General features: G+C 67.5%; 48 protein-coding genes, 1 pseudogene and 2 riboswitches (1 of these 51 running past the window's edge). Of the genes and pseudogenes, 17 read left to right on the forward strand and 32 right to left on the reverse strand.

Annotation, left to right across the window (positions count from 1 at the left end):
* A protein-coding gene (locus ACWAUG_RS01335) for a CPBP family intramembrane glutamic endopeptidase (protein ID WP_298036907.1) crosses the window boundary here: on the forward strand, window positions 1-558 show its 3' portion. Its footprint begins 207 nt before the window's first position; the window shows 558 of its 765 coding nt (coding positions 208-765); its start codon lies off the left edge, out of view; the stop codon is at window positions 556-558.
* Window positions 559-567: 9 nt separating this feature from the next.
* Here the strand turns inward: ACWAUG_RS01335 and ACWAUG_RS01340 are convergent, their stop codons facing one another.
* From ACWAUG_RS01340 to gcvT, 8 genes are all read right to left on the reverse strand, one after another.
* Entirely contained in the window at window positions 568-1,104 is a 537-nt protein-coding gene (locus ACWAUG_RS01340; RefSeq protein ID WP_460800657.1) for a PH domain-containing protein, read from the reverse strand.
* Window positions 1,101-2,759 (reverse strand): dipeptide ABC transporter ATP-binding protein, encoded by a 1,659-nt coding sequence (locus ACWAUG_RS01345; RefSeq protein WP_298036912.1) that lies wholly within the window; start codon window positions 2,757-2,759, stop codon window positions 1,101-1,103. The genes ACWAUG_RS01340 and ACWAUG_RS01345 overlap by 4 nt, the downstream gene beginning before the upstream one ends.
* A gap of 20 nt (window positions 2,760-2,779) precedes the next feature.
* Window positions 2,780-3,715 carry an ABC transporter permease gene (locus ACWAUG_RS01350; RefSeq protein WP_298036915.1) on the reverse strand — a complete coding sequence of 312 codons (936 nt, stop codon included), beginning with the start codon at window positions 3,713-3,715 and terminating at the stop codon, window positions 2,780-2,782.
* Window positions 3,705-4,634, reverse strand: a complete 930-nt coding sequence (locus tag ACWAUG_RS01355) for an ABC transporter permease (RefSeq protein WP_298036917.1) — start codon at window positions 4,632-4,634, stop codon at window positions 3,705-3,707. Before ACWAUG_RS01355 ends, ACWAUG_RS01350 begins: the two co-directional genes overlap by 11 nt.
* Before the next feature lie 129 nt (window positions 4,635-4,763).
* Window positions 4,764-6,380 (reverse strand): peptide ABC transporter substrate-binding protein, encoded by a 1,617-nt coding sequence (locus ACWAUG_RS01360; protein WP_298036919.1) that lies wholly within the window; start codon window positions 6,378-6,380, stop codon window positions 4,764-4,766.
* Window positions 6,381-6,590: 210 nt separating this feature from the next.
* Entirely contained in the window at window positions 6,591-9,479 is a 2,889-nt protein-coding gene (gcvP, locus tag ACWAUG_RS01365) for an aminomethyl-transferring glycine dehydrogenase (protein ID WP_460800660.1), read from the reverse strand.
* Window positions 9,476-9,853 (reverse strand): glycine cleavage system protein GcvH, encoded by a 378-nt coding sequence (gene gcvH / locus ACWAUG_RS01370; protein ID WP_460800662.1) that lies wholly within the window; start codon window positions 9,851-9,853, stop codon window positions 9,476-9,478. The genes gcvP and gcvH overlap by 4 nt, the downstream gene beginning before the upstream one ends.
* The gene (gene gcvT / locus ACWAUG_RS01375) at window positions 9,850-10,959 is read right to left on the reverse strand and encodes a glycine cleavage system aminomethyltransferase GcvT (RefSeq protein WP_460800664.1); all 1,110 of its coding nucleotides are present in this window, start codon (window positions 10,957-10,959) and stop codon (window positions 9,850-9,852) included. Before gcvT ends, gcvH begins: the two co-directional genes overlap by 4 nt.
* Window positions 10,960-11,012: 53 nt before the next feature.
* Window positions 11,013-11,104: riboswitch (glycine riboswitch) on the reverse strand.
* A riboswitch (glycine riboswitch) is annotated at window positions 11,105-11,201 on the reverse strand. It abuts the riboswitch before it with no gap.
* A gap of 43 nt (window positions 11,202-11,244) precedes the next feature.
* Here gcvT and ACWAUG_RS01380 point away from each other — a divergent pair.
* From ACWAUG_RS01380 to ACWAUG_RS01395, 4 genes and pseudogenes are all read left to right on the forward strand, one after another.
* Window positions 11,245-11,925: an NUDIX hydrolase gene (locus ACWAUG_RS01380; RefSeq protein ID WP_460800666.1), complete on the forward strand. Its 681-nt coding sequence runs from the start codon at window positions 11,245-11,247 to the stop codon at window positions 11,923-11,925.
* A gap of 169 nt (window positions 11,926-12,094) precedes the next feature.
* Window positions 12,095-13,039 carry a glycosyltransferase family 2 protein gene (locus ACWAUG_RS01385; RefSeq protein WP_460800668.1) on the forward strand — a complete coding sequence of 315 codons (945 nt, stop codon included), beginning with the start codon at window positions 12,095-12,097 and terminating at the stop codon, window positions 13,037-13,039.
* Window positions 12,966-13,553, forward strand: a pseudogene (locus tag ACWAUG_RS01390) (SDR family NAD(P)-dependent oxidoreductase); the annotation flags it as partial. The gene ACWAUG_RS01385 and the pseudogene ACWAUG_RS01390, both read left to right, overlap by 74 nt.
* A 64-nt stretch (window positions 13,554-13,617) precedes the next feature.
* Window positions 13,618-13,839, forward strand: a complete 222-nt coding sequence (locus ACWAUG_RS01395) for an SDR family oxidoreductase (protein WP_460800670.1) — start codon at window positions 13,618-13,620, stop codon at window positions 13,837-13,839.
* Here ACWAUG_RS01395 and ACWAUG_RS01400 read toward each other — a convergent pair.
* The 7 genes from ACWAUG_RS01400 to ACWAUG_RS01430 form a co-directional block, all read right to left on the reverse strand.
* Window positions 13,836-15,272, reverse strand: coding sequence for a sulfatase family protein (locus tag ACWAUG_RS01400; protein ID WP_460800672.1), 1,437 nt, complete (start codon window positions 15,270-15,272; stop codon window positions 13,836-13,838). The genes ACWAUG_RS01395 and ACWAUG_RS01400 overlap by 4 nt on opposite strands.
* 84 nt (window positions 15,273-15,356) lie before the next feature.
* Entirely contained in the window at window positions 15,357-16,370 is a 1,014-nt protein-coding gene (locus ACWAUG_RS01405; protein ID WP_460800674.1) for an aliphatic sulfonate ABC transporter substrate-binding protein, read from the reverse strand.
* Window positions 16,371-16,396: 26 nt separating this feature from the next.
* On the reverse strand, window positions 16,397-17,221 hold the full coding sequence (locus ACWAUG_RS01410) for an ABC transporter ATP-binding protein (protein ID WP_298036937.1): 825 nt from the start codon (window positions 17,219-17,221) through the stop codon (window positions 16,397-16,399).
* The gene (locus ACWAUG_RS01415) at window positions 17,203-18,030 is read right to left on the reverse strand and encodes an ABC transporter permease (protein ID WP_460800676.1); all 828 of its coding nucleotides are present in this window, start codon (window positions 18,028-18,030) and stop codon (window positions 17,203-17,205) included. The genes ACWAUG_RS01410 and ACWAUG_RS01415 overlap by 19 nt, the downstream gene beginning before the upstream one ends.
* Before the next feature lie 4 nt (window positions 18,031-18,034).
* Window positions 18,035-19,297, reverse strand: a complete 1,263-nt coding sequence (locus ACWAUG_RS01420; protein ID WP_460800678.1) for an ROK family transcriptional regulator — start codon at window positions 19,295-19,297, stop codon at window positions 18,035-18,037.
* A 129-nt stretch (window positions 19,298-19,426) separates the two neighbouring features.
* Window positions 19,427-22,093, reverse strand: coding sequence for a family 20 glycosylhydrolase (locus ACWAUG_RS01425; RefSeq protein WP_460800680.1), 2,667 nt, complete (start codon window positions 22,091-22,093; stop codon window positions 19,427-19,429).
* 132 nt (window positions 22,094-22,225) lie between these two features.
* Entirely contained in the window at window positions 22,226-24,283 is a 2,058-nt protein-coding gene (locus tag ACWAUG_RS01430; RefSeq protein ID WP_460800714.1) for an ABC transporter ATP-binding protein, read from the reverse strand.
* A gap of 215 nt (window positions 24,284-24,498) precedes the next feature.
* On the opposite strand from ACWAUG_RS01430, the gene ACWAUG_RS01435 reads away from it, so the two are divergent.
* Window positions 24,499-25,896, forward strand: a complete 1,398-nt coding sequence (locus tag ACWAUG_RS01435; protein WP_298037027.1) for a DHA2 family efflux MFS transporter permease subunit — start codon at window positions 24,499-24,501, stop codon at window positions 25,894-25,896.
* A 71-nt stretch (window positions 25,897-25,967) separates the two neighbouring features.
* Here the strand turns inward: ACWAUG_RS01435 and ACWAUG_RS01440 are convergent, their stop codons facing one another.
* Window positions 25,968-26,096, reverse strand: coding sequence for a hypothetical protein (locus ACWAUG_RS01440; RefSeq protein ID WP_298036950.1), 129 nt, complete (start codon window positions 26,094-26,096; stop codon window positions 25,968-25,970).
* A 70-nt stretch (window positions 26,097-26,166) separates the two neighbouring features.
* Between ACWAUG_RS01440 and ACWAUG_RS01445 the strand changes: the two genes are divergently transcribed.
* The 4 genes from ACWAUG_RS01445 to ACWAUG_RS01460 all read left to right on the forward strand — a co-directional run bounded on the left by ACWAUG_RS01445 (window position 26,167) and on the right by ACWAUG_RS01460 (window position 28,238).
* The gene (locus tag ACWAUG_RS01445; RefSeq protein ID WP_298036953.1) at window positions 26,167-26,655 is read left to right on the forward strand and encodes a DUF6328 family protein; all 489 of its coding nucleotides are present in this window, start codon (window positions 26,167-26,169) and stop codon (window positions 26,653-26,655) included.
* A gap of 46 nt (window positions 26,656-26,701) precedes the next feature.
* The gene (locus ACWAUG_RS01450) at window positions 26,702-27,277 is read left to right on the forward strand and encodes a 1-acyl-sn-glycerol-3-phosphate acyltransferase (RefSeq protein ID WP_298036955.1); all 576 of its coding nucleotides are present in this window, start codon (window positions 26,702-26,704) and stop codon (window positions 27,275-27,277) included.
* Window positions 27,278-27,328: 51 nt separating this feature from the next.
* Window positions 27,329-27,805 (forward strand): GNAT family N-acetyltransferase, encoded by a 477-nt coding sequence (locus tag ACWAUG_RS01455; protein ID WP_298036957.1) that lies wholly within the window; start codon window positions 27,329-27,331, stop codon window positions 27,803-27,805.
* Between the two features lie 133 nt (window positions 27,806-27,938).
* Window positions 27,939-28,238: a Fe-S cluster assembly protein HesB gene (locus ACWAUG_RS01460; protein WP_298036960.1), complete on the forward strand. Its 300-nt coding sequence runs from the start codon at window positions 27,939-27,941 to the stop codon at window positions 28,236-28,238.
* A 46-nt stretch (window positions 28,239-28,284) separates the two neighbouring features.
* On the opposite strand, the gene ACWAUG_RS01465 is transcribed toward ACWAUG_RS01460, so the two are convergent.
* On the reverse strand, window positions 28,285-29,514 hold the full coding sequence (locus ACWAUG_RS01465) for an MFS transporter (protein WP_460800682.1): 1,230 nt from the start codon (window positions 29,512-29,514) through the stop codon (window positions 28,285-28,287).
* 41 nt (window positions 29,515-29,555) lie between these two features.
* Between ACWAUG_RS01465 and ACWAUG_RS01470 the strand changes: the two genes are divergently transcribed.
* Complete coding sequence (locus ACWAUG_RS01470) at window positions 29,556-30,014, forward strand: MarR family winged helix-turn-helix transcriptional regulator (protein WP_460800683.1); 459 nt, start codon at window positions 29,556-29,558, stop codon at window positions 30,012-30,014.
* Window positions 30,015-30,018: 4 nt separating this feature from the next.
* Here ACWAUG_RS01470 and ACWAUG_RS01475 read toward each other — a convergent pair whose 3' ends face one another.
* Both ACWAUG_RS01475 and ACWAUG_RS01480 read right to left on the reverse strand, forming a co-directional pair.
* Window positions 30,019-31,677 carry an ABC-F family ATP-binding cassette domain-containing protein gene (locus tag ACWAUG_RS01475; protein ID WP_460800685.1) on the reverse strand — a complete coding sequence of 553 codons (1,659 nt, stop codon included), beginning with the start codon at window positions 31,675-31,677 and terminating at the stop codon, window positions 30,019-30,021.
* Complete coding sequence (locus ACWAUG_RS01480; RefSeq protein WP_298036970.1) at window positions 31,674-31,919, reverse strand: DUF2798 domain-containing protein; 246 nt, start codon at window positions 31,917-31,919, stop codon at window positions 31,674-31,676. The genes ACWAUG_RS01475 and ACWAUG_RS01480 overlap by 4 nt, the downstream gene beginning before the upstream one ends.
* A 283-nt stretch (window positions 31,920-32,202) precedes the next feature.
* On the opposite strand from ACWAUG_RS01480, the gene ACWAUG_RS01485 reads away from it, so the two are divergent.
* On the forward strand, window positions 32,203-32,751 hold the full coding sequence (locus ACWAUG_RS01485) for a type 1 glutamine amidotransferase domain-containing protein (protein ID WP_460800687.1): 549 nt from the start codon (window positions 32,203-32,205) through the stop codon (window positions 32,749-32,751).
* Window positions 32,752-32,758: 7 nt separating this feature from the next.
* Here the strand turns inward: ACWAUG_RS01485 and ACWAUG_RS01490 are convergent, their stop codons facing one another.
* On the reverse strand, window positions 32,759-33,316 hold the full coding sequence (locus ACWAUG_RS01490) for an alpha/beta fold hydrolase (RefSeq protein WP_460800688.1): 558 nt from the start codon (window positions 33,314-33,316) through the stop codon (window positions 32,759-32,761).
* Window positions 33,317-33,414: 98 nt separating this feature from the next.
* Between ACWAUG_RS01490 and arfB the strand changes: the two genes are divergently transcribed.
* Genes arfB through ACWAUG_RS01505 form a run of 3 tightly spaced genes read left to right on the forward strand, consistent with a single transcriptional unit; the run spans window position 33,415 to window position 37,280 of the window.
* A complete protein-coding gene (arfB, locus tag ACWAUG_RS01495) occupies window positions 33,415-33,858 on the forward strand; it encodes an alternative ribosome rescue aminoacyl-tRNA hydrolase ArfB (RefSeq protein ID WP_298036976.1) in 444 nt (147 codons plus the stop codon).
* Between the two features lie 45 nt (window positions 33,859-33,903).
* Window positions 33,904-35,496 carry an ABC transporter transmembrane domain-containing protein gene (locus tag ACWAUG_RS01500; RefSeq protein ID WP_298036978.1) on the forward strand — a complete coding sequence of 531 codons (1,593 nt, stop codon included), beginning with the start codon at window positions 33,904-33,906 and terminating at the stop codon, window positions 35,494-35,496.
* Window positions 35,493-37,280, forward strand: a complete 1,788-nt coding sequence (locus ACWAUG_RS01505; protein WP_460800689.1) for an ABC transporter ATP-binding protein — start codon at window positions 35,493-35,495, stop codon at window positions 37,278-37,280. Before ACWAUG_RS01500 ends, ACWAUG_RS01505 begins: the two co-directional genes overlap by 4 nt.
* Before the next feature lie 10 nt (window positions 37,281-37,290).
* On the opposite strand, the gene ACWAUG_RS01510 is transcribed toward ACWAUG_RS01505, so the two are convergent.
* From ACWAUG_RS01510 to ACWAUG_RS01550, 9 genes are all read right to left on the reverse strand, one after another.
* Window positions 37,291-38,109: an HNH endonuclease family protein gene (locus tag ACWAUG_RS01510; RefSeq protein ID WP_298036984.1), complete on the reverse strand. Its 819-nt coding sequence runs from the start codon at window positions 38,107-38,109 to the stop codon at window positions 37,291-37,293.
* A gap of 21 nt (window positions 38,110-38,130) precedes the next feature.
* Window positions 38,131-38,952 (reverse strand): hypothetical protein, encoded by an 822-nt coding sequence (locus ACWAUG_RS01515; RefSeq protein ID WP_298036987.1) that lies wholly within the window; start codon window positions 38,950-38,952, stop codon window positions 38,131-38,133.
* Window positions 38,942-42,259, reverse strand: a complete 3,318-nt coding sequence (locus tag ACWAUG_RS01520) for a hypothetical protein (RefSeq protein WP_298036990.1) — start codon at window positions 42,257-42,259, stop codon at window positions 38,942-38,944. Before ACWAUG_RS01520 ends, ACWAUG_RS01515 begins: the two co-directional genes overlap by 11 nt.
* Window positions 42,259-44,304, reverse strand: coding sequence for a hypothetical protein (locus ACWAUG_RS01525; RefSeq protein ID WP_298036992.1), 2,046 nt, complete (start codon window positions 44,302-44,304; stop codon window positions 42,259-42,261). The genes ACWAUG_RS01520 and ACWAUG_RS01525 overlap by 1 nt, the downstream gene beginning before the upstream one ends.
* Window positions 44,305-44,310: 6 nt before the next feature.
* On the reverse strand, window positions 44,311-47,763 hold the full coding sequence (locus tag ACWAUG_RS01530) for a tubulin-like doman-containing protein (RefSeq protein ID WP_460800692.1): 3,453 nt from the start codon (window positions 47,761-47,763) through the stop codon (window positions 44,311-44,313).
* 40 nt (window positions 47,764-47,803) lie between these two features.
* Window positions 47,804-49,996 carry a vWA domain-containing protein gene (locus ACWAUG_RS01535; protein ID WP_298036995.1) on the reverse strand — a complete coding sequence of 731 codons (2,193 nt, stop codon included), beginning with the start codon at window positions 49,994-49,996 and terminating at the stop codon, window positions 47,804-47,806.
* Window positions 49,997-50,266: 270 nt separating this feature from the next.
* Window positions 50,267-51,034: an alpha/beta fold hydrolase gene (locus tag ACWAUG_RS01540; RefSeq protein ID WP_298036997.1), complete on the reverse strand. Its 768-nt coding sequence runs from the start codon at window positions 51,032-51,034 to the stop codon at window positions 50,267-50,269.
* Between the two features lie 9 nt (window positions 51,035-51,043).
* On the reverse strand, window positions 51,044-51,223 hold the full coding sequence (locus tag ACWAUG_RS01545) for a hypothetical protein (protein ID WP_460800694.1): 180 nt from the start codon (window positions 51,221-51,223) through the stop codon (window positions 51,044-51,046).
* Entirely contained in the window at window positions 51,216-52,115 is a 900-nt protein-coding gene (locus ACWAUG_RS01550; protein WP_460800696.1) for a LysR family transcriptional regulator, read from the reverse strand. The genes ACWAUG_RS01545 and ACWAUG_RS01550 overlap by 8 nt, the downstream gene beginning before the upstream one ends.
* A gap of 78 nt (window positions 52,116-52,193) precedes the next feature.
* Between ACWAUG_RS01550 and ACWAUG_RS01555 the strand changes: the two genes are divergently transcribed.
* On the forward strand, window positions 52,194-53,087 hold the full coding sequence (locus ACWAUG_RS01555) for an EamA family transporter (RefSeq protein ID WP_460800697.1): 894 nt from the start codon (window positions 52,194-52,196) through the stop codon (window positions 53,085-53,087).
* 110 nt (window positions 53,088-53,197) lie between these two features.
* Here ACWAUG_RS01555 and ACWAUG_RS01560 read toward each other — a convergent pair whose 3' ends face one another.
* Complete coding sequence (locus ACWAUG_RS01560; protein WP_460800699.1) at window positions 53,198-53,605, reverse strand: RidA family protein; 408 nt, start codon at window positions 53,603-53,605, stop codon at window positions 53,198-53,200.
* A gap of 132 nt (window positions 53,606-53,737) precedes the next feature.
* On the opposite strand from ACWAUG_RS01560, the gene ACWAUG_RS01565 reads away from it, so the two are divergent.
* Complete coding sequence (locus ACWAUG_RS01565; RefSeq protein WP_460800701.1) at window positions 53,738-55,240, forward strand: catalase; 1,503 nt, start codon at window positions 53,738-53,740, stop codon at window positions 55,238-55,240.
* 36 nt (window positions 55,241-55,276) lie between these two features.
* Here the strand turns inward: ACWAUG_RS01565 and ACWAUG_RS01570 are convergent, their stop codons facing one another.
* Window positions 55,277-55,642 carry a zinc ribbon domain-containing protein YjdM gene (locus ACWAUG_RS01570; RefSeq protein ID WP_298037009.1) on the reverse strand — a complete coding sequence of 122 codons (366 nt, stop codon included), beginning with the start codon at window positions 55,640-55,642 and terminating at the stop codon, window positions 55,277-55,279.
* Window positions 55,643-55,780: 138 nt separating this feature from the next.
* On the reverse strand, window positions 55,781-56,602 hold the full coding sequence (locus ACWAUG_RS01575; RefSeq protein WP_298037011.1) for a siderophore-interacting protein: 822 nt from the start codon (window positions 56,600-56,602) through the stop codon (window positions 55,781-55,783).
* Window positions 56,603-56,913 lie beyond the last annotated feature (311 nt).

The following is a 56,913-nucleotide window of genomic DNA, read 5'->3' on the forward strand; positions in this document are numbered from 1 at the left end:
CAGCTGCTCGCCCTCACGAGCTCCGTGATCCCGGTGCTGCTCGTGTGCTTCCTCCTCTGGCGGAGCCGACGCCCGCACCTGGGCCTGCTCGGCCTGGACGACACCCGCATCGGGTCGGACATCGGCCGCGGCATCCTGCTCGTCGCCGCGATCGGCGTGCCGGGCATCGCCCTCTACGTCATCGGACGGATGCTGGGGCTCTTCGTCGCGGTCGATCCCGGCGGGCTCGACCAGCACTGGTGGACCGTACCGGTCCTGCTGCTGTCCGCCGCCCGCGCCTCGCTCATGGAGGAGTTCGTCGTGCTCGGCTATCTCTTCGACCGGCTGCGCCGCCTCGGCTGGGGGCCGTGGACGATCATCATCGCCACCAGCGTGCTGCGGGCGACCTACCACCTGTATCAGGGGCCGGGCGCATTCATCGGCAACCTCGCGATGGGCCTGCTGTTCGGCTGGCTGTTCACCCGCACGGGCCGCTTGCTGCCGTTCCTCGTCGCGCACTTCCTCATCGACGCGATCGCCTTCGTCGGCTATCCGCTCGTCGCACCGTACCTGCCCTGAGTCGGGCGCTCAGCCGAAGAACGGTGAGACGGCGCACCACAGGATCAGCGCAGAACCCGAGATGATCTCCGGCCACGCCCAGACCCGCACGAGGGATGCGGCATCCGCTTCCCCCGCCTTGCGGGCAGACTCGAGGCGCTCGCGCATGATCTCCAGCTCCCGGTCGACGGGCTGAGCGGCGCCGGGTCGGTGCGGCCGGCGGGCCGTCGTCGCCCAGGCGCGAACATCGCTCCCGCCGGCGAGGTGGAAGGACACCTGCCAGCGCAGGGTGATGTCCTCGATCGCGGACCACGGGATGTGCGTTGCCAGAAGCGGGTTGCGCACCTCGACAGCATCCGCTTCGAGGATCACGCGCGGGCGGTCGAAGAACACCCACATGATCCAGATGACCGCCAGCATCCACGGCGCGAAGCGCGCCGCCATCGCCCATCCTCCTCGCAGAACGATGTCTGCGAGGAGGATGACGACGACGACAGCGACGACGACGAGCCAGACCGTGCCCGTGACCGGGCGGACGATCCGCCGCGAAGAGTCCTCCGCGCTCACAGACCGCCCAGTTTCACGGACTTTCCGGGAATCGCGTCGAGCAGACGCTGCGTGTACTCCTGCTGCGGGTTCGCGAAGATCGCATCGACCGCGCCCTGCTCGACGATCCGGCCCTGCTCCATGACGCAGACCAGGTCGCTCGAGACGCGCACGACGGCGAGGTCGTGCGTGATGAACAGATAGGTCAGGTCGAGCTCGGACTGCAGCTCGGCGAGCAGCTGCAGGATCTGGTCCTGCACGAGCACGTCGAGCGCGGAGACCGCCTCGTCGAGGACGACGATGCTGGGCTTGAGCGCCAGGGCCCGCGCGATCGCGATGCGCTGGCGCTGTCCGCCGGACAGCTCGTTCGGGTAGCGGGATGCCAGCTCGCGCGGCAGCGCCACCTGATCGAGGAGCTCGAGAACCCGGGCCCGACGCGATGCCGCATCGCCCACGCCGTGCACGTTGAGCGGTTCGGCGATGAGCGAGCCGATCGAGTGCAGCGGGTCGAGGGATCCGTACGGGTCCTGGAAGACCGGCTGCATGCGTCCGCGCAGATCGAAGACCTCGCGTCGCGACAGCGAGGTGACATCCGCACCGTCGATGAGGATCTCACCGGCGGTCGGTTTCTCCAGCTGCAGCACCATCTTCGCGACGGTGGACTTGCCCGAGCCGGACTCCCCCACCAGCGCGAGCGTCTTGCCGCGCGGGATCTGGAACGACACGTCATCGACGGCGCGCAGCAGTTCGCTGCGGAAGCCGCCCTGACGGATCTTGTACTCCTTGCTGAGCCCGCGCACCTCGACGGCGGGCGCGGCCGTCGAGAGCACGGCGGTCGTCGTCTCGACTCCGCGGTCTTCGGCCGTCGCCTGAATGCGCTGCGAGGCGAGGCTGGGAGCCGCGGCGACGAGGCGCTGCGTGTAGGGGTGCTGCGGGTTCTCGAGGATCTCCCGGCTGGGACCGGACTCGACGATCTCGCCCTGGTTCATGACGATGATCTTCTCGGCGCGGTCGGCGGCGAGGCCCAGGTCGTGCGTGATCAGCAGCACCGCGGTGCCCTTCTCACGGGTCAACGTCGCGAGGTGATCGAGGATGACCCGCTGCACCGTCACATCGAGAGCACTCGTCGGCTCATCCGCGATGAGCAGCTCGGGGTCGGCCGCCAGGCCGATGCCGATCAGTGCACGCTGGCGCATGCCGCCAGAGAACTGGTGCGGATACTGGTGCATGCGACGTGCAGCATCGGCGAGGCCGGCCTGCTGCAGCACCTCGACCGCGCGCTTCTCGACGTCCTTGGAGCTCTTCGCGAGCCCGTTGGCACGGACCGCCTCCTTGACCTGGAATCCGATCGACCAGACCGGGTTCAGGTTCGACATCGGGTCCTGCGGGACGTATCCGATCCGACGACCGCGGATGTTCTCCATCTCCTTGCGCGAGACGGTGGTGAGGTCGATGCCGTCGAACATGATCGACCCGCCGCTGACCGAGCCCGTACCCGGGAGCAGATCGATGACAGCCGAGGCCGTCGTCGACTTGCCCGAGCCGGACTCGCCCACGATCGCGACGGTCTCGCCGGGGAAGACATCGAGGTCGACGCCGTGCACCACTTCGCGCTGCTTCTGACCGGTGCCGAAGGACACCTTCAGACCACGGATGCTCAGCAGGGGTTCAGACATTTCAGTCGCTTTCGAAGTGTTCATCGCTGCGCCCTCGACTTCGGGTCGAGCGCATCGCGCAGCAGTTCGCCGAGCATAATGAAGGCGAGCACGGAGAGGGTCAGCGCCAACGACGGCCAGATCAACGCCATCGGAGCCGTGCGGATCGCGGTCTGGGCCTGCGAGATGTCCGCGCCCCATGAGACGACGCCGCCGCCGAGTCCGACGCCGAGGAACGACAGGGTCGCCTCCGCGACGATCGCACCGCCCAGGCTCAGCGTCGCCACGACGATGACCGGGACGATGGCGTTAGGCAGCACGTGCACCAGGAGCGTCCGGAACCGGCTGAGGCCCAGGGCGACCGAGGCCATCACGTAGTCGGACTGCTTGACCCGCAGCACCTCGGCGCGCGCGATGCGCGCCGTCGACGCCCAGTTGAACCCGCCGATCGCGAAGGCGAGCGTGAGCATGGTGCGCTGATCCGACAGCACCGACATGACCACGATCGCGGCGATGATGTAAGGGATCGTGAAGAAGATGTCGCCGATGCGCGAGAGCAGCGAGTCGAGCCATCCGCCGTAGAAGCCCGCGAGAGCGCCCATGATCACACCGAGAACCGTCGAGATGATCGTGGCGAGCAGACCGACGACGAGGGATGTGCGCGTGCCCCACACGATGCGCGACCACGTGTCGCAGCCCTGGCGGGTGAAGCCGAGCGGGTGCCCTGGCTGCGGGCCACCGTTGCTGTTGACGAGCTTGCACGCGCCACCGCTGGGGGCGACCGAGGTGAACAGTGCAGGTGCGATGGCCATCGTGACGAAGAACGCCACCATCGCCAAAGAGATCCAGAACATCGGGCGGCGGCGCAGATCACGCCAGGCATCGCGCCACAGCGTGCTCTTGCGATCGCTGATGCGGACCGCATCGACCTGGATGGCGTCCTTGACGGGTGCGACGAAGTGAGAATTAGCGGACATAACGGATCCTCGGGTCGAGCAGACCGTAGAGCAGGTCGATGAGCAGGTTGATCAGCACGTAGAGCACGACGAAGACGGTCACGAACGACACGATCGTCGGCACCTCGTGCTTGAGGATCGCCTGGTACAGCGCGTTGCCGACACCGGGCACGTTGAAGATGCCCTCGGTGACGGTCGCGCCGACCATCAGTACGCCGAACTGCGTCGCCGTATCGGTGACCATCGGGATGAGCGAGTTGCGCAGCACGTGCACGGGGATCACGCGGCCCCGCGAGAGCCCCTTGCTGTATGCGGTGCGCACCCAGTCCTGCCCGAGGGTCTCGATCGTCGAGGCCCGGGTGAGGCGCATGCTCGTGGCGTAGATGCTCACGGCCAGCACCATCGCCGGCAGCATCAGGCCGCCCCAGCCGTTGTTCGATCCGACGGTCGGCGAGAACCACCCCAGCTGCACCCCGAAGAAGTACTGCGCGAGGAAGGAGAGCACGAAGATCGGCACGGCGATGAACAGCAGCGCCACCACGAGCATGGCGTGGTCGAAGAACGTTCCCTTGAGAAGGGCGGAGCTTGCGCCGATGACGATCGCGAGGATGAACGCCATCGCGATCGCGAGGATCGCCAGGCGCAGCGTCACCGGGAAGGTGCGCGCGAGAACCGCTGTCACCTCCTGCCCGGAGAACGTGGTGCCCAGATCGAAGCGGAAGATTCCGGCCAGGTAGTTCAGGTACTGCACGAAGAACGGCTGGTCGAGCATGTACTGCTCGCGGAGCCGGTCGATGACCGCCTGGGGCGGCTGCTTATCGCCGAACAGTGCGGCGATGGGGTCTCCCGGCATTGCGAAGACCATGTAATAGATCAGCAGCGTGGCGCCCAGGAATACCGGGATCACCTGCAGAATCCGTCTGAGGATGTAGATGGCCATCCCCGACCTCCCTCTGGAAAAGCGTCATCGTCCGTCATCGACGAATCGGTGACGGACGCATGGTCGCGAAGAGCATGGTGCGAGGCGGTGACGTGCTCGCACGTCACCGCCTCGCAGAACTCATTCTATTCAGCCCTTGGTCACGTTGTAGTACAGCGGGACCGAGTTCCAGCCGAACTCGACGTTGTCGACCGTGTCAGCCCAGCCGCCCGTGACGTTGGAGTACCACAGCGGGGTGACGGGAAGGTCCTTCAGGAGGACTTCCTGCGCCTGCGCGAAGATCTGGTTCGCAGCATCCGGGTCGGTCTCGGAGATGCCCTGTGCGAGCAGCGAGTCGAACTCCTCGCTCGAGTAGTCGCCGTCGTTCGAGCCGGCGTTGGTCGCGTAGAGCGGGCCGAGGAAGTTGTACAGACCCGGGTAGTCGGCCTGCCATCCGGTGCGGAACGCGGTGGTCATCGTGCGTGCCGTGACGTCCTTGCGGAGACCGGCGAAGTCCGGGAAGGGCTCTCCCACTGCGTCGATGTCGAGCGTACCGGCGATGGAGTTGGCGACAGCGTCGACCCAGGCCTGGTGGCCGCCATCAGCGTTGTACGCGATGGCGAAGGTGCCCGACCACGGGCTGATCGCGTCGGCCTCGGCCCACAGCTCCGCAGCCTTCTCGGGGTTGTAGTCGAGGACCTCGCCGCCCTCGAGCGACTCGCTCCAGCCGTCGATGACGGGCGAGGTGAAGTCGCTCGCCGGGGTGCGGGTGCCCTGGAAGATCACCTCGGTGATCTCGGCGCGGTTGATCGCCATGGACAGCGCCTGGCGGCGCAGGATTCCCTCTTCGCCCTCGAAGTGCTCGAGGTACTCGGGGATCGTGAACGACTGGAAAATGGCGGCCGGCTGGTTGACCGAGCGCCCCTGGAGCTCTTCCTCGTAGGTGCCGAACGCGGCGTCGGGGAGCTGGTCGAGGATGTCGAGGTTACCGGCGAGGAGGTCCTGGTAGGCACCGTCCTGCGAGGCGTAGAAGACGATCTTCAGGCCGCCGTTGGCAGCCTCGCGCGGACCGTCGTAGTCGTCGTTCTTGACGAGATCGATCTGCGTGTCGTGCTGCCAGGCGCCTTCGCCGTCGAGCATGTACGGACCGTTGCCGATCGGGTTCTCGCCGAACGCCTCCATGTCGTCGAACGCGACGTCCGGCAGCGGGTAGTAGGCCGAGTAGCCCAGGCGCAGCGCGAAGTCGGAAGCCGGCTTGTTCAGCTTGATCGTGAACGTGTAGTCGTCGATCTGCTCGAGACCGGTCAGCTCACTGTCCTCGTCGTAGCTGAAGCCCTCGATGTCCTCGAAGAAGTAGCTGGAGAGCTGCGTGTTCGAGGCCAGAGCGCCGTAGTTCCAGGCCTTGATGAAGTTGTCGGCGGTGACCTCTTCACCGTCGGTGAAGGTCACGCCCTCACGGAGCTTGACGGTGAGCTCGGTCGGGGAGTCGACCGTGATCTCCTCGGCGACCTCGTTGACGACCGAACCGTCGCCCGCGTAGGAGATCAGGCCCGAGAAGATGCTGTCGAGGATCTTTCCGCCACCGACCTCGTTGGTGTTGGTCGGGATCAGCGGGTTCTGCGGCTCGTTGCCGTTCGTGCTGACGATGGCGGTGGCGTCGGCGCCGCCCGAGCCGTTGCCGGCGTCGTTCGTGGCGCAACCGGCCAGAGCAAGGCTGCCGATGCCGGCCATCGCGATGCCGGCGAGGGCGATCCTGTTTCGCTTCACTAGGTCCTCCTGTGGACATTTCAGACGCGCCCACCTTCGGGTCGCGGATGAACTGAGCGTAATCCGGGAACCCGGAACTATCCATTCGCCCCTATGAACTGTTATCGACCGGTGACTCAGCCGAAACACGCCGTCATATACGACCCCCGGAATCGACCCGGCCCGGCGTGTCATTTGACAGCGCCGGGCCGGGGCGGATTCGCACCGCGATCAGATCGCGAACGCCTCGATCGGCGGGCAGGCGCACACGAGGTTGCGGTCGCCGTAGGCCTGGTCGATGCGGCGCACCGGCGGCCAGTACTTTCCCGCGATGAGGGATGCCACGGGGTACGCAGCCTCCTCACGCGTGTAGGCGTGGGCCCACTCCCCCGCGATGAGGCTCGCCGCGGTGTGCGGGGCGTTCACCAGCGGATTGTCCTCGGCCGGCCAACGGCCGGCGGCGACGGCATCCGCCTCGGCCCTGATGAGGATCATCGCCTCGATGAACCGGTCGATCTCGCCGAGGTCCTCCGACTCCGTCGGCTCGACCATCAGCGTCCCCGGCACGGGGAACGACATGGTAGGCGCGTGGAAACCGTAGTCGATGAGGCGCTTGGCGACGTCATCGACCGTGATGCCGGTGGCCTCCTTCAGTGGACGGAGGTCCAGGATGCACTCGTGCGCGACACGGCCATTCTCGCCCGTGTAGAGTACCGGATAGTGCTCGCCGAGCCGGGCGGCGATGTAGTTCGCCGACAGCACGGCGGCGGCCGTCGCATCCCGCAGTCCGTCCGCGCCCATCATGCGCACATACGACCACGAGATCGGCAGGATGCCGGCCGAGCCGTAGGGCGCGGCCGAGACGGGGCCTCCGGCGAACTCGTACCCGCCGGCGTGCGTCGCGCGCTGCGCGAGCGGGTGCGAGGGCAGGTGCGGCGCGAGATGCGCCTTCGCCGCCACCGGACCGATGCCCGGTCCGCCACCGCCGTGCGGGATCGCGAACGTCTTGTGCAGGTTCAGATGCGAGACGTCGCCGCCGAGGTCGCCGAAGCGCGCGTAGCCGAGGAGTGCGTTGAGGTTCGCGCCATCGACGTAGACCTGTCCTCCGGCAGCGTGCACGGCCGCAGTGATCTCGACGACATCCTGCTCGTACACGCCGTGCGTGGACGGGTAGGTGATCATGAGTGCTGCGATCGCATCCGCATTCGCGGCGATCTTCGCCCGCAGGTCGTCGAGCTCGACGTTGCCGAGCTCGTCGCAGGCGACGACGACGACCTTCATACCGGCCAGTACCGCGGATGCCGCGTTCGTGCCGTGCGCGGACGACGGGATCAGACAGACGTCACGGTGCGCTTCGCCATTAGCGAGGTGGAACCCGCGGATCGCGAGGAGCCCCGCGAGCTCGCCCTGGGAACCGGCGTTCGGCTGCAGCGAGACGGCGTCGTATCCGGTGACCTCGGCCAACCAGCCCTCGAGCTGGTCGATCATCTCGAGGTATCCGGCGACGTCGGATGCCGGGGCGAACGGGTGGATCTGCGCGAACTCCGGCCAGGTGATGGAAGCCATCTCGGTGGCCGCGTTGAGCTTCATCGTGCACGAGCCCAGCGGGATCATGCCGCGGTCCAGCGCATAATCGCGGTCGGCGAGCGACTTCAGGTACCGCATCATGGCGGTCTCCGAACGATGCACGTGGAAGACCGGGTGCGTCAGGTAATCGTCCTGACGCGCGAGCGCCGGCGGCAGGGCGCTGGTGCGCGCCCGACCCACCGAAAGTGCGCCGAACGCCGACGAGGTCGCGTCGAACAGAGCCGCCACGGTCGACAGATCACCCAACGTGGTCGTCTCATCGATCGAGATGCCGACCTGATCACCTGCCACGAGGTGCAGCAGGATGCCGTGCTCCTCGTGCGCGCGCGCCACAATGGCTGCGGCATCCGCCGTGCGGACCCGAATCGTGTCGAAGAACTCCTCGTGCACGACGTCGACCTCGGCGCCGACGAGCCAGGCGCGCAGCAGAGCGGCCTTCGCGTTGACCTCGCGGGCGATGCGGCGCAGCCCATCGGGGCCGTGGTAGACCGCGTACATCGAGGCCATGACGGCCAGCAGCACCTGCGCCGTGCAGATGTTGCTCGTCGCCTTCTCACGGCGGATGTGCTGCTCACGGGTCTGCAACGACAGGCGGTAGGCCGGCTTGCCCTCGGCATCGACCGAGACGCCGACAAGGCGACCGGGCAGCTGACGCTCGAGGCCCGCTCGCACGGCCATGTACCCGGCGTGCGGGCCGCCGAAGGCCATCGGCACGCCGAAGCGCTGCGTCGTGCCGACCGCGACATCGGCGCCGAGCGAGCCCGGCGAGGCGATGAGGGTCAGTGCGAGGAGGTCGGCGGCGACGACGGCGAGAGCGCCGACGGCATGCGCCGCATCGATCACGGCCGTCGGGTCCCAGATGCGACCGGATGCCGCGGGGTACTGCACGAACACGCCGAACAGCTCGTCGGGCAGCAGTTCGCCCCCGGCGAGATCGCGCTCGACCAGCTCGATGCCCAGCGCCTCGGCGCGAGTGGCGAGCAGCGCCTTGGTCTGCGCGAGGGCATCCGCGTCGACCACGAACACCGGCGACTTCGCCTTCGACGCGCGCCGGGCCAGCAGCATCCCCTCGGCGACGGCCGTCGATTCGTCGAGCATCGACGCATTCGCCGTAGCGAGCCCGGTGAGATCGGCGACCATCGTCTGGAAGTTGATGAGCGCCTCCAGGCGCCCCTGCGAGATCTCCGGCTGGTACGGCGTGTACGCCGTGTACCACGAGGGGTTCTCGAGCACATTGCGCTGGATCACGCTCGGCGTGATCGTGCCGTAGTAGCCCTGCCCGATCATCGCGCGGTTGACGGTGTTGCGGGATGCGAAGCCGCGCAGCTCGGCGAGCGCCTCGGTCTCGCTCGCGGCGCTCGGGATGCTCGACGATGCAGCCCGGGCGGTGAAGATGGATGCCGGCACCGCGCTGCGCATGAGCGCCTCGATCGGAGCATCCCCATCGGTCGCGCCGAGGGCGGCGAGCATGGTGCGCTGCGCCTCGGCGGTGGTCCCGATATGACGGTCGGCGAAGGTCACGGGCGCGATCATCCTTCCGTCAGCGCGACGTACGCGTCGCGGTCGAGCAGCACGTCGGCCGCGCCCTCGGCGATGGCGATCTTGATGAGCCAGCCGCCCGCGAACGGCTCCGCGTTCACGAGCGAGGGGTCGTCGACGACGGCGTCGTTGACCTCGGTGACGGTGCCCGCCAGCGGCGCGTAGAGCTCGCCGACCGACTTCGTCGACTCGATCTCGCCGATGACCGAGCCGGCAGTGATCTCGGTGCCGACTGCGGGCAGCTCGACGAAGACGACGTCACCGAGCTTCTCAGCGGCGAAGTCGGTGATGCCGACGGTCGCCGATGCGCCGTCGATCGCGAGCCACTCGTGCTCCTCGGTGTACTTGAGTGCGGTGAGATCGGTCATTTCTTCCTCCGGTAGAAAGGCAGGGCGGTTGCGGTCGCGGGGATCTTGGTGCCCCGCACATCCAGGAAAAGCGCGGTTCCGTCTTCGGCGACGCCCGCGTCGACGAACGCCATCGCGATCGGGTGGCCGAGCGTGGGGCTCAGGGCACCCGAGGAGATCTCGCCGACGACGGTGCCGTCCTCGGTCACCACGGGGTAACCGGCACGTCCGGCGCGGCGCCCCTCGGCGACGAGCCCGATGAGCACACGGCCCTCCGCCCCGTTCGACTCCAGAGCGGCCTTGCCGACGAAGTCGTCCTTGTCGGATGCCACGACACGGCCGAGACCGGCCTGAGCCGGAACGATGTCGAGCGAGAGTTCATGGCCGTGCAGCGGCATTCCCGCCTCGAGACGGAGCGTGTCGCGGGCGGCAAGGCCGGCGGGCACGAGGCCGTGGTCGGCGCCTGCGGCGAGGGCGGCGTCCCACAGCGCGACGGCGTCGCCAGCGCGTACGAGGAGCTCGAAGCCGTCCTCTCCGGTGTATCCGGTGCGTGCGATGATCAGCGGCTCACCGGCGAAGCGTGCCGATGCCCAGGCGTAATACTTCTGCTCACCCCACGCGACCGAGAGATCCTCGACCCCGGCGATGCCCGCGACGATCACGGCGGACGCCGGGCCCTGCACCGCGATTAGCGCGTAGTCGTCGGAGACGTCGACGACGTCGACGTCTCGTCCGCCGATGCGCTCCGGAAGCGCCTTCGCCACAGCATCCCGATTGCCCGCATTGGAGATGATGAGGAAGCTCTCCTCCCCCATCCGGTAGACGATGACGTCGTCGATGATGCCGCCGTTGTCGGCGAGGAGCAGCGAGTACTTCGCCTTGCCGATCGCCATCGTCGACAGACGCCCGGAGAGCGCGTGGTCGAGATACGAAGCGGATTCAGGACCCTCGACCGTGAACTCGGCCATGTGCGAGATGTCGAAGAGGCCTGCCGCCTCGCGCACCGCGTGATGCTCGGCGAGGTCGGAGGTGTAGCGCACCGGCATCTGCCAGCCGCCGAAATCGGTGAACGATGCGCCGAGCGCCTCATGGTGCTCACGCAGCGGGGTGTAGCGAGCCTCTGTCATGGAGTTCTCCCGGTTGGTCGGAAGGATGCCGTACGGAATGCACGGTATCCGAGAACTCCCCCTCTGTCATCGGCCTGAGAGTTTCGCCCACGAAAAAGGGGCTTTCACCGTCGGCGGATGCTTTCGCATCGCTTTTCAGAGTGGCCGGAGGCGGGCGGTACGCGGTACCTGAGAGATTGGCGGGGAGTGCTTGCTCCTTCGGTGCCCGGCTGCTTTCGCCGGAGCTCTCCCGCACGCCTCATGCGGCCGTGTTCAGTTGCCCTCTCAGCTTATAGGCTCGAGGACGTGACTTCATCGCTCGGCAGCACCGACGCGATCCGCGTCGCGGTTTCCACCGTCATCTTCTCCCTGCGCTCCTGCGCCGACGGCGATCGGCTCATGCTCCCGCTTGTACGCCGCACACGCGACCCGCACCTCGACATGTGGGCGCTACCCGGCGGATGGCTCGATCTGTCCGAGAACCTGGATGCCGCAGCATCCCGCACCCTCATCGAGACGACCGCGCTGAAGCCCAGCCACCTCGAGCAGCTGTACACGTTCGGCGATGTCGACCGTTCACCGACGCGCGTGATCTCCGTCGTCTACTGGGCAATGCTGCGCTCCGACCATGTCGATGCGCACCGCGCCGTCGCCGATGCACCCGAGAACGTGGAGTGGTTCGATGTCGATGCCCTGCCGGCGCTCGCATTCGACCACACGAGCATCGTCGAGTACGCGCTGTGGCGGCTGCGGAATAAGGTCGGGTACAGCACGATCGCGGCAGGACTGCTGCCCGACGAGTTCACGCTCACCGAATTGCGTGAAGTCTATGAAACGGTGCTCGGCCGGCGACTGGACCCCTCGAACTTCCGCCGTCTCCTCGAAGGCGCCGAAGAGCTCGTCGCCACCGATTCGTTCCGCACCGGGAAGCATCGCCCCGCCCGCCTGTACCGCCACGAGGCGCTGTCGGTGCAGTCCGATCGCTGAAGCCCTCCCCGCCCCGCCTGCACAACTCCGGAGATTTTCCGCAGATCCGCGATTTCGCGGCACCAGAACCGGCGCAGCGGCTGTTCCTCCTGAGTTGTGCAAGGCAGAGGCCTCACGCGGAGCTGGCACTGCCCGCCCGCCCGATCTCGGCCGCGCCTAGACTCGAGGGGTGCCCGCCCCGATCGTCACGCTCATCGTCCCCGGCCGCGACATCGAGGCGTACGCTCCCGCCGCGATCGCCTCCCTGCAGGCGCAGACCGCGACCCGTTGGCGGGCGATCCTCGTCGATGACGGGTCGCTCGATGCCACCGGCGACATCTTCCGCGACGCGGCGAGCGCCGACACCCGGTTCGCCGTCCTCGAGCACACCGAGCCCCGCGGCCTGGGCGCCGCTCGCAACGCCGCCCTCGACCGGGTCGACACCGAGTACCTCGGATTCCTCGACGGTGACGACGAGCTGACCCCGACCGCGCTCGAGCGCCTCACCGGCACGCTCTCCTCCACCGGCAGCGACTTCGTCGCCGGCTCCTATGTGCGTCTGCGGCCGAACGAAGACGGCTCCTACTCCCCCGGTCGGGTGCAGCCGTGGACCGCCGCGGCCACCGACCCGCAGCGGCTCGGCACGACGATCCACGATCACCCCGCGGCATCAGCCAATGTCGTCGCCTGGTCGAAGGTGAGCCGCACCGGTTTCTGGGGCGATGAGCGCTTCCCCGAGGACGTCGCCTACGAGGATCAGATCGTCGCGCAGCGCATGTACACCCGCGCCCATGCATTCGACGTCATCCCGGATGTCGTCGTGCACTGGCGCTTGCGCGCCGAGGGGACCTCGATCACGCAGACGAAGTCGCAGCTGCCGGTGCTGCGCGACTATCTCGCGGCGCTCCGCGGCGGCATCCGCATCCTTCAACGGGCGGGGGCGCACGCCGCGGTGACCGCGAGGCTCGATCTCATCCTCGCCATGGACATGGCGCCGCTCCAGGAGATCGCCGCCGTCCACCCCGACCCCGCCTACGCCGCGGAGGTCCAGGCGTTCCTCGATGAACTGCGCGCACTCCCCGAGTTCCGGGACGCCCGCCCCGACCCCGATCTGGCCGCGGCGCTCAGCTGGTGACGCCCGCAGTCTCGAAGGAGATCCCGTGAACGCATACCTCGAATCCCTCTTCTCCCTGACCGGCCGCACGGCCATCGTGACCGGAGGCAGCTCCGGCATCGGCCGCGGCATCGCCGCAGCCCTCGCCCGCGCCGGAGCATCCGTCGTCATCGTCGCCCGCGGTCGCGACCGCGTCGACGAGACGGTCGCCTCGCTCACCGCGGAAGGATGCCGCGTCGCCGGCGTCCTCGGCGATCTCAGCACCCGCGACGGCATCCGGGCGCTCGCCGAGGACGCGACCGTCGCGTTCGGCGATCCCGACATCGTCGGGCACTCCGCCGGCATCAACATCCGACCGGCCTACGCCGAGATCTCCGAGGACGACTGGGATGCCACGATGACGGTGAACGCACTGGCGCCGTTCCTGCTCGGGCAGCGCTACGGCACCGGAATGGTCGAGCGCGGGTACGGCCGGATCATCCACATCAGTTCGCAGCAGGCCCACCGCGCATTCGTGAGCAGCGGTGTCTACGGCGTCTCGAAGGGCGCGATCGAATCCCTCGTGCGCTCGGAGGCCGAGGCATTGGGGCGGCACCGGGGTGACGAGCAACGCGCTCGTGCCCGGATTCGTCCTCACCCCGCTGAACGCCCGTCTGCAGCAGGACCCGCAGAAGGTCTCCGAGCTCGCCGAGCGCACCATGATCGGCCGCAACGGCCTGCCCGACGACTTCGCCGGCGCCGCGGTGTTCCTCGCGGGCGCCGGCTCGTCGTACGTCACCGGCCAGTCACTGTTCGTCGACGGCGGCCTCTCCGTGCACTAGCCGGGCAGCCCCGCGGGCACCGGCTGCGAGTGGTGCGGGGTGTCGCCGAGCGAGGCCTGCAGCTGCCAGAGCTGGACTTTCAGCTGTTCACGGATCTCGGCGTACGCCGGGGCGAGGTACACGTTGTTCAGCTCTTCGGGGTCGGCCTCGAGGTCGTACATCTCCCACTCCGGCGGGTAGGTGTGCGGCGATGACCCGGGCAGGCCGAGTCCGTCGTTGTAGAAGTAGATGAGCTTGTAGCGCTCGGTGCGGATGCCGTAGTGCGCGAGCGCGTGGTGGTCGATGTCGTCGTTCTCGAAGTAGCGGTAGTACATCGCCTCGCGGGTGGGCTCGTCCGGGGCATCCGTCAGCTGCCGAACGATGCTGACGCCCTGCATCCGCTCGACCGGCTCGACGCCGGCGAAGTCGAGGATCGTCTGGGCGAAGTCGACGTTGGTGACGATCTGCTCGACCGGCTCCCGACGGGCGGGGATCCGGTTCGGGTAGCTCATCACGAGCGGCATGCGCAGCGACTCGTCGTACATGAAACGCTTGTCGAACCAGCCGTGGTCGCCGAGGAAGAACCCCTGGTCGGAGGTGTACATGAGCAGGGTGTCGTCGAAGACGTCCTTCTCGCGCAGATAGTCGATGACACGGCCGACGTTGTCGTCGACGGATGCCACGCACGCGAGGTAGTCCTCCATGTACCGCTGGTACTTCCAGACGGCGGCCTGCTCGTAGGTGAGCCCCTCGGGAGGGGCGACCTTCAGATCGGTGAGGGTGAGGTGGTCGGCGATGCGCATGGCGGCGCGGTGGGCGGCCGATGAACGGGTCGAGTAGTCGTCCTCGAAGGTCGCCGGAAGCGGGATCGGGTCGCTGTACATGCCCTGGTGCTTCTCGTCGGGCTGCCAGGGGCGGTGCGGGGCCTTGTGGTGCAGCAGCAGGCACCAGGGCTCGTCGCCCGGCTGCTCGTCGAGCCACTTCAGGGCGAGGTCGGTGAGCACATCGGTGGCGTAGCCCTCCTCGATTCGCAGGCCGTCTGCGGAAAGGATCTGCGGGTCGAAGTACTCGCCCTGGTTGATGAGCACCTCCCAGTGGTCGAAGCCTTGCGGGTCGTGCCCCTCGCCCTCGCCCATGTGCCATTTGCCGATGATCGCGGTGCGGTATCCGGCCGCGCCGAGCTGCGAGATGAACGTCGGCTGCGAGGCGTCGATCGGGGTGTGCAGCGTCGTCACGCCGTTGATGTGGCTGTACGTGCCGGTGAGGATCGACGCGCGGCTCGGCGTGCACAGCGCGTTCGTGCAGAAGCAGTTGTCCAGGCGCACGCCGTTCTCGGCAATCTCATCGATGCGGGGCGTGGAGTTCACCGCCGACCCGTACGCGCTGATGGCGTGGGAGGCATGGTCGTCGGTGAGGATCAGGACGATGTTCGGGCGGCGTGGTGCAGTGGTCATACGGCTCATTCGTTGTGGTTCAGAGAGGGGTTCCCGGCCCGGCGCGGTCGATCGCATCGGGCCGGGGTGTCGGCGCGGTGGCCGTTACTTGCCGGCGGCGACGAATGCGTCGCCGAGGTAGTAGCTCGAGACGGGTTCGGCCTGCTGGAGCTTGCCCGCCGACACGAAGTAGTCGTTCAGGCTCGTCAACCAGGTCTCGACGGTGCCGTCCTCAGTGTACGAGTCGAGCTCGGCGGAGGTCAGGTACTTGGCGTTGGCGGCATCGGTGGCGAAGGCCGCTTCATCGCCCTTGAGCATCGCTGCGGTCAGCGAAACGGCTTCGTCGAGGTTCTCCACGCGGTAGTCCATCGCCTCGCGCAGCACGGCGATGACGGCTTCCGTGGCCTCGGGGTGCTCCTCGGTGAACGCGGGGTTCGCCACGATCGCGCTCGTGAAGGCGATCTCGTCGGCGAAGTCCTCGTTCGAGGCGAGGATCTCCAGGTCGGGGACCTGTCCCTGGATGGTGTCGATGAGCGGGAACCAGATGCCCGCGGCATCCACCTGTCCGGAGGCGAAAGCCGACACGACGGTGGCGGGATCCATCGCGACCTTCTCGACGTCGTCGATCGTGAGCCCTGCGCTCTTGAGAGCCATCGTGAGGATCATGTCGCCGGAGGTCCCCTCGGGAACCGCGACCTTCTTGCCCTCGAGGTCGGCGATGGAGGTGATGCCCGGCTGCGCGATGACGCGGTCGGCGTCGCCCAGGCTGTTGATCATCGCGACCTGCGCCTCGCCGGATGCCGGCAGCCACATGGCCCCGGATCCGATGTATCCGAAGTCGAGGTCGTTCGTGCCCAGCGCGGTGATCTGGAGGGGGCCGTTGGTGAAGACCGACTCCTTCACGTCGAGGCCGTGCTCCTCCCAGAGGCCGAGCTCGTCGGCGATGGCGAGCAGGCTCGCGCCGTTGAAGTCCGCGATGTATCCCATGCGGATCGTGGGGTGATCCGATCCGGCCTCATCGCCGCTCGCGCCGCTGGACGAGCAGCCGGCCAGGGCGATGGCCCCTGCCGAGATGAGAGCCGCAATGGCGACGATGCGACTGCGCTTGTTCCTGATCATGATGGTCTTCCTCGTGGTCGGGGCCGTCAGACGACGGCGGCTGGGGCCCGGTGGCCGGGGGTCTGGTGGTAGACGGCGTTCCATACCCGGTTCCGCAGCTCGGCGAACTCGGGGCTCAGCCGCATCTGCTCGGTGCGCGGGTACGGCAGATCGACGTCGATGATCTCGTAGATGCGTCCGGGGCGCGCCGCCATCACCACGACGCGGTTGGCGAGGAATACCGCCTCGTCGACGTCGTGGGTGATGAACATGACCGTTCGCTTCTCCTGACTCCAGGTCTGCAGCAGCTGCTCCTGCAGCTTCACCCGTGTCAGGGCGTCGAGCGCGCCGAAGGGCTCGTCCATGAGCAGGATGCTCGGGTCCATCGCATAGGCGCGGGCGATGGCGCAGCGCTGCTTCATGCCACCGGAGAGCATCTTCGGCAGGGCGTCGGCGAAGTCGCCGAGGCCGACCATGTCGATGAAGTGCTGGGCTTTCGCTCGGCGCTCGGCGGCGGGCATCCCCGCCGTCTTCAACCCGAACTCGACGTTCTTGCGCACGGTGAGCCACGGGAACAGGGCGTACTGCTGGAAGATCACACCGCGGTCGGGGCCGGGGCCGGTGACCGCCCTCCCGTCGACGAGGGCCTCGCCGGCGGTGGGTGTGTCGAGGCCGGCGAGGATGTTCATCAGGGTCGACTTGCCGCAGCCGGAGGGTCCGACGACGGTGATGAACTCGTTGTCCGCGACATCGAGGTCGACGCCGTCGAGGGCGACGAAGCTCTCGCCCTTGAGGTCGAAGGTCTTGGTGATCCCGCGCACGCTGATGCGGGGGTCGGTCGTCGTGCGGTTCATCATCGGCGCTCCTGCCATGAGGTCAGTTTGCGTTCGGCCAGCAGCAGCAGCCGATCCATCACGAGGCCGAGCACACCGATGACGATGAGCCCGACGAAGATCGTGTCGATCTGGTAGTACAGCTGGGCCTGCTGCATCCGGTATCCGAGGCCCTGCTGGGCGGCGATGAGCTCGGCGGCGACGAGCGTGGCCCAGCTCGCCCCGAGGCCGACGCGCATGCCGACGAGGATGAAGGGCACGGATGCCGGGACGATGACCCGCAGGAAGATCGCGCCGTCCTTCGCGCCGAGCACGCGTGCCGCATTGATGAGGGTGCGGTCGACATTGACGACGCCTTGGAATGTGGAGATAACGCAGGCGAAGAACGCCGCGAGGAAGATCACGAGGATCTTCGGCTCTTCGCCGATGCCGAGCAGCACGATCGCCAGCGGGATGATCGCCAGCGGCGGGATCGTGCGGAAGAACTGGATCCACGGCTCGATGAGGGCCCGCGCGGTGACGTACCAGCCCATGAGGAACCCGACGGGGATGGCGACGGCGGTGCCGAGGGCGAATCCGATGAGCACGCGGGTGAGGCTGGCGACGAGGTCGGCGAGCAGGGTGCCGTCCGCGATGAGGATCCAAGCGCGCTCGGCGACCTCGGGCGGCGTCGGCAGGCGGAAGCCGAGCAGCGCCAGCATCCACCAGATGCCGATCCCGAGCAGGATGCTCACGGTGCTCAGCAGGATCGTGCGGGTTCGCCCGGGCCTGCGGCCGGCGCGGGTCTTGCGGCGTTCGGCGACGGCCAGCGTCGCCGTCGCCGTCTCAGGAGGTGCTGTGGTGGTCACCTTTTCATCCGTTCGTTCCGGAGCGCCGGGCGCTCGTTGTCGTGCGTGCACCGCTGGGCGCGGCGGACACGGCAAGGTCCTGCGGGTAGCCGCTCAGCAGCGGCGTGCGTCGCAGGAGCGCGACGATGCCGCCGATCGCCCCGCCCTCATCGCCGAGCTCCGTGCGGCGCACGCGCGGCCCGTACGACCCCACGGGGAGCAGCTCATAGGCGACGGTCTCGGCGATCTGCTCGATGAGGGTGTCGGAGATCATCGCCACCTCCCCGCCGATGACGATCTCGGCCGGGTTCACGGCGATCGCCAGCCCCCCGAGCACCTCGCCGACTGCGGCTCCGGTCTCACGGATGACGCGCAGCACGATCGGGTCGCCCTTGTCAGCGGCGGCCTGCACCTCGTCGAGCGAGGCGACCGGCACGCCGGCCTCCCGGCAGCGCCGCAGGAGCGCGTCGATCGATGCGAGAGTCTCAAGACAGCCGCGCTTACCGCACCGGCACTCGGTGCTGATGCCGCCGACGCGGGTGTGCCCGAATTCCCCGGCGATGCGGGTGCTGCCCGAGACGAGCCTGCCGTCGATGACGAGGCCCCCGCCGATGCCGAAGGAGAGCCGGATGTAGAGCAGGTCGTCGACGCCGTCGCGGGTGTTCCACGTCGCTTCGGCGAGGGCCGCGAGGCGGGTGTTGTTGTCGAGGAGCACATCGGCTCCGTAGCGTTCGGCGAAGGCGGAGCGCACACGCTGCGCATCGGCTCGCCGTGCCTCGTCGACGGATTGCTCTGCGGGCCGGGGCAGGCGGGAGGAGAACGGGCCGGGCAGTCCGACGGCGATGCCTCGGACACTGTCGACGTTGATGCCTGCGGAGGCGCTCATCGTGTCGACGAGTTCGAAAGCGGTGCGGATGCGGTCGTCCCAGGTGGATGCGCTGGCGTAGGCGGCCGTGTCGGAGGCGATGAGCTCACGGGCGGCGTTGGCGACGGCGACCCGGACGAGGCTGTGCCGGAAGTCGATTCCCACGTACTGCCCCGCAGTGGGGTCCAGGCGCAGCCGCTCGGCCGGGCGGCCACGGCCGATGATCGGTCCGCGCGGCGGCAGTGTGGAGATGACCTCTCGCTCGAGCAGGCTCGCGGTGATCTCGGAGAGCGTGGTGCGCGAGAGACCGATCTGGGCGGAGAGCTCCGCCCGGGTGAGCGCGCCGTGCTCGCGCAGGGCCTGCAGGACCCTGTCCTCGTGGGTTCGACGCACCAGCGCGTGCACTCCGGTGGGGGTGGACATGACACCACGGTAGAAGCCCGTATTTTTTCCAACAACCCTCCGACATAAATATGACGGAAAAATGTCAAACCCTCCGCAGATGCGAGAGAGGGTGCCGGATCGCCGGCACCCTCTCTCCGCGACCCGTTGTCAGCGCATCGCGCGGATCCTCCGCAGAGCCACGAGCCCGCCGCCGGCCACCAGCAGGAGCACGGCGACGATCACCACGACTCCCGCGCCGTCGTACCCCGTCGCGGCGAGCGCACCGCCGCCACTACCGGCGGCACCGTCACCCGCTGTCGCACCACCACCACCGCCGCCGGGGTTCGTCTCCTCCCCCGCTGCGGGCTCTTCGGCGCCGACCTCGTCATCTCCGGCACCTCCGTCGCCTCTGTCCTCTGCGGCGACCGTCACGGAGGCCGCCGAGACAGCGATGGACTCGCCCGCGATGAAGACCTCGAGCTGCGCGGTGTAGACACCGGGCTCGGTCAGCTCGCGCCCCGTCGTCGCCGAGGACCGGGCTCCGAGCGTCATGGCCGCGATGTCGCTCACGCCCTCGGTGTCGAACACGATCTCGTCGACGACGCCATCGCTCCAGGTCACCGTGCCGGTGACCTCGGCGGTTGTGCGGCGCGGAGCGGCCACCACCCAGTCGATCCGGGTCTCCTCACCCGGTTCCGCGGCGAGCGCCCGTGCCCCCGGTCCCGCACCGCCGACGGTTGCCGCGGCATCCGCCGACCAGGCCACGGTCGCCGTCGGGAAGAAGTTCACACCCTCGATCGCCAAGCGCGGCCCGATATCGGCGACGCGCTGCACGAAGTCCGCGGTGTCCTTTCCCGCTTGGGGCGTCCACCCGGTCTCGGCGATGGCGAGAAGACGGGGGAAGCTGAAGAACTCCGCCTGGTCGACGCCGCGGATGAACTCGCCCCAGAACGCGCCCTCGACCCCGAGCACGGCGTCCTCGCCGACGCCGGAGATCTGCGCCGCCGGGTTCCACGAGTAGGCGTTCTCGAGGGTGCATGCACCACCGCACGCCCACGTCCCGCCGTTGGGCTGAGCCATGTCCTGTTTCTGCGGGAAGTAGGTGCGGTTCGCCGGCGAGAGGATCACCCGCGCGCCCTGGTCGCGCACCGCGGCGGCGACGTTCGCACCGGCGCCGTTCCAGTACTGCACGACCGCATCGCCGTCGGGAAGATCGGTGCCGGCGTACTCGTTCCAGCCGATCACCGTCTTTCCGAGAGAGGCGACCGCGGCGTTGGCGAAGTCGACCATGCGCGTGTAATCGGCCGTGCTCGTCGAGTGCGCCTCATCGCCGCCGATGTGCAGATACTGCCCCGGTGTGAGCTCGGCGAGCTGGGTGAGCACCTCGGTGATGAACTCGTAGGTGGCATCGTTCCCGGCATCCAGGCTCGACTCCCCGACGTTGCCGGAGCCCTGCGCCGGCACCGTGTCCGCCCCCGGCGCCGGCTGCGGCGTGGAGCCGGCAGAGTTCAGCTGAGGGATCGCGTGCAGCGCGGCGTTCGTGTGACCGGGCATGTCGATCTCCGGGACGACCGTCATTCCGTTGGCGGCCGCGTACTCGACGATCTCGGTGTAATCGGCCTTCGTGTAGAAGCCGGTGCGCCCCAGCTCCGTGCCCATGAGGTCGCCGGCGTCGTTGTACGTCATCGCCGTCGCACCGCTCACCTCTGTGAGCAGGCCGTAGTCGATGCCCGACGGGTTCTGCCCGGGAGTGTCCATGACGAGCCGCCAGCCCTGATCATCGGTGAGATGCAGGTGCAGCCGGTTGAGCTTCAGCGGCGACGCCGCATCGACGAACTCCTTCACCTCGGCGACCGTGTAGAAGCTGCGGGCGGTATCGACCATGAACCCGCGGTACTCGAATCGCGGGTAGTCGGAGATCTCGACGTGCGGGACTCGCCAGTCGACCGCCATTGGTTCGTCCGCCCCGGCCCACGCCGGCAGCAGCTGGCGGAGCGTCTGGACGGCGTTGATCGCACCGGCGGCCGTGTCCGCGCCGATCCGGATGCCGGTGGCGTCGACGTCGAGCGCGTACCCCTCATCCGCGTGCCCGGCCGGTGCTTCCCCGGGCGCGACGACGATCTCGATCGCGGCATCCGCCGCGGCCGCGTCGATCGGCAGCTCGAACCCGGTCGAGGGCCGCAGCACGCCCGCGAGCAGCTCCGCGGCGGCGAGCGCATCGCCGGATGCTGAGATCGCGGCATCCGCGCCGAGCAGGTATTCGCCTTCGCTCTCGATGAGCGAGACCGGTGCGGGGATGAGCGCGAGCGAGGGTTCGGGCTCGGGCGGCGCGGCGTCCCACACGCGCATCTCCGAGATCGAGAAGCCGTACGCCGCCCATCGCTGTGCACCCTGCATGCGCAGGTAGGACACGGGCTCCGCGACGTCGACCTCGATCGCGTCCGTGCGGGGGCACGTGCTCTGGCCGCTCCGCTGCGCGACCGTCGTCCAGCTCTCCCCGTCGGTCGAGGTCTGCAGCGAGAATGCGCGGGCGCACGCGTTCGGCCAGTCGATCTCGACCGTGTGCACCGGTGTCGGCTCGGCGAAGGCCAGCTGCAGCCATTCGGCATCGGTGTACTTCGACGACCACCGCGTCGACGAGTCGCCGTCGATCGCGAAGCGGGCGGCGAAGTCGGCCCGGTCGAGCTCGACCGATGACGCGGTCGCTGTGGCGGCGCGGGCGGCGTCGGTCGGAACCGCGGTCGCATCGGGCGCTGCGGTCGCGACGGCCGGCAGCGAAGCCGCCCCCAGCGCGCACAGTGCCACGATCAGTGCAGCGGATCGGATACGGGGCATGGATCCTCCTGGACGAGGGCGCGCACGCTCCGATGCGTGGGCGCGGAGCACCCAGTCAATGAGCCGAGAATTCCTCCGTCAACCCTCCGACAGAATTGCCGATCAGAAACGGCCGGCTCCCGCCCGATCCGCTCATTCCACCGCGGGGTAGACCCGCCGGTCCTCCGATGCCCCATCCAGAAGTGGCACCGATGAGGTCAGCGCGTCGACCGCGTCCTGCCCCATCGATCCCTGCGGCGCACGATCGGCCCGGCGCGATGCGAAGGCCGCGGACATGCCCCCGGTGACCGCGGCCTCGAGCGTCTGTTCAGTCTCGAGGACCCTCGTCGCGGCGACCTGCTGCTCGGCGAGCTCGGCGTAGAGCCCGCCGAGCGCGATGAGCTCGCCGTGCGTGCCGGATTCGACGATCTGGCCGGCTTCGAGCACGTGGATCGTGTCGGCGCCCATGACGGTCGACAGGCGGTGCGCGATCGACAGCACGGTGCGGCCCTTCGCCGCTTCGTCGAGAGCCTCCTGCACGACGCGCTCCGAAACGGTGTCGAGCGCACTGGTGGCCTCGTCGAGCAGCAGCACCGGCGGGTCCTTCAGCAGCACGCGCGCGATCGCGATGCGCTGCTTCTCACCGCCGGAGAGACGGTATCCGCGCTCGCCGACGACCGTGTCGTAGCCGTCTTCGAAACCGGCGATGATGTGGTGGATGTTCGCCGCGGTGCACGCCGCGATCATCTCCTCCTCGCTCGCGCCGGGCTTGGCGTACAGGAGGTTCTCGCGGATCGTCGCGTGGAAGAGATAGGTCTCCTGAGAAACGATTCCGACGTTGTCGATGATCGATTCCTGCGTGAGCCGGCGAACGTCTTCTCCGGCGAACAGCACGGAGCCGCCGTGGGCTTCGTACAGGCGCGGGGCGAGGTAGAGCACGGTCGTCTTGCCCGCACCCGAAGGCCCGACGAAGGCCACGTGCTGGCCGGGTTCCGCGACGAACGAGATCCCCTGGAGCGTCGGTCGGGCATCGGGTGCGGCATCCGGATAGCGGAAGACGACGTCCTGGAACTCGATGCGTCCGCGCGGGCCGGGGGCATCGTCCACGGATCCGGCGTCTTCGGCATCCTCGATCTCCGGCACGAGGTCGAGGTACTCGAAGATGCGCGCGAACAGCGCCGACGAGGTCTGCAGGTCGAGGGAGACCCGCATGAGTCCCATGAGGGGCTGCAGCAGCCGGGCCTGCACAGTGGTGAAGGCGACCACGGTTCCCGCGGTGATCGCGCCGGCGCCGCCGGCGATCAGGTAGCCCGAGACGAGGTAGATCACGGCGGGGACGGATGCCATGAGCACCTGCACGACCGCGAAGAACCCCTGTCCGCTCATGGCCCGGCGCACCTGCAGCTTCACCTGATTGCGGTTCTCGGCCTGGTAGCGCTCCGACTCGGTGCGCTGACGGTTGAACGACTTCGACAGCAGCATGCCCGAGACGCTCAGGGTCTCCTGCGTGATGGAGGTCAGCTCCGACAGCGATTCCTGGGTCTCCCCGGCGATGCGTGCGCGCACCTGCCCGACCTTGCGCTGCACGACGATGAGGAAGGGCATGAGCACGACCGCGATGAGCGTCAGCCGCCAGTCGATGAGGATCATGGCGACGAGCGAGGCGATGACGGTGACGATGTTGCCGAGGATGCTGGTGACGGTGTTCGTCAGGACGCCGGAGACGCCGCCCACATCATTCTGCAGGCGGGACTGGATGACGCCGGTCTTCGTGCGGGTGAAGAATCCCAGCTCCATCGCCTGCAGGTGCTCGAAGAGCCGCACCCGCAGGTCGCCGGTGACGCTGTTGCCGACCGTCGAGGTCAACCAGGTCTGCGCGACGCCCAGAAGCGCGGAGAAGAGGAAGAGACCGACCATCGTGAGGACGAGCCTGATCAGCAGGCCGAGCTCCGGGCCGCCCCCGTCGACGGGGAAGAGGGCATCGTCGAAGATCCGCTGCACGATCAGCGGCGGGATGACCGCGATCGCCGCGCCGACGACGACGAGGATGCCGGTGACGACGATGCGCCCGGTATACGGGCGGAACAGGGCGACGACGCGCTTGCCGAGCCCCGCGATCTTCGGCGCCTGCGCGTTCAGCTTCTTCTGCGCTGCTTCATCCACGCCGCGGAATCCGCCGCCACCGCCACCACCGCCGCGTCCGCCACCCATGCTCATGCCGTTCAGCATATGGCGGTTGCAGCGTCCCGCTCGGGAATACGTGCGAATCGATTCGGGTTACGCTGGAATGTCGTCCGAGCGGCCACCGATCTTTCGGCTTCGCAGACGGCCATTTTCGTCCCCATCATCGAGGAGCTCCCTTGGCCGTCGCATCCACCGGTTCCATCCCCACGGCGAACCCCGCCCCGCTGATCGCGCCCTCCGATATGCGCGTGATCTGGCTGCTGCTCGTGGCGGCGTTCGTCGCGATCCTCAACGAGACGACCATGGGCATCGCGATCCCCCATCTGAACCACGACCTCGGCATCCCGCCGGAACTCGGGCAGTGGCTCACGAGCGCATTCATGCTGACGATGGCGATCGTGATCCCCACCACCGGTTTCCTGCTGCAGCGGTTCACCACCCGCCAGGTGTTCATCGCGGCGATGACGTCGTTCTCGCTCGGAACGCTCGTCTGCCTCGTCGCCCCCGGCTTCGAGGTGCTCCTCGCTGGTCGCGTCATCCAGGCCGGCGGCACGGGAATCATGATGCCGCTGCTGATGACGACCATGATGAACGTCGTTCCCCCGCAGTCGCGCGGACGCATGATGGGCCGCGTCGGCCTGGTGATCTCGCTCGCCCCGGCGATCGGTCCGACCCTCGCCGGCGCCGTGCTCGAGACGCTCTCCTGGCGCGCGCTGTTCGCCATCGTCCTGCCGATCGCGATCGTCGCCCTCGCCATGGGCGCGAAGTGGATGACGAACCTCGGCGAGACGACCCGGGCCCCCATCGACATTCTCTCGATCATCGTTTCCGCGCTCGGCTTCGGCGGAGTCGTCTACGGACTCAGCCAATTCGGCGGCGAGAGCACCACGGTCGCGATCATCGCGCTCGCGATCGGCGTCGTCTCCCTCGGCCTGTTCGTATGGCGACAGATCGTGCTGCAGCGCACCGACGACGCGCTGCTCGATCTGCGCGTGTTCCGCTCGGGAAACTACACCGTCGCGATCCTCATCCTCGCGGTCCTCTCGATGGCGATGTTCGGCACGCTGACGCTGCTGCCGCTGTACCTGCAGGACGTCGTGAAGCTCAATGCCCTCTACTCCGGACTGATCCTGCTGCCCGGGTCAGTCGCAATGGGTCTGCTCGCTCCGGTCATGGGCCGCGTCTACGACGCGCGCGGCCCTCGCGTCCTCCTGATCCCGGGAACGATCATGGTCGCCGCAGCGCTGTTCTTCTACTCGACCGTGACGGAGAGCACCGCCTGGCAGCTGCTGGTCACCGCACAGATGATCCTGTCGATCGGCATGGCGATGTCGTTCACGCCGCTGTTCTCCTCGTCGCTGGGTTCGCTGCGCCGCAACCTCTACTCGCACGGTTCCGCAGCCCTCAACACCATCCAGCAGGTCGCCGGCGCGGCGGGCGTCGCCCTTCTCACCGTGACCTACTCATCGATCCTGCACGCGGGCGAGAACGAGGGTCTGCAGACTGCTACTGCCGGTGCCCCGGGCGCCCGCATGGCATTCCTCATCGCGGCCTGCATCGCGCTGGCCGCGGTCGCCCTCGCGGCATTCGTCCGCAAGCCCGCGGATGCCATCGATGACATGCCCCCGGCCGGTCACTGACCGCACCGCACAGCGAAGAGCCCGTCACGATCGTGACGGGCTCTTCGTTTTCGTATCGGAGGATCAGGCGATCACTCGGCGGGAGCGCCGCAGGCGCTCCCCCCGCAGCATCCGCCGCTCTCTTCACCGAGAAGGTTCACGCCCGCAGGCGCGGCGAGGGGCTGCACGCCCGGGGTTTCAACATTCTGCGAATCAGTCATGGCCCCATGCTACGCCGTTCCGGATGCCATGGCTCTGGACAAGCATCAGTCCGCGACGCAGACTCGGTCCATGACTCATGATGCGGTCGCGCCCGATGACTCCGGCGACGGACGCGACGAGACCGACAACGAGCGCGCCGACCGCAACTGGGATGAGCTCATGCAGGAGCTGCGGGTCATGCAGACCGGCACCCAGGTGCTGTCGGGTTTTCTGCTCGCCGTCGCCTTCCAGCCGCGTTTCACCGAACTCGATGACGTGCAGCGCGGCCTGTACATCGTCCTCGTCTGCCTGGCTGCGACCGCGACGATCCTGTCGCTGACGCCGGTGAGCATGCACCGACAGCTGTTCGGGCTGCGCCGCAAACCCGACCTCGTTCGATTCGGAGCGCGCGTGGTCAAGTGGGCGCTCCTCGTCAACGGCGCTCTCGCGATCGGTGTGACGACCCTCGTGGTCGACTTCGCCCTCTCCCGGTGGTCCGCAGCGATCGCGCTGACCCTCGGAACTGTCGTGGTACTCGCCCTGTGGCTGCTGCTCCCCCGGCGTGTGAATCGGACGTGATCCGATCATTCCCGATCCGGCATACACCGTGGCCTAGCGTGAAGGAATGCTCAAACGCGCTCTCGCCCGTCTCTACTGGGCGGTGAGCCGCTGGAAGCTCACCGGTGCCGCCGCACCCGAGCAGCCCACCGTGCTGCTGGGCGCCCCGCACACCTCGAACTGGGACTTCATCCTCATGCTGGCGATCGCCTGGCGTCTCGGCATCGATGTGCGCTGGCTCGGTAAAAAGAGCCTGTTCTCCGGCTGGCGAGGCCCGATCATGCGGCGTCTGGGCGGGATGCCCGTCGACCGTGCGGATCCGAGCCGCGTGGTCGCCGATGTCGTCGCCCAGGTGAGCACCGGGGATGTGTTCAGCCTGGTGGTCACCCCGGATGGAACGCGCGGCGCGAACACGCACTGGAAGTCCGGCTTCTATCGAATCGCGCGCGAGACGGGGATGCCGGTGACACTCGGCTTCGTCGACCGCACCACCATGACCACCGGCCTGGGCCCCACGTTCGCCCTCACCGGCGACGTCGCCGCCGATATGGATCGCATCCGAGCCTTCTACGCTGATAAGTCCGGACTGCGCCCGCACCTGCGCACGGAGCCGCGCCTGCGCGAGGAGGACGCTGCACGCTGAGGGCCGCAAGCCCCCTCGACGCCGTGCTCCCGATGCCGCAGACTCGAAGACATGGCCGAAGAGACGAACCCATCGCTCACGATCCGCCCCATCCATGTACGCGATGCGGGTGAGGTTCTCACCCTTCAGCGCGCCGCCTTCGTCTCGGAGGCTCAGATCTACGGCAGCGTAGAGATGCCGCCGCTGACGCAGACGCTGGAGCAGCTGGCCGCGGAGCTCGCCGACAACGCCGGCTGGGTGGCGTCTCGCGGGGACCGCCTCGTCGGGGCCATCCGCGCTGTGGAGAGCGACGGGGTGCTGCTGATCGGCCGCCTCGTGATCGCTCCGGATCAGCAGGGCGCCGGCATCGGCCACACTCTGCTCGAAGCGGCGGAGCAGGGCAGCACCGCCGCGGAGGCCGAGCTGTTCACCGGCAGTCTCAGCGAGGCGAACATCCGCCTCTACGAGTCCTGCGGGTACGTCGAGACGCAACGGATCCCGCAGGGGGACGGCACCGAGCAGGTGTACCTGCGCAAGAAGCTGCGCTGAGACATCCGCCCGCCGCGGCACATGGGAGGTTCCTCAGAATCCGCCCGTCACGGTTGAAGAGCGGGCGCGCGTGAGGAATCGTGGCCCGGACATGTTCCGTCTGGAGCATGTCCGCGAACGGAAGGAGAGCCCTGTGCTCACCCTGACCGAGAATGCAGATGCCGTCGTCACCACGATCGTCGGCCGCGAGGATGCCGGCGCGGAAGCGGGGTTGCGCATCCAGTCCGCCGAGGGGCAGGGACCGAACGGGGAAGCCCGTTTCGCGGTTCATGTCGTTCCCTCACCCGATCCCGCAGACATCATCATCGAGGGTTCGGCGAGCCGCGTCTTCCTCGAGGGGAATGCCGCCGAGGTCTTGAACGACAAGGTGCTCGACGCCGGCGTGGACGACCAAGGGGCCGTCAGCTTCACGATCCTGCCGCAACCGGCGTGATCCGTGGATGGGGGCGGGATGCTGCGGCATCCCGCCCCCATCGTGTTCAGAGGGCGAGGCCTCGGCCTCGCCGGGCCTCGGGCCGGCGGCCGTGCGTGAACTGGTAGAAGAGCGCGGCGATCACGGCGATGCCGGCCAGCAGGAGATACATCGTTCCGTACCCGGTGGCGGAGATCAGAACCCCCAGAGCGATGGGCCCGAGTCCGATACCGGCATCCGCGAGAAGCAGCAGGGTGGAGATTCCGGTGCCGAGCTTGTGGGCGGGCACGGCGTTCACGGCGATCGCCTGGGCCGCGGGCATGAGAGATCCATAGCCCAGCCCGCTGAGCATGCCGGCGACGATGACCTGCCAATCCGCCGTGGCGAAGGACAGCAGGGCGAGCGCCAGCACGAAGAAGAACAGGCCGAAGTAGATCACGGCGTTGTCGCCCCGACGATCCTGCACCTTGCCGAGGATGAAGCGCATGATGAGCATCGACAGTGCGTAGGCGACGAAGAACAGACTCGCTCCGGTCACCACGTCGCGCTGCTCGGCGTAGGCGTTGAGGTAGGTGATGACGCCCGAGTAGCACAGGCCGATGAGCAGCATAAAGATGCCGATCGGGATGACCGCGGGGTCCATGATCGCGCGCAGCGTCAGCTTCGGGCGGGCGGGGAGCGCGGCCCTCGAGGAGCGTGCGGGATCGCGCAGGAAGAGTCCGAGCACGAGGCTAATCATCGAGCTTCCCAGCGCGACCTGGAACAGCAGCTCGTAGCTGAAGGATCCGACCATGAACAGGGCGAGGGCGGGGCCGACTGCGGCGGCGAGCGTGGACCCGAGCGCGAAGTATCCGGTGCCCTCGGCGCGACGGGATGCCGGGATCGCGGACTGCACGAGTGCCATGACGGCCGTGCTCATGAACGCGTAGGCGAAGCCGTGCACGAGCCGCACGATGATCAGAAGCGGGAGGGATGCCGCGGTCAGGTACAGCCCCGTGATCACGGTGGCCGCGATCAGCCCGAGGATCATGATGCGTCGCCGGCCGAAGCGGTCGACGATGTATCCGGTGAACAGGCGCGCGACGGTCGCGCCGACCACGAAGGCGCTCGAGGCGAAGCCGGCTGCGGCATCGGATGCGGCGAACTGCCGCACCGCGTAGAGGGCCATCGTGGTGATGAGGAAGTACATGACGATGTACTGGAAGACGTTGACCATCCACGAAAGCACGAACGTCGCGCCGATCAGCTTCTGCGGTTTTTCACCGGCGGCCGCACCGTCGATCTTCACGATTTGCATCATGCAAATGTATCATGCAAATCAGCCGATACGATGGCACTATGACCACCGCACCGCACGAGGCCTTCGTCTACGAGCACATGCTCCTCTCGCGCGGCGCACTGCAGGGAACCCCCGCCCACGGGCGCGACTTCGCCATCGACCGCAGCGCCACGGTTCTGCTGGCCCGGCTCGAGGCATCCGGCCCGATGAGCGTCGGCGAACTCGCCGATGCCTTCGGCCTCGATGTGTCGACCGTGCACCGGCAGGTCGCCGCCGCGATGAAGGCGGGGCTCATCGAACGCCTCCCCGATCCCGCCGGCGGCCCCGCGCGCAAGCACCGCCCGACCCCGCTCGGATCCGAGCGGCTCCACGAAGAGTTCACCGGCCGAACCCAGGCCGTCGAACGCGTCACCGCCGAATGGTCAGACGACGACGTCGCGCAGCTGACGATGCTGCTGCGCCGCTTCAACGAAGACGCCGAGGCCGTGCGCGGCCAGCCCTGGCCCCGGCCGGAATAGGCCCCTAGCGTTCGCTCAGGCGACCGCCCTCGACGTGCCAGTGGCGATCCAGGCGCACGGTTTCCAGCATCCGCCGGTCATGCGTGACCAGCAGGAGCGTTCCCTCGTAGCTCTCGAGCGCCTCCTCGAGCTGCTCGATCGCCGCCAGGTCGAGATGGTTCGTCGGTTCGTCGAGCACGAGCAGGTTCGTGCCGCGGGCCTGCAGCAGCGCAAGCCCCGCACGGGTCCGCTCCCCCGGTGACAGCTCCCCGACGGGACGCAGCACATGATCGGCGCGAAGACCGAACTTCGCCAGCAGCGTGCGGACCTCGGCGGATGCCATCTCCGGCACGAGCGCCTCGAAGGCATCCGCGAGCGGCACATCGTCGGCGAGCTGCGAGCGCGCCTGATCGATCTCGCCGATCTGCACACTCGTGCCGAGAGACGCAGAGCCCTCATCGGGAGTCCGCGATCCCAGCAGCGCACGCAGAAGCGTCGACTTTCCGGCGCCGTTGGGTCCTGTGATGCCGATGCGCTCGCCCGCGTTGATCTGCACCGAGACAGGACCGAGCGTGAAGTCCCCCTGATGCAGGACCGCCGAGCTGAGCGTGGAGACGACCGAGCTCGAACGCGGGGCGGAGGCGATGTGGAACTCGAGGCGCCACTCCTTGCGGGGCTCCTCGACCTCTTCGAGCCGCGCGATGCGGCTCTCCATCTGGCGCACCTTCTGCGCCTGCTTCTCGCTCGACTCCATCGAGGCCTTCCGGCGGATCTTGTCGCTGTCGGGCGCCTTCTTCATCGCATTGCGCACGCCCTGGCTCGACCATTCCCGCTGCACGCGGGCGCGTGAGACGAGGTCGGCCTTCTTCTCGGCGTACTCGTCGTACTGTTCGCGCAGGTGCCGTCGCACCGTCGCGCGCTCCTCGAGATAGGCCTCGTAGCCGCCGCCGTAGATGCGGTGCGAGTTCTGGGCGAGGTCGAGCTCGAGCACCCGGGTGACGGCGCGCGCAAGGAACTCGCGGTCGTGGCTGACGAGAACCGCTCCCCCGCGCAGACCCCGCACGAATGCTTCCAGACGCTCGAGACCATCGAGATCGAGATCGTTCGTCGGCTCATCCAGCAGCACGATGTCGAACCGTGACAGGAGGAGCGCGGCGAGTCCCACACGGGCGGCCTGCCCGCCGGAGAGCCCCGTCATCATGACCGCGTCCGGCGACTCCCCGAGGTCGAGGCCGAGCTCGGCGAGCACCCCGGGAATGCGCTCCTCGAGATCCGCGGCGCCGCTGGTGAGCCAGCGCTCCAACGCCGTCGAGTAGACATCGGCCGGGTCGGGGCCGTCCGCGGGCGCGGGCTCGGCGAGGGCTGCGGCGGCAGCATCCATCTCCGCCGTCGCCGCGGCGCATCCCGTCCTCCGCCCGATGTACGCGGCGACGGATTCACCGGGCGTGCGATCGTGCTCCTGCGGCAGCCAGCCGACGAAAGCATCGACCGGGGCCAGAGAAACCGTCCCCGCCTGCGGGGCGTCGACGCCGGCGAGCAGACGCAGCAGCGTGCTCTTGCCGGCGCCGTTCGCACCGATCACGCCGATCACATCCCCGGCGGCGACCGTCAGGTCGATGCCGTCGAAGAGCGTGCGATGTCCGTATCCGCCCGCGAGGGACTGGGCGACGAGAGTTGCGGTCACTCCTCGATCTTCGCACCCTTGGGCCGCAGGATCACACCGGTCAGCCCCATGGCAGCGGGCCACGCGACCATCGTCAGGCAGAAGGCGATGGGCCAGGCGATGATGAACTGCTTCGGCCATGCCGCCAGCCACTCCATCGAGAAGCCGCCGCCGAAGATCAGGCCCATGATGCCCGACATCGTCGCCGCCATGATGAAGGTCATGATGACCTGCGAGAGGAAGATTCCGGCCTTGGTGTTCATATGCGTTTCCGTTCCGGACGGACGGCACCGACGAAGGGTACGCGGGCGCCGCCGTCACTCTTTCGAGAGGGGCGCCACGGGTTCGCACGGAGCGTGCAACTGCATCTCGGAGAATCCGAGGGTTGGAATAACCACACCAACCTGAATCTTTCTGGCATCCCGATTTTACCGGATGCCGGGATGCCGCGGACGCGCAGGAGACCACGGACTCACGCCGAACGCAACCCCCGTGCCCGGCATCCGCGCCTTTCGTACGGTGATGGTCCGACGAAAGGAGCACACCATGGCAGAACTCAACGGCAAGAAGGTGGCATTCCTGCTGACCGACGGATTCGAGGACAGCGAGCTGACCGGCCCGTGGGAGGCGGTGACGGATGCCGGCGCCGAGGCGCTGCTCGTGTCGCCGGGCGACGGAACGGTGACGGGCAAGAACGGGCACGAACAGCGGGTCTACACCGCGGTCGCGACGGCGGATGCGGAGGACTTCGATGCTCTGGTGCTGCCCGGCGGTGTCGTGAACGCCGATCATCTGCGGATGGATCAGAGCGCGGTCGCGTTCGCGAAGGCGTTCTTCTCAGCCGGCAAGCCGGTATCGGTCATCTGCCACGGGGCATGGATCCTCACCGAGGCGGACGTCCTCCGGGACCGCACGATCACCAGCTATCCCAGCTTGCGGACCGACCTGCGAAACGCGGGAGCGACCTGGGTGGACCGCGAGGTCGTCGTCGATGATGGGCTGGTCTCCAGCCGCACCCCCGACGACCTTCCCGCCTTCAACGCGAAGACGGTGGAGGAGATCGGTGAGGGCGTGCACGCGGGCCAGCACGCCTGAACGGGCGTCAGTCCCAGTCGAGGTACTCCTCGATGATGACGCCGGTCTCGAAGGGGTGCGTGACGGGGAAGAAGTGGTCGGCGCCCTCGATCGTCTTGATGCTCGAGCGCTCGGGGGCGGTCGCCTGCAGCTTCTCGGCGTTCGCGGCAGGGGTGACCTCATCGGCCGAGCCCTGCACGAACAGGACCGGCACCACCGGAGCCAGGGCGATGTCGACGTCTTCAGCGCCCATCAGCAGCAGCCCGTTGACACGATCGGCGTGCGCGTTGGCGAACACGCGGGCGGTCGTCCCTCCGATGCCGTATCCGCCGATCCAGCTGTCCTCGATGCCGAGGTGCTCGAGAACGGCGGCCGCATCGGCTGCCCGCTGGTCGTGCGAGATGCCGGCGCCGCCGATGCGGATGACGCGGAAGCCCGCTTCTTCAGCGAGGTAATGGGAGATCACGCCGAGACCGTCGGAGTCGAGCGCGCGCTCGGTCACCAGGGCGAGCGTGACCGGCCCCTCGCCTTCATCCGTGAACGGCACGGTGCGGCCTTCGAGGTCGATGCTGTTGATCTCGGTCACGATGGGATGCCCTCCTGGATGCGACGGGTGGTCGGAACCAGTCTAGAGGGGCTGGGTTAGGCACGCCTGACCCGCACTACGTGCGTCAGACTGGAAGCATGCATGATCTGCGCGTGATGCCGGGGCCGGGCGCTCCGCGCGGGCTGATCATCCCCGCATCCGAGCTCCTCGAGCACTTCTCCCGCGCATCCGGACCGGGCGGCCAGGGTGTGAACACGACCGATTCGCGCGTGCAGCTCTTCTTCGACGTCTCGACCACGACCGCGCTCGACGATGACCAGCGTCGGCGGATCGTCGATCGTCTCGGATCGCGCCTGAACGACGGAGTGCTCATAATCGATGCCTCGGAGCATCGGTCGCAGCGGCAGAACCGGGTCGTCGCACGCGAGCGCCTCGCCGCGGCGCTGCGGGATGCCGTGACCCCGGTCATCGGCCGACGGGCGACGCGTCCGACCCGCGGCTCGCAGCGCCGCCGACTGGAGAGCAAGCAACGCCGGTCGGACACGAAGGCGATGCGCCGCCGCCCTTCCGAGAACGGCTGACCCTCGAGCGCTTCACATGCAATGTGACATGTAAACTTGTGCCCCGTGCAGCACACCCCCGAGCCTGTCGACGACGGCAGCATCATCGACTACGCGGCGATCCCCGGCCCCCGGGCACGTCGCTCGCGCCTGCCAGCGCTCGATGCGCGGGCCTGGACGCTGAAAGTCGCCCTCTCACAACGGCCGTGGAGCTTCATCGCCTCGATCGGGATGGCCGCAGCCTTCGTCTGCAACGGGCTCACCCCGGTCATCGTCGGCAATGCCGTGGATGACGCCATCGCCACCTCCTCGTTCGAGCGCCTCGGGTTCTGGCTGCTCGTCCTCGCCGGGCTGTTCCTCGTCTCGATAGGGGTGAACTGGACCGCGCGCTTCATGCTCATCCGCAGCCAGCAGCTGGTGGCGCACGACCTGCGCACGGCGGTCACCGACCGCATCCAGGATCCGCGCGGCTTCGCCGGTAGCGATCGCACCGCGGGCGGCCTGCTCTCCATCGCCTCCTCCGACACCACCCGGCTCGGCGAGATCGTCATGATGACGGTCATGCCAGTCGCCGAGGCCGCCGCCATCACCTACGGCGCCATCATGATGTACACCGTCAACCCCTGGCTGAGCGTGGCGACCGTCATCGGCGGCCTGCTGCTCGTGGTCATCGCGCTGCGCGTGGGCCGCCCGCTGCAGGCGCGCTCCGTCGTCCGCCAGGCAGCCATCGCCCAGGCCGCCGCGACCGCCGCCGATGTCGTGCAGGGCCTGCGCGTGCTCAAGGGACTCGGAACCATCGTCACGGTGCAGGGCCGCTACCGCGACGTCTCCGATATCGCCTACCGCGAGACGGTGCGCGCGAACGCCGCCGAAGCCCGATTGAACGGCGCGACCGAGGCTGCCGGAGCCCTGTTCGTCTGCGCGCTCGGCATCGGAACGGGCGCTCTGGCCCTCGCCGGGCAGGTCAGCATCGGCGAGCTCATCACGGTCGTGGGGCTGACGCAGTTCCTCATCACACCCATGACGATGTTCGGCCGCAACCTCGCTTCCCGGTGGGCCTCGGCCGAGGCGTCCGGGCGGCGCGTCCGCGATGTGCTCGGAGCGGACTTCGAGCGCGTCGACGAGGCGGATGCCGCGGCGATCGACCGCATCATGCAGGCCCTGCCCGTGGGGGTCACGGTCGTACCGGGGAGCGACCCCGATCTCATCGCGGCGCTCGAATCGCTCCCTCGTTCGCGGGTCATCGTCGCCCCGCACTCCGCCGACCTCTTCGACGGCACCGTGGGCGAGAACATCTTCCCCGACCCGGCGGTCGCCGCCGCGGCTCTCGAGGTGGCATCCGGTACGGACATCCCCGGTGGTGCGGACAAGCGGGTCGGCGAGAACGGGCGGATGCTGTCGGGCGGTCAGCGCCAGCGCGTGGCTCTCGCCCGGGCGATCGCGTTCGATCCGGAACTCCTCGTTCTTCAAGAGCCGACGACCGCGGTCGACTCCGTCACCGAGCAGCGCATCAGTGCACGGGTCGCGGAGCACCGCGCGGGCCGGCGCACCCTCGTTCTGACCGATGCGCCGGCGTGGAACGCCGTGGCCGCCCAGCGCCTCACCCTCGCTCAGCTGCGGGATACCGTGCGCACAGGACTGGCCGGAGAAACCCGATGACCCCGTCGAGACCCGCGACCGGGATGCGCTTCCCCCTGGCCACCGGTGCGCAGGTGCGACGCGAGGTCGGCCGTCAGATCCGCGGGGTGCGCCGGGCTCGCGGGCTGTTCCTCCTCGCGCTCCTGCTGTTGAGCATCGGCGCCTATGCGGGGGTCCTCGTGCCGCAGTTCATGGGGCGGATCGTCGACCTCGTCCAGGGAGACGGGCGATTGTCGCTGTGGTCGATCGGTGCGGGGCTCGTCATCGCCGCGGTGACCGGCGCCGTGCTGAACGCCGCCGGCTTCTATCTCGTGTCGCGGCTCTCGGAGCGGGCCATCGCTAATCTGCGTCAGGAGATGGTGGGCACGGCGCTGGGCCTGCCGACCCATCAGGTCGAGGACGCGGGTTCGGGCGATCTCATCAGCCGTTCCACGGATGATGTCGCCGAGCTCTCCGCTGCCGTCACCGAGACGATCCCGGCCCTGTCGACGTCGGTGTTCACCGTCGTCGCGACTGTGATCGCCCTGGCCGCGCTGGACTGGCAGTTCCTCCTCCTGCCGCTCCTCGTCACCCCTGTGTATTTTTTCGCCGCCCGCCAGTACCTCTCGAAGGCGCCCGACCGTTACGCCGCCGCCCGCGCGGCCATGGCCGAGCGCGCCCGCCGCGTCCTCGAGGCGATCCGCGGACGCGCGACCGTGCGCGCCTTCTCGATGGAGCGGCGCATGCACACCGAGATCGGGAACGCCTCCTGGCATGTGGTTCGCACGAGCATCACGGCCCGGATGACGATGCTCGTGCTCAACGCCTGGATGCTCGTCGCCGAACTGCTGCTGCTGGCGCTCGCTCTGCTCGTCGGCTTCCATCTCGTCGCCGCCGACGCTCTCTCGGTCGGCGCAGTCACCGGCGCCGTGCTTATGCTCATCCGCCTGCGCGGCCCCATGAACAGCTTCATGCGCGTGCTCGACGTCGTGCAGTCCGGCTATGCGTCTCTCGCCCGCATCGTCGGCGTCACGATCGATCCGCCCGTGCCGGTTCCCGACAGCGGCGCGGGAGCGCCCGAGGGCCGGGTCGAGCTGCGCGGCGTGAGCTTCAGCTATGGCGAGGGGTGGGCGGTGCGCGATGTGGATCTGCGCATCGATCCGGGCGAGACCGTCGCGATCGTCGGCGCGTCAGGGGCCGGCAAGACGACCGTCGCGGCTCTGCTCGCCGGTCTGCGGATCCCCGTTTCCGGCCAGGTGCTCGTCGACGGCCGTGCGGTGTCGAGCCTGTCGGATCGGGAGCGCATCGCCCGGCTGGCGATGGTGAGCCAGGAGGTGCACGTGTTCTCGGGAACGCTGCGCCAAGACCTCACCCTCGCCCGGCCCGGCGCCGACGACGACGCGCTGATGACCGCGCTGGAGCGCGTGCACGCGCACGACTGGTTCGAGCGGCTCCCGATGGGCCTCGACACGGTCGTGGGCGCCCGCGGCGTGCAACTGGATCCGGTCGCCGCCCAGCAGCTCGCTCTCGCCCGCATCCTTCTGCTCGACCCGGCGGTCGTCATCATGGACGAGGCGACGGCCGAGGCGGGCTCCGCCGGGGCCGAAGCGCTCGAGCTCGCCGCTGATGAGGTCACCCGCGACCGCTCGGCGCTCGTGATCGCGCACCGCCTCGACCAGGCATCGCGCGCCGACCGCATCCTCGTCATGGAGTCCGGCCGTGTCATCGAGGAGGGCGCGCACACCGATCTCCTCGCCGCAGGCGGCGCCTATGCGCACCTGTGGTCGGCGTGGTCGGCCGGCCGCGAGGGCGACGAGGCGCGCTGAGGATGCAGCGCTAGCAGCCCTCGAGCGTGCGGCGCATGAACGACTCCTCGTCCGTGGTGACTCCGAGCTCCCACTCGGCGAGCACGCCCACGAAGCCGGCGACGTATTCGCAGTGCACGGCTTCGGCCGGCGGCATCCACCGGTCCGGCCCTGAATCGCTCTTGGACTGGTTCACCGGGCCCCACACCGCGAGCAGGTTGCCCGGGTCGTTGGCGAAGGCGCGGCGCTCCTCGAGCGTCCAGTATTCGGCTCCGTGCTTCCACGCCCACGACAGCGGGACGACGTGGTCGATCTGCACCTCGACCGATGTGTCGACACCGGAGACGAAGTCGATCGTCTCGCCCGTGTAGGGATCGAGCAGCGTACCGGTGAGCACCTTGCAGCCGTTCGTGTTGTCCTTCACCGTGATGTCGATGAGGTCGCGGCCGAGAATGTCGTTGCGGGTGTCGCAGCCGTTGCGGTCCTGGTCGTACCAGGCGTCGCCGAACGCACTGCGCTCGTACTTCGCCGCTGCGGTGCCCGGCACCGATGGCAGCGCGGCGAGCTGGGCGAGAGCCGTGGCCGCGTCGACCGACGGATCGGCGGATGCTGTCGGCTCGGGCTCCGCGAAGGGCGATTCGTCCGGCTCGGGCGATGCGCTGAGCGTCGCGGTCGGCACCGGTCTCGGCGCCGCCGGCTCATCGCCGGAGGCGGTGAGTCCCTCCCAGGTCGGAACCGCGATGACCGCCACCACGGCGATGATCACGATGAGCGCATTGGCCCACAGCGCACCGGGGAGCTTCTTGCGTCGCGACCGGTAACGGCGCGACCGTGCTGACGATCGATTCATGAAGCACTCTTCCTGCCAGCGCTACAGCGGATACCGGTGTCGGAAGGGGCTGTCGAATTCGCTGTCTCTGTCCCTCTTCAGAGGATACTGCTCCGCGAACACCCGGAAGCCCGCACCGTACTCGTCATCGCGCTGCAGGGCATACGCCTCCTGCCGGGCGGCGTGCTCGATCTCGCCGATGAACAACAGGTACTGCACCTGCGCCCACGTCGCCATTCCTTCGTAGACGAGCAGTCGGCGCTCGGGCGTGTACCGCTGCTCGATCTGCCCGGCGTTCCAGTTCAGGTATTGCCAGATGTGGGTGAGCTCGTGCGCGATCGTCGTCATAGCGGCGAGTCGAGGCGAACCGTTCTCGATGTACAGCGAATACCCGTCCTTCGCCTGCTTCGCGAAGCCGAGCACCCGCGCGTCGACACCGGGAGTCGCATCGAAGCGCTCCCCCGTCTCGCGGGCGATCTGACGGGCGTTGACCATGCGCACCCGCATCGCGACGGAGATCGTGATCCCGAAGACGCTCTCCATGTTGCGCCAGACGCTCTCGAACAATTCCGTGAACTCGTCGCTGGAGCGCAGCACGGTGCGCGAGCACCGCACGCAACGCTCCCGCCCGTCCTTGAGCCGGTCGTATTCGCCGCCCATGAGCTTGATGAAGCAGAAGTCGCAGTAGTTCGCGTTGAGCGGCTCGAAGGCGTGCGGTCGCCGTTCGAAGCGTTCAACGGCGGCGCGCGCCCGGCCCAGCTCGCCGTCGGAGAACCCACCCGCTCGCAGGTAGTCTCGCGTGCCGATGAGGTCGAGGTTCGCCGCGGCGGGGTGTCCGCCGTAGGCGAGGTAATCACTGTTCACGGGGCGCCTCCGGAGGGGTGATCGCGTCTGCTGCTGCCGGGTCCGGCTCGGATGCCACCACCGGCCCGCCGACGACATCGACGGCGCCGAGGACGGGATGCCCGCCGAGTTGCTCGGGTGCCCCGGGCTCGACGGCTGACTCGACCGCAATCGCTGCGGCATCGTCGGATGCTGCCACCGGCGCGGTCCGCCGATGAAACAGCGCGTGCACACGACGCCACGCCCGCCGCCACCAGGACGGGCGTGCAGGCGGAGCGGCCGGCATCCGCGATTCAGCATCCTGTTCGGCCGCCGCGTGGAGTCGTTGCTCCATCTGCTCCGGCGTCTCACCCGGGAAAGCGACCGGCGCCTTCTCGGCGGGCTCTTCTCGTGAAGCATCCGCCGGCGCTGTCACCCACTCGAGATAATCCGAGATGAGCGCGAACAGGCGCCGCCAGTTGCGTTCGACCGCGACGATCAGCCCCATGTCGATGGGGCTGTCCTCGACGACCAGGATCACATCCTCGCCGTGCTCCGTGTGAACCTCGTCCAGCAACGGACCGACGGACTTCTCGGGGTCGTCCGTGAGGGCGACCACATAGGCGTGCGCGTCCGGGAAGATCGTCACGAAGAGCTCGTTCAGCAGCACCGTGAGCGTGCGACGGATCGACGAGGAGATGCCCGGCAGGTGGATCTCGAGGTACTCCTTGTTCCGATGGGTGCGCACCGGAAGCCCCGAGACGCGCACCTCCTTGCCCGCGAGGAGATCCGCTCGCGAGGGCGCCTCGATGTAGCCGTGCGGCTCGACGACGATGTCGGCGAACACCCGGGTCAGGGCGATCTCCCCCATGACCACCTGCGCCCCGGCGCGCTCCGCGATGCGCCGGCCCGCGAGGGAGAACGTGCGCGTGGGACGGTAAACCCGACGATCCCGGATGTGTTCGGCGGCGCGACGCAGCACGACGCCGCTGCGACGCGGATCCGTGCCGATGCTCTGCACCTGGTAGTACTTGCCGGCGTAGGTGATGAACTGCCCCGGCATCACGGTCTGATGCACGAGCCCGTACAGCACCGAGCCCAGATAGTCGCGCCCCTCGGCTTCGTCCTCGACGAAGAAGTAGGCGGCGTGCAGCGCCTGCACGAGGTCGGTCAGGTCCGCGCTCGCCTCCAACCGGTAGGCACGGCACCAGATCTCCTGCCCGTCCGGGCCACGACCGGCCGAGACGATCTCCCGCCGGAGATCGAGCTCCGCGATGTCGGCGTGAACGAACGCCAGTTTCTTGAGGGCGCCGACCGCAGGGACGTCGTCCTCGTCGCTCTCCCCTTCGACGGGCGCGATGATCGGAGGCATCATCCAACCGATCAGCTCGAGCTCGCGGGCGAGTTCGCGCTCCGACAGGGGGAAGCGCAGCAGCGTCAGCACCAGCCGCATCATGACGTTGCGCTCGGTTCGAGCGTGATCCGGCACGATCGACGGCGCGGCCTTCGGGTCAGCGGCGAAGATACTGCTGTTGGCCACCATGTAGTCGCGCAGCAGGTAGTCCTCGCTGATGAGGTTGACGAACCCCTCATCGGTCGAACGCGTCGCGAACAGGCGGATCGTCTCGTAGACGTTGCGGATCTCGTCCTCGACGATGAGGAAGCGGTTCTCGATCGCCGCGACATCCCACGGATTCGCGTGCGGCGCGATGGATTCGGCGAGCGCGTGCTGCGACACGTCGAGGTCGGCGAAGTCGCTGATCTGCGAGTAGTACTGACCCGCGATCCACATCATGTCGTTGACGGGGAAGGCTTCTGCGCCGACCCAGTCGACCGACTGCACCTGGTACTTCAGCGCGACGGCACCGATCTCGGTCCCCATGCCGAGGTATCGGGTGACGGTGGGCAGCACGCTGCCATGCATCGGCGGCCCTTCGGCGGCCCACACCATCTCCGTGCTGCGGCCCCGCGGGAGCCCCGCGGCGACGACGTCGGTGAGATCCACCTTGAGCAGGTGCGACAACGCATCGACGAGTCCGTCGTGGTTGCGGTCGAAGGCGGCGTAGACGGGCGGCGCATCGGCTCCGCACCGCGACAGCACGACGCTGAGCCCGACCTGCCCGGTGGCGAGCAGTCGCGACGGCTCGGCGATGACGATGTAGTGCACGTCGGCGAGGAAGTCCTCGTTCGCGGCGATCACGTCGAGATCGTGGATGTCGGCGAATCTCAATACACCGACGTCCAGGTCGCTCTCAGGGGTGCGGGTGAGGCGCCCGACCTGCCAGAGACCGGGAACGCCGGTGATCTCCTCCAGCCCGTTCTCCATCCAGGCGGCCAGGTCATCGGCGATCGCGTCGCGTCCGCAGATGATCAGGCACTTGCGGAACTGCAGCAGGTGATAGTACGCGGGGAAGGCGAGATAGGCGGTCAGGTCGCCGTAGAACGGATTCCCGATGAGTGTGCTGCGTCCGCGCATGAGATCCGCCGCGGCGTCGACGAGGTTCGTATCCAGGGGTGCTCCCGAGGCGCGCATCCGTGCGAAATACTCGCCCACGAGCCGATCGATGTCGTCGCTCGAATGGGTCAGAGCGTCCAGGCGCGCGCCGCTGTTGCCGGCATCCGACGTGGCGAAGTTCATTCCGTCGTCGATCGCGCGACCGGGGAACGTCTCGGTGAGCACGTCCCGCAGCCGGGCGTATCCGGTCACCCGGCGCGAGTCGTCCCCCTCGCCCACCACATCGCTGAGGTACTCCTCGCGGGTCTGCCCGTCGACGGCGTAGAAGAACTCGCCGATGACGAGAGCGGCGATCACCGGGAACGGAATGGCGGTGAAGCCCGGCCACGTCGGGAACATCACGATGAGAGAGGTGAGCAGCACGGTGACGATCACGGAGGCCCAGAAGAGCACCCGCAGGTAGACCCGCAGCATCGTGTTGTGATCGCGCACGAACCAGGCGCCCCGGTCGACGTCGTAGCGGTAGACCCCCTCGACCAGCGAGCTGCCGAGGAAGTCGTCGCCCTGGAAGAGGCGGGAGAAGATCCGCAGGAGCACGAGTTTGAGCACGGCGAACACCAGCAGCACGGCGACGTTCTCGATCACGTATTGCCAGGTGGTCTCATAGAGCCCGCGCAGGAAGGGGATGACGTCGAAGACCGCTCGCAACACGTCATCGATGCTGGTGTTCAGCGCGTTCAGCGCGATGAGCACCGCGATCGCGTAGACGAGCGCGACGGCAGGCATCGGGAACTGCCGCACCCGCGACCGTCGCGGCATGTTGATCACCCGCACCAGCAGGAGTGCGGCGATCACCGGAGTGAAGGAGACGATCTGTCTCAGAAGGTCGAGCATCACAGCCCCTCCGCTTCCGTCGAGGCCGACTCCGACCGCTCGAACAGACGGATCCGCTCGAGCGAGAGTCGGGCGACGAAGTCATAGGGGGCGCTCACCCGCTCACCGGACTCGTTGAACGCCGCGGTGCCCGTGCCCGTCGGGAAGCGGAAGAACGCGTTCACCTGACGGCGGTCCTCGATGTCCATCCCGGAGAAGCCGCCCGGTATCCGGCGGATGCTCAGCGGCTGCCCGAGAGAAGTGACGATCTTCTTCTCGGCGTCGATCATGGCGACGGCTCGCGAGCGCACCGTGCGATACAGGTCGCGGCGCGTGCGGTTGTGCTGCTGCACCCGCTCCGCGCCGATCAGCACGGCCCTCGCCTGCATATACGTCGCCAGCTGCGACAGATACTGGCCGAAGACATCGGCGCCGTCATTGACTTCGTTCGCGAACGACCTCATACGGGAGTTCACGTCGTTGAGGCGATCGAGCAATCGCCGCCGCATCCATAGCAGCACTCCGAGCCCGGCGCCCGCCACCAGCAGCACGACGCCCCCCACCACGAATGCGCTCCACGACAGCACCGTCGCGCCACGCGCGCCCGCCTGAAGCAGATAGGGCACGAACGAGATCACCCAGACGGCGAGCACGAGCAGTGTCGTCCACGACACCATCTGGATCCGCATGCGCTGCGCGAGCAGACGCCGCATCTCGGCGTTCTCGGCGTCGAGCAGCCCGAGCACCCGGGTGCGGTCGAGGATCTGGGTCGTCGCGGGCACGACGAGATTGCCGACGCGCTTCGACAGCTCGTCCTGGATCTCGTCGCGGTCGATGTCGCTGAGCACATGGTCCTCGCCGATCAGCTGCTTCAACCGACGCCGGGTGTCATAGACCGCTCGCGCGAGCACCCGGCGCGGGCGACGCAGGAACTGTCCGGCATCCACCTGCAGGGTGTCGAAATCGGCCGACCACTGCGCCGACTCGTTCGCCGGCCAGTCGGCGACGAGCCCGTACCCGGAAGTGCGCACGCGCAGTTCGCCCCCGCCGACCTTCTCAAACTGCACCGGCACCTTCTCATCGCGCAGCAGCTCATGCACATCGGTCTCGGGCGGACGGTGCGGCGTATCGATCAGGGAGTCCAGATGCTCGCGCAGCGCTGTCAACTGCCCCATGTGAGCATTGAGCAGATCGCCCAGCGCCTGCTCGCTGAAATCGACGCCGAGCCGGTAGACGCGTTCCGCCTGGAAGGCGCTCGGGGGCAGCACGTTCACCGCGACCGTCAGCACCGCGGTCCAGAACCGCAGTTCGTCCTGGTCGTAACCGGAGTTCTCGGGGTTGAGCAGGTCGTACACCGCGAACCGGCTCGCCGGCGGATAGTCGTTGCGCTCGACGAAGCGCGACACGTGCTGCTCCGTCTCCGTGCGCCACGCCCGTGCCAGCTGACCGTCATCCGTCTCATCGATGCGCGCACGGGTCGAGATGAACACGATCTCCGACGGGTGCAGCTCCTTCATGTGGTACTTCTCCCGCAGCATCCGATGCGTCGTCTGCTCGTCATCCGAGTAGGCGACCTCCCGATACTCCACACGCACATCCGACTCGGTCTGGCCGAGAGTGCGCAGCATGTCGTGAATCTCGCCGTCGTCCGAATGACGCTCGACGCGCACCCCTCCCTCACCGCGATGGCTCACGACAGGTTCGAAGTCGCGCGCCGTCATCGCCGGATACCCCAGCAGCTGATGCGCGATGCGCACGAGCGGATGCGGCGAATCGGTGAGATTCAACGGCACCTTCGTGTTATCGACAAAATCGAACGGATTCTCCAGGTCGCGGCGGCCGGGCGCCTCAGCCGAGGCATGATCGACGACGACCGCGCGCCAGGCCGACTTGCCGCGGATCACATCCGGTAGCCCCGGGAGCGCCTCACGCAGAGTCTCCGCGCGCGACGACTCGTTCCAGTCGCAGAAGGCGATCTCGCCCGTCTCGAGAAACGGGTCAAAGAACGTCCGCGAGCGGTCGAAGATCCGGCGCGCCGCGCGGCTGAGGAAGATGACGGTGAACATGCCGGCTCACGCGTCGGCGAGTGACTGGATCAGCTTCTCCACCCGGTTCACCGTCTCCCGCAGGGGAAGCTCGTTGCAGAACTTCCACAGCGGCCCGAGGATCGAATCCGCCTTGCGGGCGAACGTCGAGTCCTTCGCCCGGTAGCCCGGAAGGTGCGTCTCGAACCGATCGAGCTGGCCATCGAGCACCTCCCGCAGCACGGGCAGCGCGTCGGCGGCTCCGACGATCGCCTCCACCTCGCTCTGCAGTCGCGCGAGGAAATCGCCGACCATCGCGTAGACCTGCTCGGAGAAGTAGAGCTCCTTCGGCACCGTCATCGCATAGAAGGCGACGATGTCGAACAGCGTGAACGGGCGCCCCTCGATCCCGGAGTACTCCCGCAGCTCCGGCAGCGCGATCCCCTCGTCCAGCGCACGCCCGAACGCGGAGTCGCCGAAGCGCGAGACCCGCGACTCGTCCATCAGACGTCGGTTCTGCTCCTCGATCGAGGTCGTGATCTCCGTCACCGCGACGGGGTTGATCGTCAGGCCGTCGACCACCTCGTAGAAGTGATCGCACGGCGTGCCGTTGGAGACGATGAAATCCTTGTTGCGAGCATCCGCCGACTTGTACTGGTAGATGCGGTGATCGCCGTGCACCTTCGCCCAGCCGATGCGGTTGTGCACGAGACCCAGCAGCAGCGCGTCGTGCACGGCGCGCATCTGGTCGGCCTGGTTGTCCTCGTCGAGGTCGGGCAGCTGCGAGATCCAGTGCCAGCGCCGGTCGATGTGCGGCGTGATGACCTTCGTCGCCTCCACCGACGGCTCGATCTCGTTCACGAGGCTGTAGTACGAGGAGAAGTACTGCCCGGCCGGTCGCTGCTCGGTCGCATGCGCTCGAGCAGGCGAATACTTCGAGAGGTCACGGGCGCGGATGCCGTACATCGCACTGTAGAAGAGGATCTCCTGACGACTGATCTCCGAATCCTTCTCACCGCCGTAGTTGCCGAGCAGCTCCGAGATCATGCTCTTCCGCTTCGGGTCGAAGTCGCCCTCGAGGTCGGGATTGTAGGCGCACGCCTCGATCGGGTGGCGCTCCTCCCCCAGAGGCTGCTCGAGGAAGGGCGCCGCGAGCCGCTTGGCCTTCTCGATCTCGCCGCGCACGTAGTGGGCGACGTTGTCGGCCTCGAAGTTGTTCGTCGTGATGCGGTACTCCTTCTCGAGCGCCTCGATCACGTCGATGTCGATCTGACTCTCGTAGCGCTGCATGACCTGATCGGTGAAGTAGCCGATCATCGTGACCTGGTAGAGGTCCTGGAAGAAGTTGCCGTCCTTGCCGTCGGCGAGCATGTGGAAATCGCGCACCTTGCCGTAGATCGCCTCGGCGAGCGCGCTGTCCACGCTCATCACGCCGCCCGTGTACGGCATCGCGTCGTAGAGGCTGTCCAGGCATTGTGACGAGGCGAGCACGTACCGGGTGGTCGAGCCCTTCAGGTCGTCGTACTTCGTGCGCTGGATCTCGATGTTCGTCTTCAGGCGCTTGAGGTTGCCGTTGAGCGTCTCGAAGAACGTCTCGAACGATCGCGACATGCCGGTGACGTAGGCGATCGCCTCTTCGAGGACCTTGGCGTACACGGTCTGGTCACGCAGATCGCCGACCTTGCGAATGTAGTTCTGCAGCTGGTCGGCGAGCTCCTGCAGCGCGGCGCCGGGCTTGTTGCGCATGCGCTCCATCATCGTGCGCTTGCGGTTGGCGAGATCCTCGACGGTCTCGACGTCCTCCGTGCCCGGGTCGTCGAAGGCGTTGCGCTCGAAGTTCTCGAAGAACTGCAGGGTGCTCGCCAGCTGCGTCTCGACCTGCTGCTTCTGCGCCTGCAGCTCCTTGAGGGTCTTGTAGAGGAAGTAGCGGGCCGAGACCGGGTGCACGAAGGTGCCCGAGACCTTCTCACGCAGATAGGTCTCGAGCTGGTGCACATCGCGTTGCTTCGTGACGCCCTGTCGGTCCGATTGGAACAGGCTGTAGCCGATGAGCCCCGCGCGCTCGTCGGTGTCGCGCTCGACGATGTCGTGGTACTTCTTCAGCTCGTAGTAGGCGCCGACGTAGTCGTCCGGGTCGGCCGTCTCGCCGAGGGCAGAGACGCGCGCCGAGGCATTGCGCTTGAGGGTCTCCTGGCTGGGGATCGCTGCGTTCGACAGCACGTGGTTGCGGAGGGCGCTGAGGTACTCCTGCCAGCGGTTGCCGACGACGGAGATGCCGTCCTCGTCGTAGGCGAGGCATTGGCTCTGCACGGATCGGGCGAAGGGGTCCTTGTTCGTCGCGCTCTCCTCGATCGCGAGCGTGAACTCGGTGGCGATGTCGAGGTCATGGGCGACGTAACCGAGCTCGCGCTGCTTGGCGAGCGCATCGAGGCGGTCCTTGTACTGGTTGTCGAACTGCAGCCACTGCTCCGACAGCGCGAGATCGGCCCAGCGCAGTCCCACCACGTCGCGCACGTGCGCCCACGGGTAGACCAGGCGCGATGCTCCGGCACCGGCGTAGCGGTTTCGGCCGTCGTTTTTGATGACCTCGCGCAGCACGTTGTCCTCGCGCGAGTTCGACTTCTTCGACATCGGGCCGATCGACTGCGTGTAGATGCAGGTCGCGGCGTGGTCGAGGTAGGTGGCGAACGAATCGAGGCTGCCGCCGCTGGAGTTCTTCGCGTCGAACAGGAAGCAGAAGTCATACGGCATGGCCGTGATCTCCTCGACGCCGTCGGCGCCGACGCGGGGGAACTCGAATGCGAGGTCGCGGTACTGCGGGGGCAGCGTATTGTCGCCCTTCATGAGGAACGCGTCGAGTTCGCGCACGGCGGCGTAGGCGTTGACCTGCAGGTTCTGCTGCTCCTCGGTCGCCTTGATCACCGAGTAGAAGACGTCGGGCTGCACGAAGAATCCGCGCGTGATGGCCTTGGCCTTGGGGTACTTGGTGCGCAGGTAGTTCGCCAGGTACATCGCGACGGAGAGGATGAGGCCCGAGCCCGTGCCTCCGGCGAGGGAGCTGGTGATGATGACGCGCAGCGCCTGCTCCTCCTGGTCCTTGTCGATGCGGAACAGCTGCTCGATGGCCCGGTGCAGGCCATCGAGGTTTCCGCCCTTGAGCGTGGTGTCGAAGGCGAGCCGTGAGATGGCGCGCACCTGCGCCGCCCCCTCGGTCAGCGTCTTGCGGTTGAGCATCTCGTTGACGGGGAACCAGTTGTCGCGCGCATTCGTGTTGATGTTCAGGTACTCGCCGACCGTATTGCGCGTCGATGTCTGCACCGTGTGGATCTCGGGGTTCGACTGGCGGATGCGGCCGAGGTCGTTGATGTCGGTGTCGAAGACGACGAACGCGATGCGCTCGGACTGGCTCGAGCTGCTCTCGCTGACCTTCTCCGCGACGTGCTGGACGATCTTCGAACCAGTGCCGCCGAGGCCGAGGATGAGGGTGGGGGCAATAGGCATGACAGGTGTTCCTCTCGTGCGATTCGCGTTCGCGACGCGATCAGTTGTTGAGATACAGCTCGAAGCGGGTCTGGTTGGGGACGGTTGCGGTGATGCTCGTCGACGCGCTGAGTGTGGGTGCGCGCTTGGTGTCCTCATTGAGGTCGTTGCCGTTGAGGGCGACGTTCTTCTTGTCGGCGATCTGCTTCCAGTTCAGGAGCGTCATCTTTCCGCTGCGGCCGGCCTTGAGCGTCATCTGCCGGAACCCGAAGGTTCCCTGCGGCACATAGTTCAGAGTCGCGCGGTCGGCGAAGAACGGCAGGTACTTGCGCAGCGGCTGCACCTGGAACTTGCCGTTGCCGGTCTCGGCCTTCACGCCGATGCTCATGGGGATGCCGGTGACTGCCGGGCGACGCTTGATCTTCTTCGAGAAGCGCGGCTTGAAGAGGTAGCCGAGGAGGATCACGAGCAGGATGAGCGCGAGCAGCCACTTCCACCCGGTCTCGGCGAACCAGTTCGTGAAGCGGTCCCAGGCGGCGATATCATCGTCGACGGTCAGCGTGCTCTCCAGCGGTGTCGCCTGGTACAACTGCTCGTCGTAGACGAAGCTCGCCTCCAGAGTCACCGGGATCTCACCGGTGTCGGCCGCGTACACGTCGCCATCGGGTGCGCGCGGGGTGAGGAGGACCTCGCCGACGCTGTCACCGAGGGCGACGTCGAAGAAGAGGTTCGACGGGGTCGTCACGGAGAACGCCTCGGGACTGACCGCCGCCCATTCCTCGTCGGTGAAGGATGTCAGGGCTCCTGTCTCGCCGAGGCCGTATTCGACGGCGATCGGCTCGGCCGTCGCCTCCTCGCCGAGCTCGGTGACCGCGACGGCGGTCTCGGCCATGTCGAATCCGGTCGCACGGGCCGGTTGCAGAACCGTGACGTCGATCGTCGCGTGGGCGGTGTTGCCGCCCAGGTACTCCGCGTCGACCTCGAGGCGGACGTCGCCGCGGTCGAGGGAGATGGTCTGCCCGGATTCGACGCTCTCGAGGATCATCTCTTCGCCGCTGAAGGCTCGCGCCGAATAGGTGACGTCGCCGATGAGCGGCGACTCGATGAACGCGCAGTCCGCATCCATGAAGCCGTAGCGCAACGTGTACTCGCCGCCGACGATCTTGTCGGCGTCGACCACGGCGCCGGATTCGTCGCGCAGCTCGATACCGAAGTTCACGGCGGGCTTGTAGAAGTAGGCGATGTCGCTGGCGCCGGTGATGTCGAACTGGGTGGGCCCGCGCTCCACATCCGTGAATCGTGCGAGTACGCCGTTGAGGTCCTTGTCGGGCTTCGCCTCGAGCACCCAGTCATCGGCGGGTTTGGCGTTCTCCGCCCAGCGCACGCTCACCGTCGACTCCGGCGGATAGGTGCGGCTCTCGGAGACGGCATCCCCGATCGATGCCTTCGCGCCCTGTGCGAAGACGAGCACCTCGGCGAGATCGATGTCGGGGTCGATGACGTTCGGCTGGGATGCTGAGGCGATGAGGTTCCGCTCGAAGATGAGGTTCGCGAACCCGGTCATCTCCTCGAGCAGGTCCTGCGAGTCGGGAGCCTTCGAGAAGTGGATGCCGTGACCGGGATCGTCCGCGATGGCCGGAGCATCCTCACCGATCGCCAGGTAGGCGACGCGCAGGCGCTGATCGGCGTCGGCGGCGGTCGGGTAGGAACGGATCTGCTTCTCGGCCCCTCCAGCCGGAGTGTCTTCGAACTCTCCGTCGGTGATGATGACGAGCCATTTGTTCATGGATTGACTCGCGGCGAGGTCCTGCTGCGCCTTGGCGACGCTGGAGAACGGTGTGTCGACGCCCTGCATGGGCATGTCGTGGATCTGCTTGGCCCGGGCGCTGGTGGACTCGGCTCCGGTCACGGTAACCGCCACGGATCCGCTTCTCCCCTGGGAGAAATCGCTCATCCGGTAGACGTTGAGCACGTCGTCAGGGGCGAGCATCGCGGCGAAGACCTCCAGCGCGTACTTCGCCTTCGACCAGCGGTCGAGTGTGACTTCGGTCTTGAGATCGCGGAACATCGATCCGGAGTCGTCGATCACCAGATTGATCTCGCGTCCGGCCGGGGCATCGGCGCTCACGACCGCAGCGCATCGCGCGCTCCCATCGCCCGCAGCCGTCACGGCGGCCGTCGGGATCTCCGCTGCGGGAGCGGCGGATGCCGGCGCCGCTGTGATGAACGCACCGAAAAGCAGCGCGACGATCATCGCCCCCGTAGTCTTTCGCGGCGCGCGACGGCGCACCGATCCTTCTCCGTGCCCCACCGCACGTCCCCCTTCACAACACAAAACGTTCGCATTGCTGGGGTGCGCAGCGCGTTACCGTGCTGGTCGTCCCGAAGCGTGCTCCGCTGGATGTACCGCCAAGATAGAGCACCGGTCGAGCGCCTGACAAGGATTATTCACGCGACTGCACTTATTCGTTATGAAGCGGTCATATGTGCTTCACCGCGACCCCGGACTCAGCACCTTCGTCGATCAGAGCACCGAAGGGGCTTGCCACCATTCGCCGAGCCGCTGCGCGAGCCATGCAGGTCGCTGCAGCGGGATGCCGTGGCCGCATCCGTCGACGATCTCCATCTCGCTGCGCGGATGCCGTTCGGCGAGTATCGCGGCGGACGATCGCATCATCCTCCGTTCGTCCGACCCTGCGAGGACGAGAGACCGGCCGGGGAAAGCCGCCCAGCCGTCGGGAACCGTGAAGCGAATGTTCTCGCCGACCGCCGCGACGAGGTCGGCGGTGCTTATCGTCGCCGAGGTGCGCAGGTATTCGTCCATGAGCACGTCCGGAATGAACAGCTCCTGCGCCTGGGCACGGGCGAAGCGCTGATTCCTCGCGAGCGGTGCCGCCATCGCGAGCATCGCGAGTGTCGTTCGCGGCATCCGCATGGGGATCGCCTGCGCGCTGATGACGACCGCATCGCTCACGAGGTCGGGGCGCTCGGAGGCGAGCAGCACCGCCAGCTGCGCTCCGAGCGAGAAGCCGACCACGGACACCGGAGCGTCCGTGTGCTCGTCGAGCACCGCGACGATCGATGCGAGCGCATCCTCGTGCGAGACGTAGGGCGCTGCGGCACTGCGGTCGTGCCCCGGCAGGTCCGGGACGATCATCCGCCTGCCCGCGGGCAGATGATCGATGAGCGGATGCCACATCCACCCGCCGACGCCTCCGCCATGCAGCAGAAGGATTGTCGCCTGCCCGTCTCCGCGCGTCTCGACGTGGATCGACTGCGCAGTACGGGGCATGCGTTCAGCCTATTGGCCGCCGTCGACGCTGCTTCCGCCGGACTGCACGGACCCATCCCGGGTCAGGCCACCGTACGAACGCCGTTCCATGCCGTTCCGGCGAACGATGAAGAGCATCGTCACGGCGAATCCGGTGATGAACACGATGTTTCCGACGATGATCAGGACGAGCACTGCGGTGTCACTCATGCGTTCCTCCCTTTCGGGCAGGGTACTCCGACTCGACGGCGGAGATGAAGGCCTTCGCCGCGGGCGTCGGGTTGAACCCGCTCCAAGCGAGGTGCTCGATGCGGCTCGGCGCACCGACGACGGTGAGACAGCGCACGTCCGGAGCATCCGCGACCACCGCCCGGGGCAGGAACGCGATCGCGAGCCCCGTGCGCACGAGCCCGAGCATCAGCGCGATGTCCATCGCCTCGAATGCGACGTCCCGATCGATGCCGGCGGCGGTGAACGCGGCATCCGACTGCGCTCGCCCCGGCGTTCCTGCCGGGAAGTCGACGTATGGCTCCGATTCGAGATCGGCGAGCCGCACACGTCGACGGTCGGCGAGCGGATGCCGGGACGAGACCACGGCGACGAGATCCTCCCTCGCGAGCTCTCGCGACTCGATCCCCGCGTGCGCGACATCGCCGGCGAGGCCGAGCACCGCGGCATCCATGCGGCCCGCGGCGATCGCCTCGAGGAACTCATCGCTGCCGCCGCTGCGCAGCGCGATCCGCACGGCAGGATGCTGCCGCCGGAATCCGCTGAGCAATGCGGGCAGGTCGATCGCCGTCACCGTCGGGATCACCCCGATGGTGAGCGTGCCGCGGATCTCGCCCGTCGTCGCCACCGCATCGGATGCCGCGCGCTCGGCCGCGGCGACGCTCGTCCGCGCGGCGTCGAGGAACGCCTCCCCGGCAGGGGTGACCTCGACGCGACGGCTCGTGCGCGCGAAGAGCTCGACGCCCAGCTCCTGCTCGAGCGCCTTGATCTGATGGCTGAGCGCAGACTGGACGACGTGGCATCGGGCGGCGGCGCGGGTGAAATTGCGCTCCTCGGCGACGGCGATCGCGTAACGCATCTGCTGGAGGTCCACTCATTAATCATTGCAGTTCATAGTTTGGATGAGAACAATGCGTTGGACTGATCCTGCCGCGCGATCGAGCATGAAGACATGAGATTCGACTCCCGCGTCGGCTGGACCCTCCTGACCGCCCTCGTCCCCGCAGTCTGGGGTACGACCTACATCGTCACGACGCATCTGCTGCCCGAGGGGCATCCGCTCTTCGCAGCGCTCATGCGTACTCTTCCCGCCGGGATCATCGCGCTGCTCATCGCCCGCCGGCTCCCCCGCGGCTCGTGGTGGTGGAAGAGCCTCGTGCTCGGCACGCTGAACATGGGCGCGTTCTTCCCGCTGCTCTTCATCGCCGCGCAGCATCTGCCGGGTGGTGTGGCGGCGACGCTGGGCGCCTTCCAGCCGATCGCCGTCGCGTTCCTCGCCGTCGCGCTGCTGCACGAGCGTCTCTCCGGTTGGCGGGTCGTGTGGGGTGCGGTCGGCGTGACCGGTGTCGCGCTCGTCGTGCTCGGACCGGATGCCGCGCTCGATCCGACCGGGATCGCCGCCGGCCTCCTCGGCGCCGCGTCGATGGGCACCGGAGTGGTCCTGACGAAGAAGTGGGGGCGCCCCGCAGGCGTCTCAGCGGTCGGGCTCGCCGGCTGGCAGCTGACCGCCGCAGGTCTCGTGCTCATCGTCCCCACCGCGCTCATCGACGGCATCCCAGCCGGCATCGATGCTCCGGTGATCGCGGGCTACGCCTGGCTGGGACTCATCGGCGCCCTCATGACCTACACGATCTGGTTCGCGGGGATCCGACATCTGCCGGTGACGGCCACGGCACTGCTCGGCCTGCTCTCGCCCCTCGTCGCGGCGGTGCTGGGCGCGGTGATCGCCGGCGAGGCGCTCACCGCGGTGCAACTGTTCGGCTTCGCCGTCTCGCTCGTCGCGATGGTCGCGGGCCAGCTGACGCCGAGGCGGATGCCGGTGCTCGACGCGCATCGATCACGGTGACGGCGGTGATTCCTGCGATCATCAGTGCTCCCCCGAGCACGCCACGATCGTCTACGAGCACATCCGCGCGGCGACCGTCATGCCGGTGCACGGCGCGGAGTGAGCCGGGGTCAGTCGGCGACCGCGGCGACCGCCTCGATCTCGACGAGCTGGTCGTTGTAGCCGAGGACCGTCACCCCCAGGAGCGTGCTCGGAACATCATGCGCCCCGAACGCCTCACGGACGACTTCCCACGCAGTGACCAGGTCGGCCTGCGATGACGAGGCCACGAGCACACGCGTGCTGATCACATCGGTCAGCGTCGCGCCCGCAGCGGCCAGGGCATCCGTCATCGTGCTCACACAGGCCGCGGCCTGAGCCGCGTAATCGCCGGGCGCGATGGTCTCCCCGCCCTCATCCAAAGGGCACGACCCGGCGAGGAATATCAGTCGAGCGTCCTTCGGCGCGGTCGCCGCATAGGCGTACTCGGCAACGTCAGAAAGCTTCGCGGAACGGATCAGGTGAACAGCACTCGCCATACAGCGACTCTAGCGGCGGCGTCACCCCCCTTCACTTCTGAACCCGTCCGGGCTTGACTGGGCGCACGAGCCACTCGGAGACCGTCGAGCTTCGTGCATCACGGCTCCGATCCACAGGAGAAGGAGGACGAGATGGAGAAGAAGACCCCGAACGCCACGGGATCCACCACGCAGGCGGGCATCCCCGCCGTCAGCGATCGAAACTCGCTCACCGTCGGCAACGACGGGCCGATCGTGCTGCACGATCATCACCTGATCGAGACGATGCAGCATTTCAACAGGATGAACGTGCCCGAGCGACGTCCGCACGCGAAGGGCGCGGGCGCCTTCGGCACGTTCGAAGTCACCGAGGACGTCTCGCGCTATTCCAAGGCCGACTTCCTGCAGCCGGGGAAGAAGACCGAGATGCTCGCCCGCTTCTCGACCGTGGCAGGCGAGCTCGGATCGCCAGACACATGGCGCGATGTGCGGGGCTTCGCGCTGAAGTTCTACACCGAAGAGGGCAATTTCGACATGGTGGGCAACAACACCCCGGTCTTCTTCGTACGGGATCCGATGAAATTCGCGCATTTCATCCGCTCTCAGAAGCGACTTCCCAACAATGGCCTGCGCGACGCCACGATGCAGTGGGACTTCTGGACGAACAACCCGGAATCCGCGCATCAGGTCACCTATCTCATGGGCGAGCGGGGACTTCCGAAGACCTGGCGGAACATGAACGGCTATAGCTCGCACACGTACTCACTGGTCAACGCCTCGGGAGAGCGGTTCTGGGTGAAGTGGCATTTCCTGACGAACCAGGGCATGGAGCAGCTGTCGAACGAGGAGGCCGAACGGCTGGCCGGAGCCAATGCCGACTTCCACCGCCAGGACCTCTACGAGGCGATCGAGCAAGGCCGGCATCCGTCATGGGACGTGTATTTCCAGATCATGCCGTACGCCGAGGCCAAGGAGTATCGGTTCAATCCGTTCGATCTGACCAAGGTGTGGTCGAAGAAGGACTACCCGCGAATCAAGGTCGGCACGATGACGCTGAATCGCAATCCGGAGAACTTCTTCGCCCAGATCGAACAGGCGAGCTTCTCACCGGCGAACATGGTCCCCGGCACCGGGAACTCACCGGACAAGATGCTGCTCGGCCGGACCTTCTCCTACCAGGATGCCCAGCGATATCGAGTGGGCACCAACTTCCAGCAGCTTCCCGTCAACCGCCCCGTCAACCATGTGCACACCTACAATTTCGAGGGCAGCATGTGGTACCAGCACACCGGTGCGCGCTCGGTGTACGCCCCGAACTCCTTCGGCGACTCGTGGTCAGACGAGGAGGGCCCGGTCGAGAACGGATGGGAGGCCGATGGCGAGCTGACACGGCACGCATACGACCTGCGCGCGGACGACGACGACTTCGGCCAAGCCGGAACCCTGGTGCGCGAGGTGTTCGATGACGCCCAGCGCGACGAATTCGTGAAGACCGTGGCCGGCGCATTGGACGGGGTCATCGAACCGGTGCTGTCCAACGCCTTCGTTTATTGGAAAAACGTCGATCCGGTTATCGGGCAGCGCATCGAGGATGCTGTGAGAGCCGGTGCCGAAGGTGCGGCCGTACCCGGCATGGGGGTCGACGCGGACGACTGATCGCGGTGGGCGGGACCGGAACCACTCCGAGCAGACTCAGAGAACCTTCTTGACCACGCTCGATTTGAGTTGCATCCGCCCGAAGCCGGGAACGTTCGCATCGATGTCGTGGTCACCGACGCCGTCGGTGATCAGCCGGATCCCCTTGACCTTCGTGCCGACCTTGACCGTGCCGCCGCCGGCGCCCTTGACCTTCAGGTCCTTGGCGACGGTGACGGTGTCGCCATCGGCGAGCGGGTTGCCGACGGCATCCGTGATCACGGCATCCATCGACGACTCCTCGACGGAGTCGGCAGCATCCGGCGACCACTCGTGACCGCACATCGGACATACCAGCAGCCCGCGGTCCTCGTAGGTGTACGCCTCCGAGCACGCCGGGCAGGCAGGCAGAACATCAGACATGGAAATGCAACTCCACCGGGTCTCATCGATTGCGGAACATCAGAACGCTACTTCATCAGGAATCAATACGCCCAAACCCCGGCTGGCAGCAGAGCGCGAAGCCACACGGCCTCACGCCCGAAAGGTTCACACAGAATCTCAACCGGTCGCGGCACGCCCGTGACGCCAGTACCCCACGAAGTCCACGTTGCGCTTGGGCACGTCGCGCTCCTGGACGAGGTGTCGACGCGCCCCGGTCGCCAGTGCGGATTCTCCGATGACGTGTGCATGCACCTCACCATCGGGCAGAGCCGCAGCCGCGAGCGCACGCAGTGCGAGCTCACCGGGCCGGGCAGCAGTCTGTGACGACTCGTCGCGATGGATCCAGGTGATCTCCATCCCGGCCGGAGCCGAGAGCTCTTGGCGATCACCCGCAGTGGGAATCTCGATGATCGCGACGCCTCGCGCATCGCGCGGAAGCGAGCGGCAGATGCCGGCGACCGCCGGCATCGCCGTCTCGTCGCCGATCAGCAGGGTCCAGTCATGCGGGTGGTCAGGTGTGAAGGCCAGGCCCTGGTCGAGGAACCCCACCCGGTCGCCGGAACGGGCTTCGAGGGCGAATCGGGCAGCCGGCCCGATGCTCCCGTCCTGCTCGCCGTGGATGACGAAGTCGATGTCCACCTCGCCCGCTTCAGGTCGCGCATCGCGCACCGTGTACGCACGCACCCACGGTCGCCGCGTCTTCGGCGTCGCGAGGTACTGCAGATACCAGCCGAGCTCCGTGGTGCTGGTGGGAAGCTCCAGCACATCCTGACCCTCACGAGTGAAGAAGAGCCGGCACCAGTGGTCGTATCCTCGCACATCGAGGTCCTCGAGACCGGCGAGTGTCACCCTCACGATGCTCGGGCTGATGCGTTCCGTCCGGACGACGTGCGTCATCATGAACTGGCGATCTGATGGCGTATTCTTCTTCCTACCCATGCAGGTAAGGCTACCCTCATGACGCGCTCGGGGAGCACTGCATCCGCTGTTGCATTGGCGCAGCTTCATCTCCGCATCCGATTTCCCTCAACGTCAAGATGCATGTTGATGGCGTCGTCGCCATGCCCTCCGGGAACGTACCCGCGCGGAGAAGCTCCGTAGAATTGACCATTCATCCAACCAACCGAAGGCATGCAGTGCAAAGCTTCACCAGCCGGGCGTGAGGAAGGAACTGGTGACAACTGATCGTTAGTGCCGGGAGGCGCTGGCGGGGAGGATGTCATCATGCCCGGTCCCTATCCCAGAGAGTT

The organism is Microbacterium sp. GXF6406 (assembly GCF_054798215.1).

What these genes read in the sequence shown, in the direction of transcription:
- ACWAUG_RS01345 (WP_298036912.1), bottom strand. Translation starts at nt 2,759, where the DNA reads ATGTCTGAACCCCTGCTGAGCATCCGTGGTCTGAAGGTGTCCTTCGGC.
- ACWAUG_RS01350 (WP_298036915.1), bottom strand. Translation starts at nt 3,715, where the DNA reads ATGTCCGCTAATTCTCACTTCGTCGCACCCGTCAAGGACGCCATCCAG.
- ACWAUG_RS01355 (WP_298036917.1), bottom strand. Translation starts at nt 4,634, where the DNA reads ATGGCCATCTACATCCTCAGACGGATTCTGCAGGTGATCCCGGTATTC.
- gcvP (WP_460800660.1), bottom strand. Translation starts at nt 9,479, where the DNA reads ATGATCGCGCCCGTGACCTTCGCCGACCGTCATATCGGGACCACCGCC.
- gcvH (WP_460800662.1), bottom strand. Translation starts at nt 9,853, where the DNA reads ATGACCGATCTCACCGCACTCAAGTACACCGAGGAGCACGAGTGGCTC.
- gcvT (WP_460800664.1), bottom strand. Translation starts at nt 10,959, where the DNA reads ATGACAGAGGCTCGCTACACCCCGCTGCGTGAGCACCATGAGGCGCTC.
- ACWAUG_RS01400 (WP_460800672.1), bottom strand. Translation starts at nt 15,272, where the DNA reads ATGACCACTGCACCACGCCGCCCGAACATCGTCCTGATCCTCACCGAC.
- ACWAUG_RS01405 (WP_460800674.1), bottom strand. Translation starts at nt 16,370, where the DNA reads ATGATCAGGAACAAGCGCAGTCGCATCGTCGCCATTGCGGCTCTCATC.
- ACWAUG_RS01410 (WP_298036937.1), bottom strand. Translation starts at nt 17,221, where the DNA reads ATGGCAGGAGCGCCGATGATGAACCGCACGACGACCGACCCCCGCATC.
- ACWAUG_RS01420 (WP_460800678.1), bottom strand. Translation starts at nt 19,297, where the DNA reads ATGTCCACCCCCACCGGAGTGCACGCGCTGGTGCGTCGAACCCACGAG.
- ACWAUG_RS01425 (WP_460800680.1), bottom strand. Translation starts at nt 22,093, where the DNA reads ATGCCCCGTATCCGATCCGCTGCACTGATCGTGGCACTGTGCGCGCTG.
- ACWAUG_RS01430 (WP_460800714.1), bottom strand. Translation starts at nt 24,283, where the DNA reads ATGGGTGGCGGACGCGGCGGTGGTGGCGGTGGCGGCGGATTCCGCGGC.
- ACWAUG_RS01435 (WP_298037027.1), top strand. Translation starts at nt 24,499, where the DNA reads ATGCGCGTGATCTGGCTGCTGCTCGTGGCGGCGTTCGTCGCGATCCTC.
- ACWAUG_RS01440 (WP_298036950.1), bottom strand. Translation starts at nt 26,096, where the DNA reads ATGACTGATTCGCAGAATGTTGAAACCCCGGGCGTGCAGCCCCTCGCC.
- ACWAUG_RS01445 (WP_298036953.1), top strand. Translation starts at nt 26,167, where the DNA reads ATGACTCATGATGCGGTCGCGCCCGATGACTCCGGCGACGGACGCGAC.
- ACWAUG_RS01450 (WP_298036955.1), top strand. Translation starts at nt 26,702, where the DNA reads ATGCTCAAACGCGCTCTCGCCCGTCTCTACTGGGCGGTGAGCCGCTGG.
- ACWAUG_RS01455 (WP_298036957.1), top strand. Translation starts at nt 27,329, where the DNA reads ATGGCCGAAGAGACGAACCCATCGCTCACGATCCGCCCCATCCATGTA.
- ACWAUG_RS01465 (WP_460800682.1), bottom strand. Translation starts at nt 29,514, where the DNA reads ATGCAAATCGTGAAGATCGACGGTGCGGCCGCCGGTGAAAAACCGCAG.
- ACWAUG_RS01470 (WP_460800683.1), top strand. Translation starts at nt 29,556, where the DNA reads ATGACCACCGCACCGCACGAGGCCTTCGTCTACGAGCACATGCTCCTC.
- ACWAUG_RS01480 (WP_298036970.1), bottom strand. Translation starts at nt 31,919, where the DNA reads ATGAACACCAAGGCCGGAATCTTCCTCTCGCAGGTCATCATGACCTTC.
- ACWAUG_RS01485 (WP_460800687.1), top strand. Translation starts at nt 32,203, where the DNA reads ATGGCAGAACTCAACGGCAAGAAGGTGGCATTCCTGCTGACCGACGGA.
- arfB (WP_298036976.1), top strand. Translation starts at nt 33,415, where the DNA reads ATGCATGATCTGCGCGTGATGCCGGGGCCGGGCGCTCCGCGCGGGCTG.
- ACWAUG_RS01505 (WP_460800689.1), top strand. Translation starts at nt 35,493, where the DNA reads ATGACCCCGTCGAGACCCGCGACCGGGATGCGCTTCCCCCTGGCCACC.
- ACWAUG_RS01510 (WP_298036984.1), bottom strand. Translation starts at nt 38,109, where the DNA reads ATGAATCGATCGTCAGCACGGTCGCGCCGTTACCGGTCGCGACGCAAG.
- ACWAUG_RS01520 (WP_298036990.1), bottom strand. Translation starts at nt 42,259, where the DNA reads ATGCTCGACCTTCTGAGACAGATCGTCTCCTTCACTCCGGTGATCGCC.
- ACWAUG_RS01525 (WP_298036992.1), bottom strand. Translation starts at nt 44,304, where the DNA reads ATGTTCACCGTCATCTTCCTCAGCCGCGCGGCGCGCCGGATCTTCGAC.
- ACWAUG_RS01530 (WP_460800692.1), bottom strand. Translation starts at nt 47,763, where the DNA reads ATGCCTATTGCCCCCACCCTCATCCTCGGCCTCGGCGGCACTGGTTCG.
- ACWAUG_RS01535 (WP_298036995.1), bottom strand. Translation starts at nt 49,996, where the DNA reads ATGATCGTCGCGCTGCTTTTCGGTGCGTTCATCACAGCGGCGCCGGCA.
- ACWAUG_RS01540 (WP_298036997.1), bottom strand. Translation starts at nt 51,034, where the DNA reads ATGCCCCGTACTGCGCAGTCGATCCACGTCGAGACGCGCGGAGACGGG.
- ACWAUG_RS01545 (WP_460800694.1), bottom strand. Translation starts at nt 51,223, where the DNA reads ATGAGTGACACCGCAGTGCTCGTCCTGATCATCGTCGGAAACATCGTG.
- ACWAUG_RS01555 (WP_460800697.1), top strand. Translation starts at nt 52,194, where the DNA reads ATGAGATTCGACTCCCGCGTCGGCTGGACCCTCCTGACCGCCCTCGTC.
- ACWAUG_RS01560 (WP_460800699.1), bottom strand. Translation starts at nt 53,605, where the DNA reads ATGGCGAGTGCTGTTCACCTGATCCGTTCCGCGAAGCTTTCTGACGTT.
- ACWAUG_RS01565 (WP_460800701.1), top strand. Translation starts at nt 53,738, where the DNA reads ATGGAGAAGAAGACCCCGAACGCCACGGGATCCACCACGCAGGCGGGC.
- ACWAUG_RS01570 (WP_298037009.1), bottom strand. Translation starts at nt 55,642, where the DNA reads ATGTCTGATGTTCTGCCTGCCTGCCCGGCGTGCTCGGAGGCGTACACC.
- ACWAUG_RS01575 (WP_298037011.1), bottom strand. Translation starts at nt 56,602, where the DNA reads ATGGGTAGGAAGAAGAATACGCCATCAGATCGCCAGTTCATGATGACG.